Here is a 57,671-nt window from a genome sequence, read left to right as displayed (position 1 = left end):
ATTACACCCCCGCAGTCCTGCATGTACAGCGCAATTGCAAAGTGCTTTACGTGGAAGACAACCCGACCAATATCCGTTTACTGCAGCAAATTTTTGCCCGTTATCCTCAGCTTGATCTGGATATTGCGGAAGAGGCATTTTTAGGGATTTATAAAGCGCGCAGCCAGCGCCCGGATCTGATCATTTTGGATATTAATTTGCCGGGGATGGATGGTTATGATGTCCTTGGTGTATTGAAAAACGACCCGGACACACGGGAAATTCCGGTGATCGGTTTGTCCGCCAATGCCATGCCCTACGATGTTGAGCGCGGCCGCAAAGCCGGTTTTTTTGATTACCTGACCAAGCCTGTCGATATACATCGCCTGATCGATGTATTTAATAAACTGCTGCAAGATAAATAAATCCTATTCGATCCCTCTCTTCCGGCGCCCTAATGGAACGTCGGTTTGCTTTACTCCTTGTGATCACACCTTAAACACAATCGTTAACAAGTGCAAAAGTTGATGGTTTTCCAACACTTACAGCTTATTATCGTTCAGTGAACATTTGTTCATTTTTATCTGCAACTTTTAGCTGTTCAGATGTACACAGACAAGTGCACGATCCTCTTCCGGCAGTATTTTATTTAGCCTCTCATTACCGCGCTTTAAGGAGTTCACCATGTTCGCAGTCGTTCGATATAGGACAATTTTCGCTATAGGAATCATGGGGTTAGCGCTTTCTGCCTGCGATAGTAAAGCCCCGCCAGCGGCGGCGCCTGCACCCATCGAAGTTGGTGTCGTAACTCTCAAGGCTTCAGATGTTCCATTACAAGCAGATTTGCCGGGCCGCACTTCAGCCTACCGTAAGGCAGAAGTACGACCGCAGGTGAGTGGCATTATCCAGAAGCGATTATTCGTAGAGGGCACCGAAATCAAAGCAGGTACACCGTTGTACCAAATCGATCCTGCCACCTATGAAGCCGCACTTGGCAGTGCGCAAGCGGAGTTGGCGCGTGCCGAAGCCAACAATGCTGCTGCGCAGGCTAAAGAATCCCGTTACAAAAACCTGAATGTTGCCAAAGCCATCAGCCAGCAGGATTACGATGACGCACTGGCTAATTTCGGCCAGACCAAAGCGAACGTGGCAGCCGCTAAAGCCGCCGTCCAGACCGCGAGTATCAATCTCAAGTACACCAAAGTACTTGCACCAATCGATGGTGTGATCAGCAAATCGTCGGTAACTGAAGGTGCGCTAGTCAGTGCAGGGCAAGCAGATGTGCTTGCTAGTATCCTGCAACTTGATCCAATTTATGTTGATGTCTCCCAATCTGCAGAAGAGTTGTTACAGCTTCGCCGTGAAATGCTTAAGGGCGATGTGTCGGCGATAGAGTCTGCGAAGGTTCGGCTACTACTGGATGATGGTTCTGTCTACGAGCATGAAGGTAGTTTGCAATTTGCCGAAGTTGGCGTGAATGAAACAACCGGCTCGGTGACCTTGCGCGCGCAATTCCCTAACCCGGATCGTCTATTGTTGCCCGGCATGTTTGTGCGCACCCAATTGGAGGAGGGTGTACGCACCAATGCGTTATTGGCGCCACAGCGTGGAGTTACACGCGATCGCTCCGGAAATGCGACGGCAATGGTGATTAATAAGCAGGGCTTGGTTGAAGTTCGTGCGATTAAAACCGGCCGTTCAGTTGGTGACCAATGGTTAGTGCTGGAAGGTTTGGCCGTGGGTGATCAAGTGATTGTTGAAGGTTTGCAAAAAGTAAAGCCTGGCGCGCCCGCTAAAGCGGCTGCGAATACCACTAGCAGCAAGGCCAAGGAGTAAACGATATGGCGAGGTTTTTTATTGATCGCCCGGTGTTTGCCTGGGTTATCTCCATCATTATTATGCTGGCGGGCGCGCTTTCTATTTTTAAATTGCCCATTGCCCAGTATCCGGAAGTGGCGCCGCCTGCAGTAAGTATTAGCGCTACTTATCCGGGGGCGTCTGCGCAGACGGTGCAGGATACCGTGATCCAGATTATCGAGCAGGGCCTTACGGGTATCGACAATGTGCAATATATGTCGTCGACCAGTGAGTCCAGCGGTCGCGGTGAAGTAACGCTGACTTTCCTTGCCGGTACTGATCCGGATATCGCCCAGGTTCAGGTGCAAAATAAATTGCAAACGTCCATGCCGTTGTTGCCGCAAGAAGTGCAGCAACAAGGTATCCGCGTTACGAAATCGTCTGCCGGTTTTTTAATGGTGATCGGTTTTGTATCGGGTGATGGCCGTATGGATAAATACGATATCGCCGACTATGTTGCTGCTAACGTGCAGGATCAATTGAGTCGTGTAAATGGTGTAGGGCAAATCCAGTTATTCGGTTCGCAATACGCGATGCGTATTTGGTTGGATGCCAACAAACTTGCAACGTACAACCTCACAACGGTCGATGTGGCAACCCAAATTCGCGCGCAAAATGCGCAGATCGCTGCGGGTGAATTGGGTGGTACTCCGGCGCTGCCGGGCCAGCAAATCAATGCCAGTATTGTGGTGCAAACACGTCTCTCTACACCGGAAGAATTCCGCAATATTTTATTGCGCGTAAATCAGGACGGCTCGCAAATTCGCTTGGGTGATGTAGCGCGTGTTGAATTGGGTGGTGAAAATTATCAATTCGAAACCGAATACAACAATCTTCCTGCAGCAGGTATCGCCATTACTTTGGCAGCGGGTGCTAACGCATTGGATACTGCCGATGCAGTGCGCAAACGTATTGATGAACTCTCCGGATTTTTTCCACCGAATTTGGAGATTGTGTACCCTTACGATACCACCCCCTTCGTAAAACTTTCTATTGAAGCCGTAGTACACACGCTTATCGAAGCCATCATCCTGGTATTTTTGGTGATGTACTTATTCCTGCAAAATTTCCGCGCAACATTGATTCCAACAATTGCTGTGCCCGTTGTGTTGCTCGGTACTTTTGCTGTCTTGTCGGTATTCGGTTTTTCGATCAATACCTTGACGATGTTTGCGATGGTGTTGGCGATTGGATTGCTGGTAGATGATGCGATTGTGGTGGTGGAGAACGTCGAGCGGGTAATGGCGGAAGAGGGGCTATCGCCAATTGAGGCAACGCGCAAATCCATGCAGCAAATTACTGGTGCGTTAATCGGTATTGCGATGGTGTTATCGGCGGTGTTTGTACCCATGGCATTTTTCGGTGGATCAACCGGGGTAATTTATCGTCAATTCTCTATCACTATTGTGTCGGCGATGGTGTTATCGGTAATCGTTGCGTTGACCTTGACACCTGCACTTTGTGCAACCTTGTTGAAGCCGGTAAAGCATGATCACTATGAGAAAAGTGGTTTCTTCGGCTGGTTTAATCGCAAATTCAACCGTGCGACCGATAAATACCAAAGCGGTGTTGGTTCCATGTTAGGCAAAACCAAGCGCTACATGTTGATCTACGGTGCGATTGTTATTGTGCTTGGATTACTGTTCATGCGTTTGCCAAGTTCATTTTTGCCCGACGAAGACCAGGGCATCATGTTTACCCAAATGACATTGCCAGTGGGTGCAACCAAAGAGCGTTCAATTGTGGTGATGGACCAGATTGAAAAACATTATCTGGAAAATGAAAAAGACAATGTTCGTTCAGTGTTTTCGGTAATCGGATTCAGTTTCAGCGGTCGTGGACAAAATAATGGTATCGCGTTCGTAGGCATGAAAGATTGGAGCGAGCGTACCGACGAAGCGCAACACGTGCAAAGTATTGCCGGTCGTGCGATGGGGGCTTTTGCGCAAATCAAAGATGCTATGGTGTTTCCGTTCGTTCCACCTGCGATTACGCAGTTAGGTACTTCATCCGGATTTAATTTGCAGTTGCAAGATTTGGGCGGGTTAGGGCATGAAGCATTGATGCAGGCACGCAATCAATTTTTAGGTGCAGCAGCACAAGACCAACGTCTGGTTGGTGTGCGTCCGAACGGGCAGGAAGATAATCCGCAATTCAAACTGGATGTAGATCAGGAAAAAGTTGCTGCACTGGGCGTTTCCCTGTCGGATGTGAACAATATTTTTTCCACCGCATGGGCCGCATCTTACGTGAACGATTTCATCGACAAAGGACGCGTGAAGAAAGTGTATCTTCAGGGCGATGCGCAATATCGCATGCTGCCGGAAGATGTAAAAAATTGGTACGTGCGCAATTCCCAAAATGAGATGGTACCTTTCTCTGCATTTACCTCTGGTCGCTGGATTTATGGTTCGCCACGGCTTGAGCGTTATAACGGCGTGCCATCTGTCAATGTGATCGGTCAGGGGGCACCGGGTGTAAGTTCGGGTGATGCGATGTTGGCTGCAGAAGAAATTATCGCAAAATTACCGCAGGGGATTGGTTATCAATGGACCGGCATGTCACTGCAAGAGCGTGAGTCTGGCAATCAGGCACCGCTGCTGTACGCCTTGTCGATCTTGATTGTATTCCTCTGCCTTGCTGCACTCTATGAGAGTTGGTCGGTGCCGTTCGCAGTGATATTGGTTGTGCCGCTCGGTATTATCGGTGCTGTGCTATTTGCAATGGGGCGTGGTTTGTCCAACGACGTTTACTTCCAGGTTGGTTTGTTAACAACGATTGGCTTGGCTGCAAAAAATGCGATCTTGATTGTTGAGTTCGCCAAATCCCTTTACGAAGATGGTATGGGATTGGTCGAAGCAACAATGGAAGCTGTGCGTATGCGTTTGCGCCCAATCATTATGACTTCGCTCGCCTTTATGTTGGGCGTAACACCGCTGGTAATCAGTTCGGGTGCAGGTTCCGGTAGCCAAAACGCAATTGGTACCGGTGTGTTTGGTGGAATGTTCTCTGCAACTGTACTGGCAATTTTCTTTGTGCCGGTATTTTTTGTGGTGGTATTCCGTCTATCTCACCGTTGGTTTCCAGCAAAGAAGCAAGACGAGCCGGTAAGTCATGAATAAGTGCGAAACTATTCTTGATTCCACTTTAAACCTGTTGGCGAGCCGTGGTTTTCACGGCTTCTCCATCCGCGATGTTGCGAAAGAAGCGGGTGTAGCCACAGGCACTGTGTATTTATATTTTGAAGATCGCGATGATTTAATCAAAAAGTTGCACAGCCAAATTATTGAAACAGTCGGGCGGGAAGTATTTGTTACCACAGGCAGGGAGCTTTCTTTGTATCAACAATTTCATCAAATGTGCTGCAACTTCTGGTCGCTGTTCAAGAAGCAGCCTGCAATTATTTTGAGTAAGGGCCAGTTTGATCATCTTCCTCCGGACTTGCTGCGCAGTCGTCATGAGGAGGCAAAGGTTGTATTGGAACCGCTGTTTACTTTCTTTATTCGCGGGAGAGATGATAAAGCACTAAAAAATTTACCCGATGAAATTTTGTTCTCGCTGGCTTTTGAACCTTATTTTGAAATCGCACGCAAATCGCTGCAGGGTTTTGTTGTCGTTGATGATGAAATGCTTGAGCGGATTATTCGTGCGAGTTGGGATTCAATTGCAGTGCATCATCCGGCTGGATAATTGTCTGAATAAAAAACGGCGAGCCTGGCTCGCCGTTTTTTATTGCCAATTCCTGATCACGATTATTTAAGGTGACCAAGATTCTTTTGCACGATTTGCAGGATCGGTTTAAACACTTTGGGTGAGCCGCACACAATGTGGCCGGTTTCCAGGTAATCAGCGCCGCCATTAAAGTCGCTGATCAAACCGCCAGCTTCTTTCACCAACAAAATACCGCCAGCAATATCCCACTCGTTTAAATTCATTTCCCAGAACGCATCAAAGCGCCCTGATGCAACATAAGCCAAATCCAATGCCGCTGAACCGCAACGACGAATCCCTGAGGTTTGGCCAGCAATTTCTTGCACGCATGCGAGGTAAGGGCCGATATGTTCAAACGCATAACCACTAAAAGGAATGCCGGTGCCAATTAATGCACCTTCCAGGTTGCGGCGGCTGGATACGCGCAAACGACGGCCATTCAATGCAGCACCACGGCCACGGCTGGCAGTAAATTCTTCGCGTTTGATAGGATCGATAACAACGGCGTGTTCAATCTGGCCTTTGTATTTGCAAGCGATGGAGATAGAGAAGTGCGGTACCCCGTGAATAAAGTTGGTAGTGCCATCAAGCGGATCGATAATCCATTCGTAATCAGGGTTTTTGCCAGGTTGGTGTCCGCCTTCTTCGCCGCGGATGCTGTGATCGGGATAGGCTTTACGGAGATGGTAAATAATTTCTTTTTCTGCGGCTTTATCGACTTCAGTTACATAGTCGTTGCGGCTTTTGGTTTCGATCGTTAACAAATCAACACGCTCAAATGCGCGTTCGATCAACTCAGCAGCTTTGCGCCCGGCGCGCAAGGCAATCGTCAACATGGGTTCCATAAAGCACCATTCAATAAAAGCAATAAGTTAGCAATTAGATCGGTATCGTTAGATAACACTAATTCAGGGATAGGGATTGTATAAAGAGCGGGGCCGCAGGTGACTTTAAAGCAACTCTTGCTTAGTACCTCTCGCCAAGGGCGCGCAGTATAGCTGCAAGTCGTCACTAGAGGCTAGTGATAAGTGACTGTATACTGCGCGCCGTTTTATTGAGTCCTTAACTCTCACCTCCTTATTTGTTATCGGGATCCGCCTATGTCAGCCCAACCTTTTGCCAACATCCGTATCGTTTTGGTTAATACCAGCCACCCGGGCAATATTGGCGGCGCGGCGCGGGCGATGAAAAACATGGGCTTAGGGCGCTTATATCTTGTATCACCGCAGGAATACCCTTCAGACAAAGCCGTCTGGCGTTCTGCCGGTGCAACCGATGTGCTCGATAATGCAGTGGTGGTGGAAACTCTGGATGAAGCCATCGCCGGTTGCAGTCTGGTCGTAGGTACCAGCGCCCGAGAGCGTCGTATTCCCTGGCCATTGTTAGACCCACGCCAATGCGGTGAAAGTGTTTGGTCGGAGGCGGGGAGTCATGAGGTGGCCATTGTGTTCGGGCGTGAAGATCGCGGCCTGACCAATGAAGAGTTGCATAAGTGCAACTATCACGTGCATATCCCGGCGAATCCTGATTACAGTTCGCTTAACCTGGCGACCGCAGTACAGGTAATCACTTATGAGGTTCGCATGGCGTATTTGCAGGCTGCGGAAGGTAATACCTTGCCACAACATCAATGGGATATGCCGCCGGTAGAAGCGCAGGCGATGGAAACCTACTATGAGCATCTTGAGCAAACGCTCGCCGAATTGAATTTCCTTGATCGCGATAATCCCAAACAGACCATGACCCGTCTGCGTCGTCTATATAACCGTGTGCGTATGGATCAAATGGAACTGAATATCCTGCGCGGTGTGCTGACGGCGGTGCAAAATTATGTGCATTACAGTGGCCAGGTGATGACCAAATTTGGACTGAAGCCCGGTCTGGAATCCATGCGCGAGCAAGTTAAGGGTGAAAAGGGCGATCCTAAGGGAGAATAAATCCTAAAAAGGGACATAAATCCGGTTAATTGATCTGATATTCACCCTTCAGTCGATTGGGCGTTGGAAAAGACTGAATACTTGAGTAAAATACTCGGAATTGGCGTCGCGACTGATTCCTGCTCATCTTGCTCACCTTCGGCGACTACTAACAACGGGATTTTTTACGAGGCCCAGCCGCTTATGAGACTTACCACGAAAGGCCGCTACGCCGTCACCGCCATGCTGGATTTGGCGCTGCACAGCGATCAGGGACCCGTTAGTCTGGCGGATATCTCTACACGCCAACGGATTTCCTTGTCTTACCTGGAGCAATTATTTGCGCGTTTGCGCCACTTTAAGCTAGTCAAAAGTGTACGTGGCCCCGGCGGCGGCTATCGCCTTATGGGCAACACCGCAGATATTTCAATTGCCCAGGTGGTGGATGCGGTGAGTGAGTCCCTGGATGCAACGCGCTGTGAAGGTAAAGGTAATTGCCAGGAAGGTGAGGTCTGTTTGACTCACCATCTATGGGAAGATTTGAGCGCACAGATCCATCGCTTCCTGAGCGATATTACGCTCGCCGATTTGGTGGCGCGCAATGATATCCAGTCGGTGCGCCTGCGTCAGGATGAGCGTTTGATCAATACTCATTGCGATGAATCCCACATTGCTGTGAGTGAAATTCTGTAACTGTATTTTCACCTTACTCCAAGGTATTGACCGTTTTGCGCAAGCCCATTTATCTAGATTACGCCGCGACAACTCCGGTTGCCCCTGAAGTGGCAATACGCATGGCGCAATGTCTGACACTTGAAGGTACCTTCGCCAATCCTGCTTCACGCTCTCATCTTTACGGCTGGCAAGCTGAGGAAGTAGTAGAAGAGGCTCGCGCGCAAGTTGCCAGTTTGATTAACGCTGATCCGCGTGAAATCGTGTGGACCAGCGGTGCGACCGAGGCGAACAATCTTGCGCTTAAAGGTGCTGCAGAAACCTATCGCACAACGCACAAAACCGGTGGCCATATTATTGTGTCGGCGATTGAGCACAAGGCTGTACTCGATCCTGTCAATTGGTTGGAAGCGCAAGGTTTTCAAGTGACTCACGTACAACCGACGCAAGAGGGAATTATCACGGCTGATACTTTGTCCAACGCCTTGCGGAGCGATAGTTTTTTAGTGAGTGTCATGCAGGTCAACAATGAATTGGGCTGCATCAATGACATCAAAATTTTAAGTGGCCTTTGTAACGCGCGCGGCATTTTATTTCATTGCGATGCTGCACAAAGTGCCGGAAAAATTGTGGTTGATGTCAAGGCGCTCGGCGTGGATTTGCTTTCGCTTTCAGCGCATAAATTTTATGGACCAAAAGGTATTGGTGCGCTCTACGTGCGCCGTGCGGGTGAAGTAAAAATCGCAGCACAAATACATGGCGGTGGGCATGAACGCGGTATGCGTTCTGGCACATTGCCCACTCATCAGTTAGTGGGAATTGGTGAGGCTGCGCGCTTGGCTGCTGAACAATTAGTTAATGAGGCAGCGCGCATAAAAGTATTGCGCGACCGTTTATGGGAAGGCATTGCGGATTTACCAGGAGTAAAACGCAATGGTTCCAGCACTGATTGCGTGAGTGGCATCTTGAATGTTTCATTTGGTAATGCTGACGGCGAGATGTTATTGCTCTCGTTACGTGATTTGGCCGTTTCCAGCGGCTCTGCGTGTAACTCGGCCAGTATGTCGCCCAGCTATGTGCTTAAAGCGATTGGTTTGAACGATGAAGCAGCGCAAGCGTCGCTGCGTTTTAGTATTGGTCGTTACACCACAGCCGACGAAATTGAATATGCGATTGAACACCTTCGCAGTGTTATCGCCAAGCTGCATAAGGCTTAGTGCCCGGCACAAGCCCCCAGCAAAAAAAGGTAAAAGCAATGTCTGAACAAGTCGAACAACTCATTAAGAAAGAATACGCGGCGGGTTTTCATACCACCATCGATTCGGAGACCCTTCCTCCAGGGTTGAATGAGGATGTTATTCGTTTTATTTCAGCGAAAAAGAATGAGCCGGAATGGTTGTTGGAATGGCGTTTGAAAGCCTATCAATCCTGGTTGGAAATGACAGAACCGGAATGGGCCCACGTCAAATACGATGATATTGATTTTCAGGCGGTCTCTTTTTACTCCGCCCCAAAATCTATGGACGACAAGCCAAAAAGTTTGGATGAAGTCGATCCGGAATTATTGCGTACTTATGAAAAGTTAGGGATCCCGTTGCATGAGCAAGCTGCACTTGCCGGTGTTGCTATGGATGTGGTGTTTGACTCTGTTTCAGTGGTAACGACTTTCCGCGAAAAACTGCTCGAAGTCGGTGTGATTTTTTGCTCGATCAGCGAAGCGGTACATAAATATCCCGATCTGGTGAAAAAATATATTGGCTCAGTTGTGCCGCAAAAAGACAACTACTACGCCGCGCTTAATTGCGCAGTGTTTTCCGACGGCTCCTTTGTGTATATCCCCAAAGGTGTGCGTTGCCCGATGGAGTTGTCAACTTACTTCCGTATTAACGAACAAAATACCGGTCAATTCGAGCGCACCCTAATTATCGCGGACGAAGGTTCGCATGTAAGTTATCTCGAAGGTTGCACCGCGCCGATGCGCGACGAAAACCAGCTGCATGCGGCGGTCGTTGAATTGATTGCGCTCGATAATGCCGAAATCAAATATTCTACCGTGCAGAACTGGTATCCCGGTAACGAAGAAGGCAAAGGCGGTATTTATAATTTTGTGACCAAACGCGGCGTGTGCCACACCAATGCCAAAATTTCCTGGACTCAAGTTGAGACAGGTTCGGCAGTAACCTGGAAATATCCAAGTTGTATTCTGCGTGGTGATAACAGTGTGGGTGAATTTTATTCCGTAGCGCTCACCAACAATTATCAGCAGGCCGATACCGGAACCAAGATGATCCATATCGGAAAAAATACCCGCTCGACCATTATTTCCAAAGGGATTTCTGCCGGTAAAAGCTCCAATGCCTATCGCGGTTTAGTGCGGATCAATCCCGGTGCTGAAGGCGCGCGTAATTACACCCAATGTGATTCCTTGCTGATCGGCGATAAATGTGGCGCACACACTTTTCCTTATATTGAAAGTAAAAATCCGAGCGCGGTAATCGAGCACGAAGCCACCACCTCAAAAGTGAGTGAAGACCAGATGTTCCTCTGCCAGCAGCGCGGACTGGATGCAGAAAAAGCAGTGTCCATGATCGTGAATGGTTTCTGTCGCGAAGTATTTAAAGAGCTGCCGATGGAGTTTGCGGTTGAAGCCGGCAAATTATTGGAAGTAAGCCTTGAGGGTTCAGTAGGCTAATCGTCAGCGTGAATTTGTAGGTTGGGCTAGTCGCGAGTTCATCGAGCGACGTAGCCCAACAAGAAGATTAAAATTGAATTTACCGTGTTAGAAAATTATCGGACTGAAAAATTTATGTTACGCATTACTGATTTGTTTGCTCGTGTTGAAGAGAAAGAAATTCTTAAAGGTTTAAATTTGACCGTTAATCCCGGAGAGGTTCACGCCATTATGGGGCCAAATGGCGCGGGTAAAAGTACATTGGGTAATGTGTTATCTGGTCGCGATGGTTATGAAGTGACTGGCGGTAGCGTTGAGTTTAATGGCAAGGATTTGTTTGAGCTGGAAATTGAAGAGCGTGCGCGCGAAGGGTTGTTTCTCGCATTCCAATATCCAGTAGAAATTCCAGGCGTAAGTAATATGGAATTTTTGAAGGCTTCTGTTGATGCCAGGCGTAAGCATCATGGGCAACCAGACTTGTCTGCTGTTGAGTTTATGAAGCTCGCGCGTGAAACCAGTAAGCGCGTTAACCTTGAGCAGGCCTTTTTGAAACGCGGTGTTAACGAAGGCTTTTCTGGCGGCGAAAAGAAACGCAATGAAATTATGCAAATGATGTTGCTCGAACCGAGCCTGTGCATTCTTGATGAAACAGATTCGGGTTTGGATATTGATGCCCTGCAAGTCGTTGCCAACGGTGTTAATGCTATGCGCTCACCCGAACGCAGTTTTATCGTAGTGACTCACTACCAACGTTTGTTGGATTACATTGTGCCTGATTATGTGCATGTGCTCGCAAATGGTCAAATTGTAAAAACCGGTGGTAAAGAATTGGCGCTGGAACTGGAAGCAAAAGGCTATGCCTGGCTTGAAAATGAGGCTGTGTAAGCATGAGTGATTTTCAGCATCAAGCTATACGACTCACCTCGCAGCAACACCCGCTGACCTGGTTAGAGGCGCTACGCAATAAGGCCACGGATGATTGGCTGGCGCAACCCTGGCCGACGCGCAAAACCGAGCATTGGAAATACACACCGATGCAAGCGTTGCACAAGACAATCCTGCATACCTGGGGTGCTACCGCAAACCAGACTCTTGATAAAGCGCTTGTAAATGAACTGATTCCGCTGGACGCTTTTCGTTTGGTGTTCATTAACGGCGTTTTTGATTCGGCACACTCCAGCAAATTGCCGGAATTTATAGTGCGCTTTTCGCAAGCTAACAAAGACCAACAAGCGCTTATTGAAAAGTATTTAGGAAAAATTGTAGAGGGCGAGCAGCATTTGTTTGCCACCTTAAATAACGCCTGGCTTGATGATGGCATTTTGGTTCATGTGCCGCGCAATGAGCAGTTGGAAAAGCCTGTATATATTGTCAATGTTGCCACTGCAAAAGCGGCTGTGAGTAACCAGCGTGTATTGATACTGCTTGACGAAAATTCACGTGCAGATATCGTTGAGCACTATTTCTCAAGTGATGAAGCGCAAAATGGTTTTGCTAACTCACTGACCGAAATTCACTTGGGCGATGGTGCCAATTTGCACCATTATCGCTTGAATCTTGAGGAAGAACATGCGCAACACATAGGCGCAGTACATGTGGATTTGCAGCGCAACGCCCGGTTTCGTGGATTTGCCTTGGCCTTGGGTTCCAGTTTAATGCGTGTTGATTATCAATTAAATCATCGTGGGCAAGGCGCTGAATTGGATTTGCAGGGCGTTTATCTACCTCGCAATCAGCAAGTCGTGGATTACCACACGAATGTTTGCCATTGGGTTCCGCATTGCAGATCCAATGAAGTGTTTCGTGGGATTGTGGGCGATTCTGCCCAAGCAATTTTTAATGGACGTATTTATATTCATCCGGATGCGCAGAAAACGCTGGCGGAGCTGAGTAACAAAAATTTGTTGACCTCAAATAAAGCGGAAGTAAACACCAAGCCGGAATTGGAAATTTATGCCGATGACGTGAAGTGTGCCCATGGCGCTACTATCAGCCAGCTCAACAATAATGCCCGCTATTATTTGCAAAGCCGTGGTCTGTCGCGCGCTGAAGCGGATGTGATGCTGAGCTTTGGTTTCATCAACGAGTTGTTGGAGCAGATTGCCCAGCCGGTCGTTCATGATTATTTGCAACCGCGTTTGGCCAAACTTTTTGGGCGCGACAATAGTTTGATCGATGCCAGTGTGTTAGCGGAGTTGGCAGATGACTGAGTCTTTGGTGGGCGTCGATGCTGCATATTTTGATGTCGAAAAGATTCGCGCCGATTTTCCTATTTTGCACCAGCAAGTTAATGGCCAACAGTTGGTGTATCTCGATAATGCAGCGACTACACAAAAACCCAATGCAGTGATCGATGCAATTAGCGATTACTATCGCAATGACAACAGCAATGTACATCGTGGTGCTCACGCATTGGCGGATCGTGCGACAGTCAAATTTGAAGCTGCACGTGAAAAAGTGGCTGCGTTTTTAAATGCGGCTTCGGCCAAGCAAATTATTTGGACACGCGGCACTACCGAAAGCATTAATCTGGTCGCTGCTTCATGGGGTAAAACCAACTTGCAGCCAGGTGATCGCATTCTCGTATCGGCGATGGAGCATCATTCCAATATTGTGCCGTGGCAACTAGTGGCGCAAACAACTGGCGCAACCGTTGAGCCAATCCCGGTTGATACTAATGGCTGCATCAATATTTCTGCTTTTGAAAGTATGCTCGATGCGCACGTAAAAATGGTCGCTGTTGGTCATGTGTCAAATGCAATGGGCACTATCAATCCAGTGGAAAACATTATTGCTTTGGCTCATGCAGTTGGTGCGCGTGTATTAGTAGATGGTGCGCAAGCCGTTAGTCATTGGACTGTGGATGTGCAGCAATTGGATTGTGATTTTTATGTGTTATCAGCACATAAATTATTTGGCCCAACCGGTTTGGGTGTGCTCTACGGCAAGGTAGATTTACTTGATGCCATGCCACCTTATCAAGGTGGTGGAGAAATGATCGAGACTGTTGCGTTCGCAGGTTCAACATTTAACCAATTACCGTACAAGTTTGAAGCCGGTACACCTGATATCGCCGGTGCGATTGGTTTTGGTGCTGCTATTGATTATTTAAACGCAATGGATCGCATCGCTGCTGCAGCGCATGAACAAGCGCTGTTGAATTATGCTGAGGAAAAAGCCCGTGCGACACCAGGCTTGAAATTGATCGGCACCGCCACACATAAAACATCGGTAATGAGCTTCTTGTTGGAAGGCGCGCACCCTGCTGATGTTGGCGTGTTATTGGATAAGCAAGGTGTTGCCGTGCGCACGGGTAACCATTGCGCGCAACCGATTATGGATCAGTTCGGAATTCCCGGAACTGTTCGCGCAAGTTTCAGTTTTTATAACACCTTTGATGAGGTGGATCGCTTATTCGCCGCGATAGAAAAAGCGAAAACATTTTTGCTCTGATGAGCAATGAGTTAACCCCTGGAGACTGCTATGAGTATTGCATCATTTGATCCGCAACAACCTGTGCAGGTAACGCCGACTGCTGCCGCGCATTTCAAGCGTCAGTTGGGTTCGAGTAAAGACGCCAAGGCAGTTCGTTTGAGCGTTAAGCAAAGTGGCTGTACCGGGTGGATGTACGTGGTTGATTTGGTCGCTGAAGCTAAAGCCGACGATTTGCACATGCTGCTGGGCGAGGGCGTCGAGTTGCTTGTTGATGTCAATGCCTTGTCGGTCGTGAGCGGTACAGAAATTGACTATGTTACCGAGGGCGTCAATCGCCAACTCAAATTCAATAATCCACGTGCAAAAGAATATTGCGGCTGTGGTGAAAGTTTCAGCGTCAACTAACAAGGCGCTTGAGTAGAGAGTTCATATGTCTGAAAGACGCATGGTGGTTGCCCAGGCGGATTGTCCTGCCCGGCGTGTGCCTGATGGTTCCCCGCTGACAATCCCCGAAGGTACGTTCGTTACTATTACCCAAGCATTGGGTGGTAATTACACGCTGACTTATCATGGTCAGATGGTCAGGGTAGATGGCACCGATGCCCATTTGCTGGGCTTAGAGGCAGAAACCATCAATTTCCCCGCTCCTGTTGATGACAAGATAATAGAAGAGCAGGTGTGGCAGGCGTTGGGTAGTGTTTTCGATCCTGAAATTCCGGTCGACCTGGTAAATTTGGGCCTTATTTACAGCGTAAAAATTGACCAGGCTGCACATCAAGTAGATATTCGAATGACGCTGACTGCTCCTGCCTGTGGGATGGGGCCGGTATTGGTGGGTGATGTTGAATATCGCGTACGGAAAGTGCCAAATGTCGAAAAAGTAAAGGTTGAGTTGGTATTTGATCCGCCTTGGCAGCGTCATATGATGAGCGAAGAAGCGCAGTTACAAACTGGCATGTTTTATTGATTTCCCTGTATTGAGATCTCTAATGACCCAATTTGGTATAGATGTTAGCGTCGATGACATTATCGACAGCCTCGGTTTTTTCGATAACTGGGAAGAGCGCTATAAGTACATTATCGATCTTGGCAAAGAGCTGCCGGAGATGAGTCCCGGCCTCCGTACGGATGAATATCTGGTGCGCGGCTGCCAAAGCCAGGTGTGGCTGGTCGATGAATGGCGCGATGGCAAGCTGTTTTTTCAAGCAGATAGCGATGCCTTTATCGTCAAAGGACTCTTGGGTGTAGTATTGGCTGCCTTCAATGGGAAAACCCCGGGCGAGATTCTCGCGTTCGATATAGACGCTTATTTCACCAAGCTGGATTTGCTCCAGCATCTCAGTTCGACGCGTGGAAACGGCCTTAAAGCCATGGTTAAGCGGATACAGGACAAGGCAGGGCGCGCCAACTAGGTCGGGTCATATTCTGCCCACAGGGACGGACTTGGGGACTACCTGATTTTGTTTATTTATCAAATAGCTAGGATATAAAAATAATGTAAACCCGCGTATAATTCGCGGGTTTTGTATTTTGTAGGCCTTGATTCCGCAGTTGGCGCGGCAAGTGAGCCTGCAGTAACCGGAAATGTATGGAGCTTCTCATGGCTGTAGAACAAACTTTATCCATTATTAAACCTGATGCAGTAGGCAAAAATCATATCGGCGAAATCGTCGCTCGATTTGAAAAGGCTGGTCTCAAGATTGTTGCCCAACGCATGTTGTTGTTGAGCCGTGCCCAAGCCGAAGGGTTTTACGCTGAGCATAAAGGTCGCCCATTCTTTGATGGGTTAGTCAATTTTATGACTTCTGGCCCAGTAGTGGTGCAGGTGCTTTCGGGCGAAAATGCTATCGCGCTGAATCGTGAGCTTATGGGCGCTACCGACCCGGCCAAGGCTGCCCCAGGTACCATCCGCGCCGATTTCGCAACCGCAATTGATGCGAATGCGGTGCACGGTTCAGACTCTCCCACTTCTGCTGCGCGTGAAATTGCTTATTTCTTTGCCAGCAATGAAGTGGTGATTCGTTAGTTAAATTATTGTATTCCCAACGTTGTTCATAGGTATTGAGCCATGACTGAAGTATCCGGTTCCACTTCTCCCGCGCTTGCGGAGGTTGCAGAGGGCTCTGCCAAAATGAACCTGTTGGGCTTGCCAGAAGCCAAACTGGTGGCTTTTTTTGAATCTATTGGCGAGAAAAAATTTCGCGCTATTCAAGTAATGAAATGGATTCACCAGCTTGGTGCTGACAATTTTGATGATATGACCAACGTCAGTAAAGATTTGCGTGCAAAGTTAAAAAGTATTGCCGAAATTCGTCTCCCTGAAGTAGTGCAGCAATTCGATTCAACTGATGGAACACGCAAATTTTTGATTCGTGTTAGTGGCGGCAATGTTATTGAAACTGTATATATTCCTGATGGTGATCGCGGTACTTTGTGTGTGTCATCGCAAGTCGGCTGTTCGTTGGATTGCAGTTTTTGTGCAACAGGAAAACAAGGTTTTAATCGCGATCTAACGGCTGCTGAAATTATTGGTCAAGTGTGGATTGCCGCAAAATCCTTTGGTCAGTTGCAAGCCAATGGCCCTCGTAGCGTTACCAATGTGGTAATGATGGGAATGGGTGAGCCCTTGCTTAATTTCGATAACGTTGTTGATTCCATGCATCTTATGATGCATGACAATGCCTATGGGATTTCCAAGCGTCGAGTTACTCTGAGTACATCCGGTGTTGTGCCGCAGTTGGATCGGTTGAGTCAATATACTGATGCTTGTCTCGCTATCTCGCTGCATGCTCCTAACGATGAGTTGCGTAATGAATTGGTTCCTATCAATCGTAAATATCCTATTGCGATGTTGCTCGATTCGGCCAAGCGCTACATCGAAGCTATGCCCGATACCCATCGCAAAATTACAATTGAATACACCTTGATTGATCATGTTAATGATCGGCCGCATCATGCGCACCAACTGGCAGAACTTCTGCGTGATGTACCGGTCAAGATAAACTTGATTCCGTTTAATCCATTTAATTTGTCGAATTACAAACGTGTGAGTAATAACGCATTACGTAAATTCCAGGATATTTTAATGGAAGCTGGCTACATTACGACGGTTCGCACTACGCGTGGTGATGATATTGATGCTGCTTGCGGTCAATTGGCGGGACAGGTGAATGATGTTACTCGTCGGAGTGAGCGGTATCGCGCAAAATTCGATGACCTTCAAGCGGTAAAGATTGTTAATCAATAAGTCAAATACAATGGTGTCAGTAATGAAAATGAATAATTTTATAAGATTGCTGAAGTTAACCTTGGTGTCTGTTGTTGCTGTGATATTGCTTACCGGTTGCGCCTCGGAAAGTAAAACTGGAAAAGCCACACGTCAAATTGATAAAACTAAATCGTTAGAGCTACATATAAAATTAGCGCAGGGGTATATCGATAAGGGAAATCGGGAATCTGCACGCCACCATTTGCGTAAAGCTGCGGAGATTGATAAGAACTCTCCAGATGCAACTGAGGCAATGGCCCGCCTTTATCAGTTGGAGGGTGAGTCGGTTCTGGCAGAAGAGACTTTTAAAAAGGCAATTAAACAGAAGCGCAATTTCACCTTGGCCAATAATAACTACGGAGTGTTTTTATTTGGTGCAAAACGATATGAAGATGCATTGAAACAATTTGAATTGGCGGCGGCCGATCTTGATTACGATGGTCGTGCTTCTGCGTTAGTGAATGTAGGCCGAACTGCATTGTTGCTCGGTAAAAATGAGCGTGCTAAAGCGGCTTTTGAACATGCTTCGGTATTGGATCGTGGTCTTTCAGAACCACATTTGGAGTTGGCTGATATTAGCTTTCAAAAGCAGGAGTATGCAGACTCCAAAAGGCACCTGGATAGATATCAAGCGCTGGGGCAGCAGTCTTCACGCGCATTGTTGCTAGGCATTCGATTGGAGCGGATTTTTGGCAATAAAGACAAGGAGGCAAGTTATTTGTTGGTGTTGAAAAATCGTTTCCCTTATTCCAAAGAGTATTTGGAATACAAACAAACAATGATGTAAGTAGCGATTGGATTAACGGGTATTCAATGTTTTCTGATGACGAAAAAAAGCCACTAGACGATAGCCGCTTTCGTGAGCTTTCCCCAGGTAAATTATTAGTCTGGGCACGTGAGCGTGCCGGTTTAAGTCAGGAACAGGTTGCCAAAGAACTCTATATGACGCTGACTAAAGTGCGTGCGCTTGAATCGGATGATTATCGTTATATGGGTTCAGATACATTTACCCGTGGTTATTTGCGTTCTTACGCCACATTAGTAAAACTCGATGTAATGCAAGTGTTGGCTGCATATGATCGTCACGCACAAAAACATGGACTGGTTGAACAGGTTTTGCCGCAGCGTATTGAGTCTGCTAATAAACCCCTGTGGCAATTTATAGTATTGGTGTTACTTGCATTATTAATTTTGTGGCTGATTTCAATCTGGTTTTTTGATAATCGCCAGCAGCCAGTTTATGACAGGCCCGCAACGACAGGCGTGCAGCCTGCCGTAACTGCATTGAATGTTCAAGTTGCTAGTGGTTTCGGTTCAAGTCAGTCATCTTTTAATAATACTGCTATTGCTCCGGCAGATGTTGCGACTCAACTATCTGCATCGGCTGAATCGGTTGTCGTATCTGGATCATTGCAAAGTGCAAGTTCTGTCAGTACTGCCCAATCCAGCAAAAGTATTTCTTCCATTGCCGCTTCTATACAAACAACACCATCAGTGCCACAAGCCAATGCGAGCAGTTTGGATACGATCAGTTTTAGTTTTACAGAAGAGTGTTGGTTAGAGGTGAGCGATGCGCGCGGTGATGTATTGGTTGCTGATTTGCAATCATCCGGCGGGCGTTTGACATTACAGGGAGAAGCCCCGTTTGATGTCAAGCTCGGTAACTCGCCGGCAGCAAAAATTGAATTGAATGGTGATAATGTGGCGATTGTACCTGCATTAGGCACAAATGTTTTATCGCTAAAAGTGGGTAAAACCACTCGCGAGTAATCTCGTAAAAATTGATCAGGAATATATATGCATTGCGAGTCTCCAATAAAGCGCCGTAAATCTCGTCAAATTATGGTGGGTAATGTACCTGTTGGTGGCGATGCGCCAATTTCAGTACAAAGTATGACTAATACTGAAACTACAGATGTAGAGGCAACGGTAGGGCAAATTCGTCGTATTCAGGCGGCCGGCGCAGATATTATTCGCGTTTCTGTTCCTACCATGGAAGCCGCTGAGGCATTCGGCGAAATTCGTAAGCAAGTGACTATTCCTTTAGTTGCCGATATTCACTTTGATTACCGTATTGCACTGCGCGTTGCTGATTTGGGTGTGGATTGTTTGCGCATTAATCCAGGTAATATCGGGCGGGAAAAACGCATCGTAGCAGTAGTGGATAAGGCGCGCGATCTCAACATCCCGATTCGTATCGGTGTCAATGCCGGCTCGCTTGAAAAGGATCTGCAAAAAAAATACGGCGAACCAACACCCGATGCATTAGTGGAATCGGCATTGCGTCATGTTGAAATTCTGGACTCTTTAAATTTTCAAAACTTTAAAGTCAGTGTAAAAGCATCTGATGTTTTTATGGCGGTTGAGGCTTATCGCAAGCTTGCCAAATTGATTGAGCAACCATTGCATTTGGGGATAACCGAAGCTGGTGGCTTACGCTCGGGTACAGTGAAATCATCGATAGGTTTGGGGGCGCTTTTGATGGATGGTATCGGCGATACTATTCGTGTGTCACTCGCTGCAGATCCGGTTGAAGAGATCAAAGTAGGCTGGGATATGCTGCGCAGTTTGCGTTTACGTAGCAAAGGCGTGAACTTTATTGCCTGCCCAAGTTGCTCGCGGCAAAACTTTGATGTGATCAAGACGATGAATGATCTTGAGCAGCGTGTAGAAGATATTACGGTTCCTTTGGATGTTGCCGTTATCGGATGCGTGGTCAATGGGCCGGGTGAAGCTAAAGAAGCTGATTTGGGTCTTGCTGGCGGTACTCCCAGCAATTTGATTTATATTGATGGCGAACCAAACCAGAAATTATCCAACGAAAACTTGGTCGATAATCTCGAGCGCTTGATTCGTGCAAAAGCCGCACAAAAACAAGTGCAGATGGATGCCGATGCTAGAAATATTATTGCTAAAGCCTGATGGCTTTTTAATCTGTAACAGTTAAGGTTTGAAATTGAAAAAAATCCAGGCAATTCGCGGTATGAACGATCTGCTCCCGGCAGATTCTCCGCTTTGGCAATATGTTGAAAGTGTCGTTACCGATATTTTGGCTCGTTATGGCTATCAGGAAATTCGTTTTCCGATTGTTGAGTCGACAGAGTTATTCAAGCGTTCTATTGGTGAAGTGACCGACATTGTTGAAAAAGAAATGTACACATTTGAGGATCGCAACGGAGACAGCCTCACATTGCGCCCAGAGGGTACTGCATGCTGCGTGCGCGCCTGTGAAGAAAACGGTTTGCTTTATAATCAAACGCAACGTTTGTGGTACATGGGGCCGATGTTTCGTCATGAACGTCCGCAGAAAGGTCGCTATCGTCAGTTCCATCAAATTGGTGTTGAAACTTTTGGCATCCAGGGGCCGGATATTGATGCCGAAGTACTGGTATTGAGTGCCCGCATTTTGCGTGAGCTCGGTGTGGCAGAGCATGTTCAGTTGCAAATCAATTCACTCGGAAGTTCTGATGCGCGTTTGGCATACAAAAATGCGCTTGTTGCCTATTTAAGTAATGTGCAAGACCAGTTGGATGAAGATAGCAAACGCCGTCTTTCCACTAACCCAATGCGTATTCTCGATTCCAAAGATGCTAACACCCAGACGCTGCTCAATAGAGCTCCGGTATTGCTTGATTATTTGGATGAAGAATCGCGCGCGCACTTTGATGGATTGAAATCGTTGCTCGATGCGGCCGGCATCCGTTACGTGGTTAATTCGCGTTTGGTGCGCGGCCTCGATTATTATGGTAAAACGGCGTTCGAGTGGGTAACGGATAAATTGGGTTCCCAAAGCACGGTTTGTGCTGGTGGTCGCTATGACGGGTTGGTTGAGCAATTGGGTGGTAAGGCTACACCTGCGGTTGGATTTGGTATTGGCCTTGAGCGCTTGGTATTGTTGCTGCAAGCTGTGGAAGTGGTACCCCAAGGCCTTGACCAACAAGCTGACATTTATTTTGTTGCAGTAGGTGATGTGCAATCTACAGCAATGCAGTTTGCGGAAAGGGTTCGCGATGAGCTGCCGTTTGTTCGTTTGTTAACCAATTGTGGCGGTGGCAATTTTAAAAACCAGTTGAAAAAAGCCGATAAAAGTGGAGCTGATATCGCGTTGATCCTGGGCGAAGATGAAGCGAAAGCCGGTAAGGTAACTATCAAATTTTTGCGCGAAGAAATTGAGCAGCAAACGCTCGGTTTTGATGAAGCAATTGCTTATCTGGAGGCACTTGAGTAAAGCGATTGATCGAGTAAAAAAATAACGTTTTAAAAACCATTTCAAATTGTGCGCATTGCGCTAAGGTCAATAGGAGTTAATTGTGAGTGTACATCTGTCAGAAGAAGAACAAATTGAATCGTTAAAACGCTGGTGGAAGGATTACGGCAAAACGGTAGTTATTGCAGTCCTGATTGCTGTGGTGGGTTATTTTGCTTACACCACGTGGCAGGACCAAAAACGTCAGAGGGCAGAGAAAGCATCAGAAGTATATGAGCAGTTGCTCAAACTGGCGAATGCTGAGCCGGGAAAAACCTTGAGTGATTCAGACAAGGCGACTATCACCCATCTTGCAGGTGAGTTGAAGGATGGAAATAGCCACAGTATGTACGCGCACAGCGCAGCATTTTTCCTTGCCAAGTTAGCGGTGGATGATAACAAGTTGGATGCTGCGGTGACTGAACTTAAATGGGTTTTGTCTGCCAAACCCGAAGCCGCTACCGAGCAACTTGCCCGTTTGCGTCTCGCTCGTGTATTAACTGCACAGAAAGCCTATGCAGATGCGCTGGCGCAATTGTCACCAGAGCCAGCAGCTGCGTTTACTTCAGAGTACGCAGAAGCGCGTGGCGATATTCTTAAATTACAAGGCGATCTGGATGCTGCACGCACAGCCTATGAAAAGGCGTTGGCGGCAACTGATCCACAACAACAAGAGCGTTTCATGTTATTGCAAATGAAAGTAGATGATCTGAAAGTAGAAGCTTCGCCTGCAGTTGCTGCTGGGGAGAAGGCTCAATGATGCAAGTCTCTGTGAGGCACCTGAGCTGGTTGGTATTGCTTTGTGCATTCGCTATGTCTGGCTGTTCCTGGTTTAGCAAAAAAACAGGTAATGAGCCGATGGAATTGGTCGGTTTTAAGGAGACGCTTGGTCTCGATAAAGTCTGGAGCCGTGGCATAGGTGATGGCCAAAGCAAAGGGTTTAGTAGCCTTACTCCTGCATTGGATGGCGATGCGATCTATGCAGTGGATTATAAAGGTTTGGTTGTTGCTCTCGATAACAAAACCGGTAAAAAACTGTGGACTCGCAAAGTTAATAAAGAGCAGCAAGGTTTATGGACCTGGTTAAAGAGCTTTTTTGTTGCGACAGATCCTAACCGTCAAATTGTTGGTGGGATCGCTGCGGAAAATGGCCTGTTACTAGTAGCCACTTACGCGGGTGAAGTGATGGCTTTGTCCAAAGAGACTGGCGATGAGCTTTGGCGCAAACAGTTGCCGGGTGAAGTGGTTTCTGCTCCACGCACCAATGGCAGTGTTGTTGCAGCGCAAACTGTGAACGGCAAATTATTTGCACTGGATGCAAAAACTGGCGATCAATTGTGGTTCTATGACAATCCTCCACCAGTACTGACCTTGCGCGGTACTCCTTCACCGATTGTGACCGATGCTGCTATTTATGCTGGTTTCTCCAATGGCCGGATGATGGCATTTAACCCGGATAACGGTCTGATTTTATGGGAACAGCGTATCGCATCACCCAAGGGGCGTTCCGAGCTGGAGCGTATGGTTGATATCCATTCAACTCCGATTATTAAAGATGGCGTGATTTATGTGGGTACGTACCAAGGGCGCATTAGTGCATTGGCTCGCGGTACTGGCAGTCCTGTCTGGGGAGTGGACGGTTCGACTAGCGAGAGTATTGCGTTGTCCGCCGATAAACTCTTTGTGGCCCATGCCGATGGCAAATTGGTCGCTTATAGTTCCGCGACTGGCGAGCAGTTATGGAGCAATGAAAAAATGCTTCGTCGCCTGCTAAATGGTCCACAAGTATTTAGTGATTATGTCGCTGTTGTTGATTTTGAAGGCTACATGCATGTGGTTAATCAAAGTGACGGTGAATTTGTGGCGCGCACACGAGTAGACAGGAAGGGCGCTCGTGCCCCTATGCTGACAGATGGTGAAACACTGTATGTGTATACCAATCGCGGTAAGCTAATTGCCTTTCAGGCAGAAAAGGACAAATAGTTTCCACGCTTTATCGCTACAATAACCAGCCGCTTGAATTTACCTTAATCCAGTGAGGTAAAATTTAGCGGCTGGTTTTGTTTTTGGCGTATTTGAATTTATGCAGCAATTGTTGCTGCATTATCGACATGATTTTTCATCCCAATTGATATTTTTATGATAATCCCCGTAATAGCACTTGTTGGTCGCCCTAATGTGGGTAAATCCACGCTTTTTAATCGCCTTACCCAATCGCGCGATGCGCTCGTGGCCGACTATCCAGGCCTTACCCGCGACCGTAAATATGGAGAGGGTGTGTTGGAGAATCGCCGGTTTATCGTGATTGATACCGGCGGTATCAGCGGTGAAGAAGAGGGCATCGACAGCATGATGGCTGGGCAGTCGCTGCTAGCCATTCAGGAAGCTGACATAGTGCTGTTTATCGTGGATAGTCGGGTCGGATTAAATCCTGCCGATGAGCTGATTGCCAAGCATTTGCGCGTGAATAACAAAAAAACCTATCTGGTTGCCAACAAAATTGATGGTATGGATCCGGATATCGCCTTGGCTCCTTTTTACGAGCTGGGGCTTGGTGAAGTTCACCCAACAACAGCCAGCCATGGTCGCGGCGTAAGATCCTTGATGGAAGAAGTGCTTGCGGATATTCCCGAGTTACCCGAGGACTATCAAACCGATGAAGCTAGGGGGATCAAAATTGCGATAGTCGGTCGCCCCAACGTCGGTAAATCAACCTTGGTAAATCGCTTGCTCGGTGAAGATCGGGTGGTGGTTTACGATCAGCCGGGCACAACGCGTGACAGTGTTTACATCAATTACACACGTTTTGATAAGCCTTATACGCTAATCGATACAGCCGGCGTTCGCCGCCGCAAAAATATCGATTTGATGGTAGAAAAGTTTTCAATCGTCAAAACTATGCAGGCAATCGCTGACGCCAACGTTGTTGTGTTGGTGATGGATGCCAGCGAAGGTGTGGTAGAGCAAGACTTACATTTGATGGGTACGACTATCGAAGCGGGACGTGCGCTGGTCATCGCATTGAACAAGTGGGATGGTTTGGATGATGCGCATAAGCAATATGTTAAAAGCGAAATAGAGCGACGCCTGCGTTTTGTGGATTTCGCTACCATTCATTTTATTTCAGCGTTACATGGAACCGGTGTTGGCAATCTATATAAATCGATTGAGTTGGCTTATCAATCTGCGACAGATAAATTCAGTACCAACTTTCTAACACGTATTTTGCAAGATGCTGTACGCGAACATCAACCGCCAATGATTCAAGGTCGTCGCATCAAGTTACGTTATGCGCATCCTGGCGGCCATAACCCGCCCATTATTGTAATCCATGGCAACCAGACCAATGATGTACCCAGCCACTACACCAAGTATCTGGAAAAGACCTTTCGGCGCGTGCTTGATTTGCATGGCACCCCGATAAGAATCGAATTCCGCAATAATGAAAATCCTTATACGGAGCGCAAGAGCAAGATGACCCAGCGTCAACTGGTCGAAATGCGCCGTAAGGCGGAGCGCGATAAAAATCGCAATCGCCCGAAATAATCGATAATCAGCTTTTTGGCTTGCTCCCTAAAAGAGCAAAGCAGCGATAAACAAAACTTAATTAGTCAAGCTGCAGATGCTTTCGTCTCTACAGCTTGCGCTCTTGAAAGTGAAGGAGTAGTGTTACGCGCCTTATGGAACTACCCTTAACTCATATGTTTCAATAACCGCCCGAGCAGAAGATGACACCCGCAAGCCGCAAGCTGCTTATCATCGATGACGACGCCCTTGTCCGCCAGAGTATTGTGACTTATCTGACGGATAGCGGTTTTTGTGTCTGCCCGGCAGCTGATGCTACTGCTGCGCTTGAATTACTTGCCTTCCCTGATAACACCCTGCCTGACCTGATTATTACTGACTTGCGTATGCCAAATGGCGATGGCTTGCAGCTATTGCAGATACTGCATGAGCGCTATGCATCGATTCCTGTCATTGTTATTTCGGGCGCCGGGGTAATGAATGATGTGGTAACTGCCTTGCGTTTGGGCGCGCGCGACTACCTGATCAAACCTGTCGTTGATTTGGAAGTATTGGTTCACTCAATCAATAAAGTGCTTGATCGTCAGGATTTGGAGGAAGAAAACCAGCGGTATCGCGATCAACTGGAAGAAGCAAACAGGGAGTTAAAGGAAAATTTACGTATTCTCGAGCGCGACCAAATTGCCGGTCGACGAGTGCAGCGACGTTTGATGCCGTCAGGTTACACAACTGAAGAAGGTTACGTAGCTGCCCATACGATTATTCCGTCCTTATTTCTGAGTGGTGATTTTGTCGATTACGCTCACATCAAGAAACGCTACCTCGCTTTTTATCTGGCTGATGTCTCCGGGCATGGCGCTTCATCTGCGTTTGTTACCATCTGGCTTAAGCATTTGGTTAGTCGCATGGTACGAGAAGAAGGATTATTTGGCGACGAGAACTCTTTCGCACGCGGAGCTGATCTCATGCTGCGGCAGATTAATCGCGAATTGCATGAAACCCGCTTGAGCCATCATTTGACCCTCTTTGTGGGAGTAATTGATACGGTCACCCATCAAATGCATTATGTGGTTGCTGGCCATCTTCCTATGCCCATTTTATTGACTGGTGATGGCGCTGAATATTTAACCGGGCGCGGCAAGCCGGTTGGCATTTTCAAAGAAGTCGGCTGGGAAGTTTATGAGCGTCAATTGCCAGAAAAATTTGCATTGGTTTGCTTTTCTGATGGCGTGTTGGAGACCTTGCCCCAGACTGAGCTTCAGGATAAAGAAGCGCATCTGTTAAAACTAATTGCTTCAAGTAGTGGCAGTTTGGATTCTGTCTGTAATACTTTAGTTATAAAAGAAATTCGCGATAACCCGGATGATATTGCAGTCCTGTCCATTAGCCGAGGTGTTAGTTAATGAAAGCCGGCCAAATATTGGTTGCCGATCACAACGGTGTTTACGTGATTAAAATGGTGGGTGATGTACGCCTGACATTGTGTATTTCGTTTGATCAGTTTATTGACGCCATGTTCAAGAGCGAGAACTTTACATCAGTATTGTTCGATCTTTCCGATGCGGAAGCCATCGACAGCACCACCTTGGGTTTAATGGCAAAAATCTCGATATTGGGGCAGGAGCGACGTGGCATTATGCCGGTGATTTTGGCGAGCAACCCCAGTATTCAGCGCATTTTACAAACCATGGGGTTTGGTGATATTTTTACAATCGTCGATAAGCTGAGCGCACCGGTGTTAGATGGTCAACCACTCAATTGCATTAACTGTGATGAAAAAGAAGTGAAAGAAAAGGTAATTGAAGCACACAAAATTTTGATGGGATTAAATGCCAGCAACGCCGATACTTTTCGTAATTTAGTCAATATGTTAGAAAACTGCTGATCTACTCCTAAGTTTGTTACTGGTTTTTTAACGCTACAAGCTTGCCTTAATCAGGCTTTTCGCACGAATAAATTCTGTATGCGGTACGTAAATCAAATCTGCTACTTTGCGAATAATATAATCTTCGTACTTGTTTAAATCGCCATCCGCATAAGCCATTTCCCACATGGCTTTCATCAGATTAAATTTCTCTTCCTGATTACAATATTGATTAATCAATTGGGTAAATTGATGTAGCGAAGTTGCATGGTTGGTTTCGTGTTTGGCGAGACTGATAAGCTCATCAAGTTCGTCCGTCGATAAAGTAAATTTACGTTTGAGGATAGCGCCAATATTTTGCAATTCCGCAGCAGAAAATTGATGGTCCGCCATGGCTACTTCAACGAGCAGTGCTGCAATCGCCAGCTGTTTTTGGTGATCGGAAAGGATAGGCGAAGCGCCCCCGGCAGGCTGCAGGTGGCGCTCGATAAAGCGTGAGAGTTTACTGAGCACGGGTTTTCAACAAATTCTCAAGATTGACCTGGTCTTTTACAAAGCCGCGAATACCTTCGGCCAATTTCTCGGTGGCCATTGCATCCTGGTTAATACCGGAACGGAAGCTGGCTTCAGACTCAAGCAGCTTTGCAATGGTCTCACCTGGATTGTTAGGTGACAGCACACGTTTAAGCTCGCCTTTGTCCTGATCCAACTCTTGCAGCAGTTGTGGGCTGATGGTCAAGCGGTCACAGCCAGCCAGTGCCTCGATTTCGCCGAGGTTGCGGAAGCTTGCGCCCATCACGACAGTTTTATAGCCGTGTTGTTTGTAGTAGTTGTAGATATGACGCACAGATACCACGCCCGGATCTTCTTCGGCGGTGTATTCTTTTTTATCAGTGTTGGCTTTGTACCAATCCAGAATACGTCCTACGAAGGGTGATATCAAAAACACACCGGCATCAGCACAGGCGGCAGCTTGGTTAAAACCGAACAGCAACGTAAGGTTACAGTTGATACCTTCTTTTTCCAGTACTTCCGCAGCGCGGATACCTTCCCAGGTGGAAGCTAATTTGATCAGGACGCGCGATTTATCAACACCGCCTTTTTCATAAAGCTTGATCAATTCGTGGGCTTTAGCAATAGAGGCTTTAGTATCGAAAGAAAGACGCGCATCCACTTCAGTTGAAATACGGCCAGGAACGATTTTCAGAATTTCCAAACCTATTCCGACAGCCAGGTGATCTGAGGCAGCGCTTAATTGTTGTGCGCTGTTGGCAATGCCTTTGCTGGCATTGATGGATGCAGTCAGCAAATCCTGGTATTGCGGCATTTGCGCCGCTTTATATACCAGCGATGGGTTAGTGGTAGCATCCAGCGGCTTATAAAGGCGGATGGCTTCAATATCGCCGGTATCAGCGACAACATCGGTAAATTGCTTCAGTTGTTCAAGTTTACTAGTCACAGTGCTAATCCTATTCTCTGAAAGTACAAGTGGTTGATCTTCGTTTTATTGCCGTCAGATATATTATAGTCTCAATGACTTTATGCGAAAAGCAGTCATTTTTTATAAGCTGATAATCCAATAGTGTCGAAGGCCTTAAGCGGTTCCGGCTCCAACTGTATTTGCTAATGGTAACTCATTTAGCGCTGCAAGGGCGCGTTCAAGTACTTCAATTCCTGCCTCAGGTTTATGCGCTTGTTCACTGATTATCCGGCGAAACTGCCGCGCACCCGGAAGCCCTTGGTAAAGGCCCAAAATATGTCGCGTTAGATGATTAAGTCGCGCACCTTTGGACAACTCTTTCTCGCAATAAATCATAAATTTTTGCATGACTTCATCACGGTTCACTATTGGCTTATCCATCCCGTAAATTAATTGATCGACCTGCGCCAGAAGATAAGGGTTACTGTAGGCTTCACGTCCGATCATCACACCGTCTACATGATCCAGAAGGTTTTTGCTTTGCTCGAGCGTGGTAATACCGCCATTGATGATGATATTCAGGTGCGGAAAATCTTGCTTCAATTGGTATACTTTATCGTACTGCAATGGCGGAACTTCGCGATTTTCCTTTGGGCTCAGGCCTTTCAGCCAGGCTTTACGCGCATGTACGATAAAAGTATTGCAGCCGGTTTTGGCAATTGTTTCGACAAAATTCACCAAGCCTTCATAGTCCTCCATATCGTCAATGCCAATACGATGTTTGACGGTGACGGGGATTTTTACCGCCTGCTGCATAGTTGCAATACAGTCTGCGACCAACTCGGGTTCTGCCATCAGGCAAGCACCGATCATCCCGTTTTGCACACGATCACTCGGGCAGCCACAATTGAGATTAACTTCGTCATAGCCCCAATCTTCTGCAATGCGAGCGCATTCGGCCAGTGCGATAGGATCGCTGCCGCCTAATTGCAGTGCTAGCGGGTGTTCACAGGCGTTGTAATCCAGAAAACGGGATTTGTCGCCATGCAGTAGTGCACCAGTAGTGACCATCTCGCTATAAAGCACGGCTTTCTGGGTTAATAAGCGCCAAAAAGTACGACAGTCAGAAGTTGACCATTCCATCATTGGGGCAAGCGTGAAGCGGCGATCAAGAAGTTGGACTGGAATCATTACGCTGTGGAATTCTGCTGCGAGGGAAATAAAAGTGCGGCCTTGGCCGACAGGTGTTTTATGATAACGATATTTATCTTCCGCTGCACGGTAAAGTGCAATCCATCGTATTAGGACGAATTGTGTATGTCATTAACCCATATAGATTCCCATGGGCACGCCAGTATGGTGGATGTGTCGGAAAAACCTGCAAGCATCCGTGAGGCACGTGCATTTGCGCGAGTGTTGATGAAACCGGCAACCTTGGCACAAGTTAACGCCAACAGCCTAAAGAAAGGTGATGTTCTGGCTGTTGCGCGGATTGCCGGTATTCAGGCGGCAAAGAAATGCGCTGATTTAATCCCGCTTTGCCATCCACTGGCGCTCAGCCAAGTTGCGGTGGATTTTGTAATTGATGAGCGGCAATCTGCAATCGAAGTTACCAGCTATTGCAAACTCACCGGGCAAACAGGTGTCGAGATGGAAGCGCTCACCGCAGCGAGTATTGCAGCCTTAACGATTTACGATATGTGCAAGGCAGTTGATATGGAAATGGTGATAGAACAGGTGTGCTTGCTGGAAAAATCCGGAGGGCGTCGTGGCCATTATCTGCGAAAGAGTGATAAACAATGATTCAGGTTTTATTTCTTGCCCAATTGCGCGAACAATTAGGAACTGCCGGATTGCAAATCCCTGCTGGAAATATCGATAATGTTGCCGCAGTCAAGCAATATCTGTTGGACGAGAATCCGCATTGGGAGCAATTTTTCTTGAACAGTAAATTGTTAGTTGCCGTTAACCATGAATATGCGAAAGCGGATGCGACAGTAAAATCCGGTGATGAAGTTGCTTTCTTTCCGCCAGTTACCGGAGGTTGATATGTCTTTTTCTGTCGCAGTACAGACGGAGGATTTTGATGTGGGCCGAGAGTACAACGAATTAATTTTCGCTGATACCGTTGCAGGCGCTGTAGTTTTTTTTGTAGGGCGGGTACGCGATACGAATTACGCGCGCAATGTGAAAAGTTTATCGCTCGAACACTATCCTGGCATGACTGAAAAAATTTTGCAGCAAATTCTGGATGAAGCTAAATCGCGCTGGGAATTAATTGCCGCACGTATTGTGCATCGTGTTGGCGAGTTGCATGTGAGTGATCAAATTGTATTTGTCGGGGTGACGAGTGCGCATCGTGAACACGCCTTCCAGGCTGCCGAATTTTTAATGGATTTTTTAAAAACGCAGGCGCCTTTTTGGAAAAAGGAGCTAACGGGGCAGGGCACTTTATGGATAGAAGAAAATTCCAAAGATGTGGAGGCGAGTCTGCGCTGGAATAAATAGGCAAATATCAGGTAAAAAAGTGGGCGCAATAGCGCCCATTTTTTTATCAACTTGTACAGCCAGAAATTATAAGTGTCCTGGTTCTGAGGTTGGCGCAGTTTTGTAGATACCTGCAAACTTAAGGCCGAAATACATAATGTATAGATAGCAGGCGGCAGGCAACAGGAAGGACAATTGCAGACCAAGGGTATCAGCCAATGCACCTTGCAATAAGGGTACTAACGCACCACCAACAATTGCCATACACAGAATGCCTGAGCCTTGACCGGTAAACTTACCAAGGTTGTGCAATGCCATACTGAAAATAGTTGGAAACATAATAGAGTTAAACAAACCAACCGCGATAATCGACCACATAGCCAGCTTACCTTCGGTGAAAGTGGCCGTTAATATAAGTAGCACAGAACAAATGCAATTAAACGCAAGGGTTTTACCCGGGCTGACATAGCGCATTACTGCAAAGCCGATAAAGCGGCCAACCATAGCACCACCCCAGTAATAACTTACCAGATGCGCCGCGTCAGCTTCTTTCAGGCCTGCAATGTGTGCTTCACCGAAAAAGTTAATCAGGAAGCTACCAATAGCTACTTCTGCACCGACGTATAAAAAGATCCCAACTGCGCCAAGTACCAAATGCTTATGAGAGAGGGCAGATTCTTTGGTCGATGAAATATCACCAGATATACCGGGCTCGTCGTTGTGTTGGATTTTTGGCAATTTGGCAAAGGCAAAAAATAATGCCAAGCCAACCAGGGCAGCGGCGAGAGCAAGATAAGGGCCTTGAACAGCAGCGGCTTCTTTCGCACGGTATTCAGCCAGCTCAGCTGTTGGTAATAGTGCTAATTGGTCTGCGGTTAATACAGCGCCGCCTAAAATTAAAATACCGCCCAACCACGGAGCAATCGTTGTTCCCAAAGAGTTGAAAGCCTGGGTCAAGGTTAAACGGCTGGATGCTGTCCTTGCCGGACCAAGTACAGTTACGTAGGGGTTGGCCGCAACTTGTAAAATGGTGATGCCTGACGCAAGAATAAATAATGCGAGCAGGAAAATAGCGTAGCCGCTAGTCGCAGCAGGATAAAACAATGCACAACCCGAAGCGGCAATAAGTAAACCTGCCACAGCACCGTTTTGGTAACCCAGTTTTTTGATCAAAGCACCGGCGGGCAAGGAAATAACAAAGTAAGCACCGAAGAAGCAAAATTGCACCAGCATTGCCTGGGTGTAACTCAGGGTGTAAACACTTTTAAGATGCGGAATTAAAACATCGTTCATTGATGTTAATAATCCCCACATAAAAAACAGGATGGTGATGATAATCAAGGGCACAGTATTGTTGCCTGTGTCCACCGGGCTGTGTTGCGTTGATGAGCCTTGCGGAATGCTGGCCATGGTTCTACCTCATTGTTATAAAAATGGTCTGTCGTTGTCGTGGTCTTAAATTGACGATTGCCGATCGAAAGCGTGCGTCAAGCGCGCGGTACTATAATCCAAGCGTATAAAGCTGTCACATTGTTTGTTCCCGGTTTACAATCACTTGCATCACTTTTGTCTTATGGTCAATGTGACTTATATTGTGTTGCTAATAATTTGACTGATAAGCCTGACCAGTATTATTTGACCTGCGTAAACAGAAGCGATAAAAATCTACTTTGAGGTGAGTACAGTGGCAAAAGCAACCATTGATGATGTCGCCGCGTTGGCGGGCGTGTCCATGAAAACTGTGTCGCGTGTTGTGAATAATGAACCCAATGTTCGTCCGGCGACCCGCGAAAAAGTCGAGGCTGCGATTGCCACTTTGGATTATCGCCCCAACCAGTCAGCGCGTAGTCTGGCCGGTAATTGTTCCTATCTTCTCGGTCTGATTTACGGTCATCCCAGTGCGCACTACGTATTGGATATCCAGGAAGGTGTGCTGGAAATATGCCGCCCCCAGCGTTACGAATTGTTGGTGCACCCGGCCATTCATCGCGATCCCAATTTGATCAATGAAGTGACCGATTTGATTCTGGAAAAACGTGTTGATGGAGTAATGCTTACGCCACCGTTATCCGACAATATGAATGTCATTAATTTGCTTAAAAAAATGAATATTCCATTTGTGCGTGTCGCGCCGACAGAAAATAAATCGCTCTCGCCCTATGTTGAAACTAATGATGAAGAAGCGTCATACGATATGACTTGCCAGCTCATTGCATTGGGGCACACCAGAATTGGTTTTATTTGCGGCCATCCCGATCATCGCGCTATGTCGTTGCGTTTCGAAGGTTACAAAGCGGCGTTGGTGGAAAATGATTTGCCGCTGCTGAAAAATTTAGTGGAGCAGGGCGATAATTCATTTGAGTCCGGCGAGATGTGTGGGAAAAAGTTATTAGGCGATGCACTGCGACCAACGGCAATTTTCGCTGCTAACGATGATATGGCGGCAGGTGTAATGATGGTGGCGCATCAGCTGGATATTAAAATTCCGGGGCAGTTATCGGTAGCGGGTTTTGATGATACGCCTGTAGCGCATCAGATTTGGCCGGCGCTGACAACGATTCGCCAGCCTATCCGGCAGATGGCAAAAAAAGCGACTGATTTATTGCTTAAGCAATTAAAAGGTCGGGAAATTCAATTGCCAGCCAGTATGTTGAGTTCCAGTATTATCACGCGTGAATCGACGGGTGCGCTTATCAAACCAAAAGATAAGCATTAATCAATTGATTATCGCGCTCAAAAAAATGCACCCGAAGGTGCATTTTTTTGACTGAAAATTTATTTATTTCAGTTGGCGCTCAATTCTGGTGTATGGTGAATCAGCCACGCCGCTGAACCTACTAATGCAGCTTTGTCATTGATGATCAAACGGATTGAAATGTCGCTGACATAGCTATCCATTGGGCCTTTGTTTTTGTAGCGCTCAAGAAAGTGGGATTCGGGTAAGAGTCCAACTAATTTTGGTGTGATTCCGCCACCAATAACTACGCCGCCGCGAGCACCTGTTGACAGCGCTTTATCACCGGCAACTTCTCCCAAAACATCACAAAATGTTAATACTGCTTCGCGACAGAGCGGGTCTTCATTGGCAAGGCCTTTTGCGCTGACATCAGCAGGCGTATAGGGTTTTGCCTCGACACCGGAATTGTGTGCAAGCGCGCGATAGAGTGTTACCAAGCCGCCGCCAGATAGAATATTTTCCACTGATACGTGGTTTTGTTCTCTCAGTAAAAACGATTTGATATCCAGCTCTTTTTCATTAGTCGGTGCAAAGCTTGCGTGTCCGCCTTCGGTAGGGATGATCTCCCATTTGTTTTCGTCGGGAACCAGTATCGCCATGCCAAAACCAGTGCCTGGACCCATCACTACAATAGGTGCATCTGCGTTGGCTTTGTGAGAGTCGTACAAGGTGACCAGCTCGTTTTCTTGCAAGAATGGAACGGCGTAAGCGAGCGAGGCGAAATCGTTGATCACATGCAGGGTTTTCATACCCAATTGATCGCGCAAGCCGTCAATCGAGAATTTCCAGTTCAGATTGGTCATCGATGCCTGGCCATTTTCAATAGGGCCGGCGATTGCCAGGCAGCCATAGGAGGGAACATCAATGCCAAATTCAGCACAGCAGGCTTTAATCATGGTGGCCATGTCAGCGTGATCGGCACATTTGAGAGTGATTTGGCGTTCAGCGGTGTAATTGATTTGGCCATTTTTGCGCGTATCTTCCGCATCAAATTCAACCAGGCCAAAGCGGCCATTGGTGCCGCCGATATCTGCAACCAGTAACAGGCTCATGTGACTCCTCAACTTCTTTTATATAGAAGATCAAATAGTTATAGGGGGAATGTGTTGGAATAGTGGTTAGGCGCGGGAGGATAACATTAATCTGAATGAGCGGAAATTTACTTTTCATCAAGATTAATCAATTGTCACTTATTGGCTTTTGCTACAGACATTGATTCTTTTATAGCGATTTATTCACATATTTTGCTGATAAATCAGATTGTTAATATCTTCAGTTTTGTCGGTTAAAACATTATTGACAGCGCTGTCAGTAAAGGGTAGTTTGCGCCAGCTTGGGAGTGGTTGCTGGCCCTTTTATCGGCCACAATGAAGTACGAGAAACCTTGTCATATAGAGAGAAGCTCAGTGATGAGCATTCCGCACGAGTTGCTCCTGACTGGTTATACCTCGGGGTTAGTATCAGGGAACCTTCTGCTTGATTATCCAGACTGCTGCTATTAAGTGATGCAGTCTTGTGCCCTGTTTGGCAGGGTGTTCAAGTTTTATATCGTCATTATCCAGATTAATTTATACAGTCAAGTTAGCCAGACAATCCCGGAGGTTGTAAACGTGCAGTGGCCCAACATCACCAGCAAGGTGAAAAAAGATCCAGCGCTTGAAGCAAAAATTGATGAATTGCTTGCGCAGTTAAGTCTTGAGGAAAAAGTAGGGCAGATGATCCAGCCGGAGATTCGCCACCTCACCCCGCAGGATGTTAAGGATTATCACATCGGCTCGGTATTAAACGGCGGTGGCTCGGTTCCCAATGGCAACCGCTATTCGAAAGCGGCCGATTGGCTGGCAATCGCCGATGCATACTACCAAGCGTCTATGGATACCAGTGATGGCAAAATCGCGATTCCGATTATGTGGGGCACAGACGCTGTACATGGCGTGGGCAACATCGTTGGCGCAACTTTATTTCCGCACAATATTGCATTGGGTGCAGCGCGCAACCCGGCGCTGATTAAAGAAATCGGCCGCATTACAGCAACTGAAATTGCGGTAACCGGTTTGGATTGGGATTTCTCGCCAACAGTCGCTGTTGCACGCGATGATCGCTGGGGGCGTACTTACGAATCTTATTCCGAACATCCTGATCTGGTACGTGAATATGCGGGCATGATGGTTGAAGGCCTGCAAGGTGAAGCGGAAAGCTCCGGCTTTTTATCCAAATATCGTGTTATTTCCACCGCTAAACATTTTATCGCCGATGGTGGAACCCACAACGGGATTGATCGCGGCAATTGTCTTGATGATGAAGAAACTTTATACCGCGTTCATGCGGCCGGTTATTACAGCGCGATTGAGGCCGGTGTACAGAGTGTGATGGCTTCTTTTAATAGCTGGCATGGCGAGCACATGCACGGGCATCGCTATTTGCTTACTGATGTACTGAAAGACCAAATGGGTTTTGATGGGTTGGTCGTTGGCGATTGGAATGGCCACGGATTTATTGCGGGTGCCACTGTATTAAATTGTCCTCAAGCGATTAATGCCGGATTGGATATTTTTATGGTGCCGGACCCGGATTGGAAAAAGCTTTTTCACAATACTGTCGAACAGGCTCGCACAGACATTATTCCTATGGCGCGCATTGATGATGCTGTGCGCAGAATCTTGCGTGTTAAATTGCGCGCAAATTTATGGGAAAAAGGCTTGCCGTCAACACGTCCGCTAGCGGGCAAAGATGAGCTGCTTGGTGCAACCGAGCATCGTGCAATTGCCCGGCAAGCTGTGCGTGAATCGATTGTCTTGTTAAAAAATAAAAACAATCTTTTACCTCTGTCGGCTAAAGCCAATGTGCTTGTTGCTGGCGATGGTGCGGAAAATATCAGCAAGCAAACTGGCGGTTGGTCAGTGAATTGGCAGGGTACCGGTAATACGATGGCCGATTTCCCCGGTGCCACCACAGTGTGGGCGGGAATTCAGTCCGCCGTTACCAATGCAGGCGGTCGCGCCACGTTAAGTACAGACGGTTCTTACATTGAAAAGCCGGATGTGGCTGTCGTTATTTTTGGTGAAGATCCTTATGCAGAAATGCAGGGCGATATCCAACATCAATTGCTTAAAGCGGGTGATACCAGCGATCTCGAATTGTTGAAGAAATTAAAAGCCGACGGTATTCCCGTAGTTGCGCTTTTTATTACCGGTCGTCCCATGTGGATCAACCGTGAGTTGAATGCCTCTGATGCATTTGCCGTTATTTGGCAGCCGGGTACAGAAGGTGCGGGTATTGCAGATGTGATTTTCAAAACGGCGGCGAATCAAATTAATTATCCGTTAAAAGGTCGTTTGGCGTTTTCCTGGCCGAAGACACCTGACCAGGGCACCCTGAATATCGGCGATGAAAATTATGATCCTCTCTTTGCCTACGATTTTGGTTTGACCTACGGTGACACAGATACATTGGGTGATGACCTTTCAGAAGAGGGCATTACCTTTGCGGCCAGTTCACAGGTATTAGAATTATTTAATCGTCGTCCTTTGGGGGCATACAGCATTATCCTGGAGGGTAAAAATAATGACCGTGCAAACCTCAACGGCAATATCGCCAGCGTTTCTACCTTGACTGTCAGCTGTGTCGACCGTGATGTGCAGGAAGATGCACGTCGTGCGATATGGAATGGGGAAGGCGAAGGTCTTGTAGGTATATCCACGCTCAACCGCCAGGTGCTAAGCGATTATTATGAGTCAGATTCTTCGTTGGTATTTGATATCAAAGTCGATACAGCACCCGCAGATAAAGCTTGGATACGCATTGGTTGCGGTCCCTCCTGCTATTCGCAAGTGGACATTACCCGTGAGCTGACAACCATTGCCGGTGCCGGGTGGAAAACCTTGTCGGTAGATTTGAAATGTTACCCCGATGCAGGCACTGATTTTGGTTTGAAACGCACTCCGCAAGAGCTGTTTGCGCTGATCCTGGAGCCATTCTCACTGGTTGCTAACAACAAGCTGGATGTAACCTTTGCACAAGTGAAAATAGAAAAAGGTCTTGCCCAAGGGGCGAGTGTGCGGATTAATTAATCGTCAACCACCTTCAATCCCGGAAGCCGCACAAGCAATTGTGCGGCTTTTTTGTGCTTGCCGTTTGAGCCAGTAAATAATGCTGCTGATGTTTTGCCTTAACATTGTGCATTTCAAAAAATGATCGGGCATTTCTGTGATCCACTAATGTGCATTAAGTTTTTTATTTTTGAATTTAAATGGCGCTCTGAAAATTTTATTTCACCACAAAAGAGCATTAAAAAATTTGTGATATCTTAAATGCTGATTTTTGGTGAATTTATATCCCTTTGATTAATAATGAAATATTCCTTCAAAGTCTTTATAAGAAATCAATTGGCATAAGCATTGCTCTCCTGCATTTCAGCCACTTCCGTGTTGTGACCATAAAAATTACGTGAGCTTTTTAGTGCATGGAAAAAATAAATTTTAAAAATTTATTGGGGCGGCGCTAATGACTTATACACATTTTCTTAAAACTTTGGGGAAGCTCTATGAAAAAAAATACCATTCATCTTCTTGTTGCTGCGGCAAGCTCATTGTTTTGTGCTGTGCCCGGCGTTTCAGCGAAAACATTTACTGAATCCATGCAGCAGGGCAGTGTGATTAAAGTAAATTTTCGCACGCGCTATGAAGATGTTAGCGAAGATATTATCGATGCAACCGGTAAAAAAATTGGAGAGAAAGAAGCAGATGCCTGGACAACGAGATCGCGCTTGTCCTATCAGTCAGGTGTCTGGAATGGCTTTGGTTTCACTGCGGAAATGGATAATGTGAGTGAGATGACTAATGATGTTGACTATCGTACTGCCGCGAATGATCCGGCAAATATTAACAGGGCGGTCATTGCTGATCCCGTTGGAACAGAAGTGAACCAGGGTTTTATTTCCTACACCACGTTCAATAACCAGATTAAATACGGTCGCCAGCGATTGATGCTGGATAATTCACGGTTTATTGGAAATGTGGGTTGGCGACAAAACGAACAAACCTATGACGGTATTTCGTTTACCAACAAAGCGATTCGCTACACTAATTTTACTTACGCCTATATCAAAAATGTGAATCGTGTTTTTGGTGAAGATAATGCGGGATTGGGAGATTTAAATATGAATAGTCACGTCCTTAATGCAAGTTACACCGGCTTTGATGCGGGTAAATTGATTGGTTATTCCTATCTGCTGGATGTGGAAAACCCTATTGTACAATTTGGTCTTTCCAGTGATACCTACGGCGTGCGTTGGCAAGGTGTTGTAGGTGAAGCGTTTATCTACAACCTTGAATATGCTACACAAAAAGAGGCAGGTTTAAATGCAGCCTATGATGCTGATTATCTGTTGGCAGAAGGTACTTATACCATTTCCCGCTTTAGTATTGGTTTGGGATATGAAGTGTTGGGTGCTGATGATGGTGCTTATGGTTTCGCTACGCCACTTGCAACATTACACGCATTCAATGGGTGGGCGGATAAATTTTTGACCACGCCCAAAGATGGATTGGAGGATAAATATTTGAATCTGGGTGTAACATTTGCCGGTGCCCAAGCATTGCTGGGTTATCACAAATACGATGCTGATTTTGGCGGCGCCGACTATGGTGATGAAATTAATTTGAGCCTTAGTAAAAAAACAGGTGCGGTAGTCTGGACTGCAAAATATGCCCAATACGCGATGGGCGATGCGGCAACCAAAGTAACCGATACCGATAAATTCTGGATAATGGCAGACTGGAATTTTTAATCCGTATTTAAAAATGTTGTTACAAGACATTCGTAGGGGCGCTGCTTGCCGCGCCCAATCGCCCAATCTACCAGATAAAGAAATGACCAAATAAAAGACTCGGCGCAGCAAGCAGTGCCCCTACAATTTAAATCGGAAAAGGATATACAGTATTTTTATTTACCCTCGCCAGTTGGCGAGGGTTTTCTTTTTTTACGATTGAAAGGTTATACAGCCGGTGAGTTTGGATTGACTGTTTTATTCTCCGAATCCTCACCTTTTGCTGCGTCAGGAGCCGATGGCAGAATTGAATCCGGTGCATACCAAAGTGCATGGCGACTCAGCTGTGCCCAGCTCCAGCGAACCCATTGCGTCAACGCCGATGCGAGCCAGAGTGACCAGAGCAGCATTACTAATTTATAGCTCCACAGCGGCAGCGAAATAATCCAGGCTTGCGGAAACTCATTTGTACTTTGGTCTTGATACCAACGTAAATGATGGGCATTGGAGCCATTGCCTATGATGTGCATATCGGGGTTGGATAATAAGCTGTAGGGAATACTACCCAGTATTAATAGCAGCGTAATTAGCGATAAAGAGAAGAGGCCGAACTGCATCCATTTAAAAACAGTGCGCGACGATATTTTCTCCAGCATTCCTCGTCGGTTGAGTAGGATCAGCCAGATAGCAACAAGCGCCAGCACGTAAAGATTAACCGTTGCAACGCCCAGGCTTAACAGCACCCACTGGTGTGTTTTCAGTGGTGTCAGGTTGCTGCGTCCGAGCACAACAGCAAGTAATAAAATGATCACCAACATTCCCCACAGTAATACCGATGGTCCCATGCTTGGGCCGCCCACGAGTAGCGTCCAACGGTCACCGGGTAAATTGATATTGATACTCTGGTTGCTGCTATGGTTGCCAAGATGTATTAACGGGCTGTTGGTTTTAAAGCCGATGCCCTCATCTTCCTGCCAGCCAATTTCCAGATCTTGTTTGCCGGGGCGCAACGGAATTTTTATCCCGCCATTAACTGCTTGAAGCGCAACTTCCTCGCCATTAACCGTAATGCCCGCAAGGCGAGCGCCTTCAGGTAGGTTGAAATCATAGTAGCCCGCTTGATTGGTGCGCACCAAGAGTGAAAGCACCGAGTTGCTGGCGCGATCGCCAAGGTCGTAATCCAGTTTGGCTTCGTCGATGCTAATAGCATTACCTTTGGTTGCCTCAGGTCGGCTTACAAAAATGCTGATGCTTTCATCGGGCCAGGGTTGCCATACCGGTAAATTGTTATTGGCATCCGAATAAATGGATGGGATTCCCGTTATCTGGGTATTCCAAATTGGCGAGCTATCCAAAACCCATATTTCAACCCACGCTGGATTTACAGATGCCTTTAGCGTTAAAGGAGATTCTGCTTTAAGGGTGGAATGCCAGATTATTTGTTGCTGGTTTGCATTTAACTGCACGCTGATTTTGCCTCTGCGGGCTTCGTCCCCGGTAATGGAAACATCGCCGCTGATGGGCGACTCTCCGGCAAGCAAGGGGATATCCAGATTGATAATTCCCTCGGTGGGCGCGATGCGTTCTACCCGCGTCTCTACTCGCCACTCCAAGCCCAATTGCAATTGACGAGTTACAGTAACGAAAGGTGTGATAGGGTCCGGGCGCAGATGCTCCACCGTGTCCTGATTTGCACTGCTTTCACTGCGCTGTAATTGCAGTGAACTGCTGGCCTGGTTTGCGGTGGGGGCACCATTTAATTGCCAATCCTGTAATTGGCTGGTGAGATTGTGCAAGGCCAGCGGGAAAGCGAGATTGATGTTATCTCGACCTGTTACATCAGCTTGCAGGCTGATGGTGTTGCGTCCCTTGCGCAAATTAACAAGCAACTGACCGCTTACTAGCTGTACCAGCGATGCCGGTTTGTTGTTAACCTGGACCTGGTTCGGCCACCATTGTTGCCGCTGTGCGGGAAGCGGCAGGGCGATCAAGTCGGCACTGTGAATGATCATCTCCAGCGCAAGTTTGTCACCCTCCATTTTTAACCGGACTGATTCGATACTGGCGCAGTCTGGCAGGCACTCACCGGGTTTGGTCAGTCGTGCTTCCAGTTCTTTTAATAAGCTATTGGACACGAGGACATCGGCTTGGGCGGGATCGCTTTGGGTTAGTCCACCAGCAATTATCAGCACTGCCGGCAATACAATTTGTTTACCAATTTTGAACGATGGGATTTTGTGTCCCACTTGTTGCAAAAATAAACGCAGTAAAAGCGCACCCAACAGCAATGGCAATATCATCGACAGGATATTGCCCAAGCGATTAAATGCTGGCGACACAAGATAAAGTTTGGTGATTTCATCCGGCTTTACTGGTCCACTCCAGCTTAAATAAATGTTGTTCCAATTCCAGTCGGGAATTCCCGGGCCTGCTTGTACTTGTTGTCCTATATCGTACTCCTGCGAAACTTGCTGTTTTGTGTAGGATGCGCGCGCGCCGGTCACGATTATTTCTTCTGCCATTTGCGGGGCAGGACTTGTAACTGATTTGCTAACTTTCTTATCCGAGGAAGCAAGCGATATTCCCCATGATTTTTCGAAATAGTTTTCAGTGATATTACGCTCGGCAAACTCCAGTTGCGGATAAAACACCTGGCGCGCCTGTTGCACACTGAAGGTGAGTAGCAGAAGCGCAAGTGCAATAAAACTTAGATAGGCATAGCGCGATAGATAAACTTTGAAGCGGCCGTTTACCACAGGCAAGAGTGCCAGCAGTATCGCGATGTTGAGCCAGATAAATACCGGAGCACCGGAGCGATGGAATATTAACATCAGGGTTAACAATGCAATTCCCCCCCATAGTGGATTAGCGAGGCGGGCGAGGGCAACGCTGATAATCAGTACCAGAAAAATATCCCACAAGCTCCATTGCGAAATCCAACTGCCGGATTCATAACTTGCTCCGCTAGCCGTCAATAATGACCAACCGGGCGGTAGGTGAAGATGGGTCGCGACTTCTGCAAAATCTACCGACCAGCCGGTAACGGGAATATTGGTAGTACGAGCCAGGCGGCTGATAGTTTTCAGTTCAATTTCGCGGTTGCGAATTTCGATTCCGCTATTTTTGCTTTCTGCAAGTTGAGTAACCAATTGCGGCATGCCGTCGAGTTCCGCACTTTGCAAATCATAATGAGGCAAGGTTTCCATACGCCAGCCTTGCCGTAAGCGTCCGGAAATTTCATCGCGCAGCGTAAATCCTTGTCCGTCAAAATCAAGCCAAATTTCTTTTTCCAATGCCAATTGGTTGCTGCTTTCACCTGCACCGCGTTGCAGTTCTTCCAGTTTCATTGGTGTATCAGGAGTGATCAGATATGCGGGCAATTCACGCCATTCGCCGGGGAGTTGGGTTTGGCTTGGATCTATGCTGGGCACGCCGGATACTTGCAAACTGCGCAATGCAGGTTGAGGGACGAACACCCAAACTTCTTGTTGCGGCCATAAATTGCTGGTTGCTTTATAGCCCAGGGTTGTTTCCGGTTTGGTAGACTGCATTTGGAGTTCAATCTCCCAACTTCCGGGTCTTACACGGACGCGCATATTTCCATCTTTCTCAAGGCGTGCAGGCAGCGGACTATTGAATGACACCGGTGTAAAGTTATCGAGTAGTAGCTGCCCCAATTGCAGCTCCCGCTCTTTACCGCTTACATCCAGTTGTACGCGAGTGATGATTCGAAGTGGAATCCCATCGCGGATCTGACGAAACACGCGCAGCTGTAAATTATCTTGTTGTTGGGTTTCTCCACCAGTATTTTGTATCGATGCCAGCCAGAGCTCGCTACTGCTTTCGAGTGATGGATTGGCGACGGTGATCCCATTAAGTTGCAATTTGATCAAGCCTGAAGCGGAGGGGATACTGAGCGTGCGAGGGATACTGCTCCAGGGGATATCACCTTGTAATTCATAAATGCCCGCGCGAAGAAAAATCTCCGGAACACCTGCGCGTTCGCGAATGATCAGAGTGTTGTCATTAAGTTGATTGCGTGTATCGCGTATATTTTCCGGCCAGAATCCACTACTTCCAGGCAACCTGACCCAGTTATCGCTGAAGGTTTCGATTTGCTGGGTAAATTTTGCCCCCTTGGCCGCAGCATCAATTCGCAGCTCACTCATCCACACGCAGGTGCGCTGTGCATCGTTATATAAAAAGGGGCAACGTATATCGGGGTGTTTTTCCAATACCCAGCCTTGCCAATCTTGCAGGGCTGTGGGTATCTCGGCAGCCTGTAAATTGCAGCACACCATTAGGCAGGCAAAAGCGCGAATCAACTTGCGATGCATAACAACTCCCTATGGAAAAATTTTGATAATTATTGGTAAATCAGTTATCGGCTAGTACGAAATAGCGTTGATCTGCCAGGGAGTATAAAGCTAATTTCTGAATGTGTACTTTAGCACTTGTCTGAAATTGTTATTTTGAAGGTTGGTCTTTCTGATGCGGTATCTTTTGATGGTTGATACTTTGAGGAGGAAGGGCGGCGGTATTGAATTAAATCGTGAAAATAAAAAAGGCTGCAATGCAGCCTTTTTTGATAAGCATTAAGCTCGATTACTTTTTCGGACTTACTTTTTGGGATAGTCGCGCTTGGGGCTACCGGTATATTGTTGGCGCGGACGGCCAATCTTATATGGGCCGCTCACCATTTCATTCCAGTGAGAATACCAGCCGACTGCGCGGCCCAACGCAAAAATCACGGTAAACATTTCGGTAGGAATACCGATTGCTTTCATGATGATGCCTGAATAGAAGTCTACGTTCGGGTACAGTTTTTTGGAGATGAAGTAAGGGTCTTCCAGTGCGATTTGCTCCAGGCGCTTGGCAATTGCCAGCAGCGGATCGTTTTCCAATCCCAATTCAGCCAACACTTCGTCACACGTTTGCTTCATTACTTTAGCGCGTGGGTCAAAGTTTTTGTATACGCGATGGCCAAAGCCCATCAGGCGGAAGCCGGAGGTTTTGTCTTTTGCGCGCGCAACACAAGCTTCGATATTTTCTACAGTGCCGATCTCTTCCAGCATTTCCAGTACGGCTTCGTTTGCACCGCCGTGAGCCGGGCCCCATAAGGTTGAAATGCCAGCAGCGATAGCGGCGAATGGATTGGTGCCTGATGAACCTGAAAGGCGAACAGTCGATGTTGATGCATTTTGTTCGTGATCAGCATGCAATACAAAAATGCGATCCATGGCTTTCGCAATAGTCTTGCTCACATTAGGCGCTTTGCCTGCGGTGCCAAAGGTCATGTTCAAATAATTTTCGGCGTAGCTAAGGCTATTATCCGGAGCAATAAACTCTTCGCCTTTGCGATGTTTGTAAACCATCGCCGAAAGTGTTGGCATTTGGCCAATCAAGCGATAAGCAGTCAGTTTGCGACTGGCTTCATCGGTGATGTTAATGTCGTCATTGTAAACAGCAGCCAGTGCCGCTACAGCACTGCACAGGATCGCCATCGGGTGCGATTCGCGCTTGAAGCTTTTAATGATGTTGGCGATGGAGTCATCTACAGCAGAATGCTTTTTGATCTCAGCAGTAAATTCTTCTTTTTGGGCTGGGGTCGGCAGTTCGCCATTGAGCAGGAGGTAACAGGTTTCGAGATAATCAGAGGAGACAGCGAGTTGTTCTATCGGATAACCGCGGTGGAGGAGGACACCTTCATCACCGTCAATAAAAGTAATACTGGATTCGCATGAGGCGGTGGACATAAAGCCCGGGTCAAACGTGAAAAAGCCATTCCTGGTAATGCTGGTGACGTCAATAACGTCAGGTCCGATAGTGCTGGCGTAGATAGGTAAGTCAATCGTCGTATCAATGCCATCAATCGTGAGATGTGCTTTCTTGTCAGTCATTACTGACTCCTGTGCTTACTGATTAAGACTAAAGGCTCGAGAGAAGCATGTTTCGCTTTACTCAACTGATAAAAACTGTAGGTAGCTTTGCTTTCTACAAATAGCTCTACTAATAGCTTTATAGGCCGGCTACGTTTTTTATGGACTAGTCGACTTCTTTTGGTGGGCCGACGCTGCCGTTTGCGAGCGGCATTATAGATGACTTAATTGTTAAGGCGAAAGTTTTTGGCACATCCGTGGGGCAATTTCTTTTATCTTTTTCGGAAATTTCCGCGTCACAGGGCGATCTTGCCGCTGTCGCATACCTCGTCGATTGAAAAGTCACCCATGCGACTGCGCCTGTGTGGCGCGATGTGCGCAGAAACGCGCAGTCACAGTGCAAAAATCCAAAAATCTTTTAATGATTTCAGTGTGTTGTGTAAAAACATCGTCAAATATCCAGCATGAGTTTATTAAGGCTATTTGACGGCAGTTCCGGGCGGCTTTTTGTTTGTGTTTCCAGAGGCCAATCTCTATAATGCTGCGCGACTTGCAGGGCGTGTTTCATTTAGGGTCATTTTTAAATGATAAGAAATGAGGCGCTTATTCTTAAACCTGCCCGCGATGGGCATAAAGGTGAGATAGACCGTGAACAAGAAAAGACCTGTCAACCTAGATATAGCGACTATTAAACTTCCCATCACTGCTTACGTTTCCATTCTTCATCGCGCTTCCGGCGTTTTCCTTTTTGCAGGTGTAGCTGTCCTTTTATGGATGCTGGACACCAGCCTTGATTCGCAAGAAGGTTTCAACAGTATCGGCGATCTCACTGCAAACCCTGTTTGTCAATTTGTCCTCTGGGCGGTATTGGCTGGCTTGGCGTATCACATGGTGGCGGGTATTCGCCATTTGATCATGGATTTCGGTATCGGCGAGTCTCTTAAAGGTGGTCAAACCGGTGCGAAGATTGCGCTGTTTGTTGCCATCGTATTGATCGTATTGGCGGGGGTGTGGGTATGGTAACTTCAGTAACCAGTTTTGGACGCAGCGGCCTTTACGATTGGCTGATTCAACGCGTCGGTGGTGCCGTTATGGCGGCTTACACCATCTTTATCGTAGCTTATCTGGTGTGTAATCCTGAATTGACTTTCGAACAGTGGCAGTCCCTTTACAGCCAATTGTGGATGCGCGTTTTCACCCTCGTCACTCTTCTTTCCTTTATATCCCATGCGTGGATCGGCTTGTGGGCTGTATTGACCGATTATTTAACTACCCGTCTACTAGGCTCCAAAGCGACTTTCCTCCGTATATTCGCGCAGATAATTTTGGGTGCTGTTTCAGTTACCTATCTGGTTTGGGGTGTTCAGGTAATTTGGGGTATTAACTAATGGCTAACATGCGCACGATTTCTTTTGACGGTATTGTTGTTGGTGGTGGCGGCGCGGGTATGCGCGCAGCATTGCAATTGGCGCAATCCGGCTACAAAACAGCAGTAATTACCAAAGTATTCCCAACCCGCTCGCATACAGTATCCGCCCAAGGCGGGATTACCTGTGCGATTGCGAGTGCCGACCCAAATGACGATTGGCGCTGGCACATGTACGACACCGTTAAAGGTTCTGATTATATTGGTGACCAGGATGCAATTGAATATATGTGTTCAGTTGGTCCAGAGGCGGTATTCGAATTAGAACATATGGGGTTGCCATTCTCCCGTACTGATGAAGGCCGTATTTATCAGCGTCCTTTCGGCGGGCAGTCCAAAAACTTTGGTGAAGGCGGTCAGGCGGCGCGTACCTGTGCAGCAGCGGACCGTACCGGCCACGCACTGCTCCACACCCTTTATCAAGGCAACCTGAAAAACAAAACCGTTTTCCTGAACGAGTGGTTTGCTGTTGATCTGGTTAAAAACGAAGACGGTGCGGTCGTAGGTGTTATCGCAATTAACATCGAAGATGGCGAAACCGTTTATGTAAAAGCCAAGGCAACCGTATTGGCGACAGGTGGTGCAGGCCGTATTTACGCTTCTACCACTAACGCTCACATCAATACCGGTGATGGTGTTGGCATGGCGTTGCGTGCCGGTTTCCCGGTACAGGATATCGAAATGTGGCAGTTCCACCCGACCGGTATCGCCGGTGCCGGTGTATTGGTGACCGAAGGTTGCCGCGGTGAAGGTGGTTATCTGATCAACGCTGATGGCGAGCGTTTTATGGAGCGTTATGCTCCTAACGCGAAAGACCTTGCTGGTCGTGACGTAGTGGCACGCTCCATGATTCAGGAAATTATTGCCGGGCGCGGTGTTGGTCCCAACAAAGATCACGTATTGCTGAAGCTCGACCATTTGGGCGAAGAGGTGCTGGAGAGCAAGTTGCCGGGCATCTGCGAATTGTCGCGCACCTTTGCACACGTTGATCCTGTGTATGCTCCTATCCCTGTGGTTCCAACCTGTCACTACATGATGGGTGGTATTCCCACCAACGTGAATGGTCAAGCACTGACTATTGATGCTGATGGCAATGACGTGGTGATTGATGGTTTGTTCGCGTGCGGTGAAGTGGCTTGTGTATCTGTACATGGTGCCAATCGTTTGGGTGGCAATTCATTGCTCGACCTGGTTGTATTTGGTCGCGCAGCAGGCTTGTACATCGAAAAGGCATTGCGTGAAGGTATTGAGCATCGCGATGCTACTCAGGCTGACATCGACAAAGCCATGGCTCGGCTGAACAAAATTAATACCTCTAACAGCGGTGAAAGTGCATCAGTACTGCGTAAAGAGCTGCAAACCATTATGCAAAACTTCTTCGGTGTATTCCGTAAGGGTGAGTTTATGCAGAAAGGTATTGAGCAACTTGCAGAGCTGCGCAAGCGTATTGAAAATGTTGCGATTACCGACAAGAGCAATGCCTTCAACACCGCGCGTATTGAAGCGTTGGAGTTGCAAAACTTGCTTGAAGTGGCTGAAGCAACGGCGATTGCAGCAGAAGAGCGTAAAGAGTCGCGCGGTGCACATGCCCGTGAAGATTTTGAAGACCGTGACGACACCAATTGGTTGTGTCACTCAGTCTATTTCCCCGGTGAAAAGCGTGTTGGCAAGCGTGCGGTGAATTTTAAACCGCGCACTATGGAAGCATTCCAGCCTAAGAAACGTACCTATTAATAACCGCGTAGGGTAATCGGGAGAAAAATTATGTTGAAAGTACAAGTTTATCGCTACAACCCAGAAACTGATAACGTGCCATACATGAAGACCTATGAGATCGATACTCAAGGTAAAGACCTGATGGTGCTTGATGTTCTGGAATTATTAAAAGCACAGGATGAATCCCTGGCTTACCGTCGCTCATGCCGTGAGGGTGTGTGCGGTTCTGATGGGATGAACATCAATGGTAAAAACGGTTTGGCGTGCATCAAGCCAATTTCCGAATGTATCAAAAACAATACCTTGATTTTACGTCCATTACCCGGCTTGCCGGTGATTCGTGATCTGGTGGTTGATATGACCCAGTTCTACGACCAATACAAGAAGATTGAGCCATACTTGCAGAACGATACACCAGCTCCTGCAATTGAGCGTTTGCAATCTCCGGCAGATCGCGAGAAGCTCGATGGCTTATATGAGTGTATACTCTGCGCCTGCTGCTCAACCAGTTGTCCATCATTCTGGTGGAATCCGGATAAGTTTATCGGCCCGGCTGGCTTGTTACAGGCTTATCGCTTCCTTGCTGACAGCCGCGATTTGGCGACAGAAAAGCGATTAGCCAATCTGGACGATCCTTTCAGCGTATTCCGTTGCCATGGTATCCAAAACTGTGTTGCGGTTTGCCCCAAAGGGCTTAACCCGACACGAGCCATCGGCCATATTCGTAATATGTTGTTACAGAGCGCTACCTAAGGTGGCGCTTTTGTGTATCTGAAGCAGGTAAAAATTTGATGATTTGATAAGCGATTTACGCTTGTTTAATCAAAAACTGTTCACTGTCGCCTTGGGTGACGGTAACTTAAAAGCGGCGCTTTTAATCACAAGTTGAAAGCGTTTAGTAGCTAACCGCTAGTTGATAGCAGGGGATGCCTGAGTCCCCAATGATTAAGGTGAGTGGAATGCAAGACAGCATTATGGCGCAATTTTGGAGTACGTCTCACATCTCCGGTGGGAACGCTGCTTACGTCGAAGAACTCTACGACTCGTATTTACATAATCCTAATGCCGTTCCTGAAGAATGGCGCAATTATTTCGATCAGCTACCACGCGTCAATGGTGTCCTGACTCAAGATACTCCCCATTCGGTCATTCGCGCTCAATTTGAACAGTTGGGCAAATCTCGCGTTCGCACCGTTGCTGTTGCCGGTGGCTCTGTCAGTGCAGAGCACGAGCAAAAGCAAATCAAAGTATTGCAACTTATCAGTTCCTACCGCTTTCGCGGTCATCAAAAAGCGCAGCTCGATCCACTGGGATTGATGCAGCGCGATCCAGTTGCTGATTTGGACTTGGGTTTTCATGGCCTGACCAATGCGGATCTCGATACGGTATTCAATACCGGTAATTTGTTTATCGGTAAAGAGCAGGCAACCCTGCGCGACATTATTGAAGCATTGGAGAAGACCTATTGCGGTCATATCGGTGCCGAGATTATGCACATCACCCCACTCGCTGAAAAACAATGGTTGCAGCAACGTCTTGAAAGCGTACGTTCCAATCCTGAGTTCAGTAAAGAGCAGCGCCTTGCCTTGCTTGAGCGTTTGACGGCGGCGGAAGGTCTTGAGCGTCACCTCGATAGCAAATACCCCGGCACCAAACGTTTTGGTCTTGAAGGCGGTGAAAGTTTTATCCCGTTAGTTGATGCGTTGGTGAAACGTGCGGGTACTTACGGTGCAAAAGAAATTGTATTGGGTATGGCTCACCGTGGCCGCCTTAATGCGTTAATTAATGTGTTTGGTAAGAGCCCTGCAGAATTGTTTGCTGAGTTTGATGGCAAGCGCTCGCTGAAAACCTCGGGTGATGTGAAATATCACTCCGGCTTTTCTTCCAACTTGATGACTCCCGGTGGCGAGTTGCACTTGGCGATGGCGTTTAACCCATCGCATTTGGAAATTGTATCGCCCGTCGTCGAAGGTTCTGTACGCGCGCGCCAGGATCGTCGCAGCGACAAAACTGGCGCTAAAGTAGTTCCTATCAATGTGCATGGTGATGCCGCATTCGCAGGTCAAGGTGTAGTGATGGAGACATTCCAAATGTCCCAAACCCGCGCTTACGGCACTGGCGGTACTTTACATATTGTGATCAACAACCAGGTTGGCTTTACTACGAACAAACGTGAAGATGCGCGCTCAACCGAGTACTGTACTGACGTTGCCAAGATGATCGAGTGCCCGATTTTCCATGTGAATGGCGATGATCCTGAAGCGGTATTGTTTGTTGCCCAGTTGGCGATGGACTATCGCTATGAATTCAAAAAGGATGTTGTCATTGATTTGGTTTGCTATCGCCGTCGCGGTCACAACGAAACTGATGAACCTTCGGCAACCCAGCCATTGATGTACCAAATTATCCGTAGCATCAAAACTACGCGCACGCTTTATGCCGATAAACTGGTTGCAGCAAATCTGCTCAGCCAGGCTGCCGCAGACGATATGACCACTGTTTATCGCGCAGCACTGGATCGCGGTGAAAATGTTGCCAGCGGTTTGGTGAGTGAGCCGGATCGCAGTTTGTTTGTGGATTGGTCGCCCTATATCGGTCACGATTGGGAGACACCTGCAAATACTGGTTGTGAACTCAAAACCTTGCAGGCTGCAGCGAATAAAATGTGCGATATCCCTGATGGAATCGTGCTGCAAAAGCAAGTTGAAAAAATTTACGAAGATCGCCGCAAAATGGCCGCAGGCGCATTGCCGCTGAACTGGGGTATGGCTGAAACTCTTGCTTATGCAACCTTGGTTGAGCAGGGCTTTCAAGTTCGTATGACTGGCCAAGACGTTGGCCGTGGTACTTTCTCCCATCGCCATGCGGTAATCCACAGCCAAAAAGACGGTTCATCCTATGTCCCCTTAGCCAATATGGCACCTAACCAGCCATCGTTTGAGCTGTTCGATTCTTACTTGTCAGAAGAAGCTGTGCTGGCATTTGAATATGGATATGCGACCACATCGCCAACCGGTTTGGTGATATGGGAAGCGCAATTCGGTGACTTCGCCAATGGTGCCCAAGTCGTTATCGACCAATTTATTACCAGCGGTGAGCATAAGTGGGGTCGTTTGTGTGGCCTGACAATGCTGCTTCCTCATGGTTATGAAGGGCAGGGACCAGAGCACTCATCTGCACGTCTTGAGCGGTTTATGCAGTTATGTGCTGAGCACAATATTCAGGTTTGTGTGCCCACTACACCTGCGCAGGTATTCCATATGCTGCGTCGTCAGGCGATTCGCCCGATGCGTCGCCCATTAGTGGTAATGAGCCCTAAATCTTTGCTGCGCCATAAATTGGCAACCTCTACTCTGGAAGAATTGGCCAATGGCAGTTTCCAGAATGTGATTGGCGATAGCAGTGTTGATTCGTCCAAAGTTGAGCGGGTAATTTTGTGTAGTGGTAAGGTTTACTACACGCTGCTTGAAGAAAGGATCGCACGTAAACAGGAAAATGTTGCCTTGATCCGTCTGGAGCAATTATATCCATTCCCTGAAGAAGAATTGAAAGCGGCTATGGCGCCATTCAAAGGTATTAAGGATATCTTCTGGTGCCAGGAAGAGCCAATGAACCAAGGTGCCTGGTATAGCAGCCAACACCATATGCGCCATGTTGTGCATGGTCTCTATGGTAAAGAGATGTATTTGGATTATGTGGGTCGTGATCCATCGGCAGCACCGGCGGGTGGTTACATGTCTGCGCATCTTGAAGAAGAAAAACGTTTTGTGAATAAAGCGCTCACTGTGTGAGTGCTTTTGCTTTTTAACTTGATCAAATAAATCCTAGCGCTACAGAGAGATGGAATAGCATGAGTATCGAAATCAAAGCCCCTACCTTCCCTGAATCCGTTGCCGATGGCACGGTAGCAACCTGGCACAAAAAACCAGGTGAAGCCGTCAAGCGCGATGAGCTGATCGTTGATATTGAAACCGATAAGGTTGTGTTGGAAGTTGTCGCACCTGCCGATGGCAGCATTGCTGAAATTCTTAAAGGCGAAGGCGATACAGTATTGAGTAATGAAGTCATTGCCCGTTTTGTTGAGGGTGCGGGGGCAGCCCCCGATGCAGGCACGACTCCTGCGGCTTCAGCACCGGCTGCCGCTCCCGTTGCCAGCACACCTGCTACCGCTGCAGACAAACCAGTTAATCCAGCCGCACGTAAATTGGCTGAAGAAAATAATGTAAACACTGCTGCAGTTTCCGGCTCAGGCAAAGATGGTCGTGTGTTGAAAGAAGATGTGGCCAGTCATCTGAAATCAGTACCTGCCGCTAAACCCGCTGTTATTCCTGCGCCAGTTGCGGCAATCGAAGCTGTAGGTGATCGTGTTGAGAAACGTGTGCCTATGACTCGTTTGCGTAAGCGTATTGCCGAGCGGCTGCTCGAAGCATCCAGCACTACTGCAATGCTCACTACTTTCAATGAAGTGAATATGGCTCCGGTAATGGCACTGCGTGCAAAATACAAAGATCAATTCGAAAAAGCGCACAACGGTTCACGTTTGGGCTTTATGAGCTTCTTTGTAAAAGCCGCTGCTGAAGCGCTGCGTCGCTTCCCTGTTGTCAATGCCTCTATCGACAACAACGATGTTGTTTATCACGGTTATCAGGATATCGGTGTTGCTGTATCGACGGAAAAAGGCTTGGTCGTACCAGTGTTGCGCAATGCTGAAAATATGAGCCTTGCTACTATCGAAAATACTATTCGTGATTTCGGTTTGCGTGCACGTGACGGCAAGCTTGGTATCGAAGAAATGTCAGGCGGCACTTTCACTATCACTAATGGTGGAGTGTTTGGTTCGCTGTTGTCCACGCCCATTTTGAACTTGCCTCAATCAGCAATTTTGGGTATGCACAAAATTCAAGAGCGTCCGATGGCAGTAAACGGCAAAGTGGAAATTTTGCCGATGATGTATTTGGCATTGTCTTACGATCACCGTTTGCTGGATGGTAAAGAGGCTGTGCAATTCCTCGTGACCATCAAAGATTTGCTGGAAGATCCAGCACGTATTTTGTTGGAAATCTAATCTGCTTGTTGAAACGCTCTTAGCAACCTAGGAGCGTTTTTTTATGTGAAGGGTTACTGCTCACAAGGTTGTAGCCGACAGTTAATAATTTAGGAACTTTGTTATGTCTGAAAAATTTGATGTGGTAGTCATAGGTTCGGGACCTGCAGGATATGTTGCAGCGATTCGTGCTGCACAGTTGGGTTTGAAAACCGCTTGTATTGAAAAGTGGCGCAATGAAGAAGGTAAGGGCGTCAATGGCGGTACCTGCTTGAACGTAGGCTGCATTCCATCAAAAGCATTGTTGGATAGCTCTTACAAATACCACGAAGCTAAAGACGATTTTGCTATTCACGGCATTACTGCCAGTGGTGTAGAAATCAATGTTCCATCGATGATCGCGCGCAAAGCGCAAATCGTTAAAAATTTGACTGGCGGCATTGCTGCTCTGTTTAAAGCCAATGGCGTGACCAGTATTTTCGGCACGGGTAAATTGCTCGCTGGCCGCAAGGTTGAAGTGACTGATTTTGAAGGTAAGGTATCTACTATTGAAGCAGGGAATGTAATTCTCGCTTCTGGTTCGAGCCCAATTAATATTCCGGTTGCTCCTGTTGATAATGATGTAATTGTTAACTCCACTGGTGCTTTGGAATTCCAATCAGTTCCGGCACGTTTAGGTGTTATTGGCGCTGGTGTTATTGGTTTGGAATTAGGTTCTGTATGGAATCGTGTTGGTTCCAAAGTGGTTGTACTTGAAGCACTGGATAGTTTCCTCGCGATTATGGATCAACAAATTGCGAAAGAAACCCAAAAAATCCTGACCAAACAAGGTTTGGATATCCGCACCAGTTCACGCGTGACCGGTTCAAAAGTAAACGGCAAAGAAGTGACCGTGACTTATTTGGATAAAGATGGCAAAGAGCAACAAGAAACGTTCGATAAGTTGATTGTCTGCGTTGGTCGTCGCCCATTCACCGAGAATCTGTTGGCTGCGGACAGCGGTGTAAACCTGGATGAGCGCGGTTTTATTTTTGTAAACGAACAATGCGAAACTAATGCACCGGGTGTCTGGGCAATTGGCGACGTAGTGCGTGGCCCTATGCTGGCGCATAAAGGTTCGGAAGAAGGTGTGATGGTTGCCGAGCGTATCGCTGGCCAAAAATCACAAATTAATTACGATATTATTCCTAACGTAATTTATACCCATCCGGAAGTTGCCTCTGTTGGTAAAACAGAAGAGCAGGTGAAGGCATCGGGCGAACCATACAACGTGGGTACTTTCCCATTCGCAGCTTCTGGCCGTGCTATGGCTGCAAATGAAACCCAGGGTTTGGTAAAAATCATTGCCCACGCAGAAACTGATCGTATCCTTGGTGCCCATATTGTTGGCCCAAGTGCTGCGGATTTGGTTCAGCAAGTGGCAATTGCAATGGAATTCGGTTCCAGTGCGGAAGATTTAGGCATGATGGTGTTTGGTCACCCAACCTTGTCTGAAGCTATCCACGAAGCAGCATTGGCGGTGCATGGTCATGCCATCCACGTAGCCAACAAGAAGAAGCGTTAAGAGAACCATAGAGTCCTCGTTTTTAGGCGGGTATAGGCTCATAAGGCCTGTGCCCATCGATAACCCAAGTTGGTATGTTCACTAATGCGCATATCCAACCATCGTCAAATGGAAATACACCATGAATTTGCACGAGTATCAGGGTAAGCAGTTGTTTGCCCAATATGGTTTGCCCGTTTCTAAAGGCATTGCTGCTGCGACTGTTGAAGAGGCTGTTGCCGCCGCAGATCAAATCGGCGGCGACATGTTCGTCGTTAAAGCTCAGGTTCACGCTGGTGGCCGCGGTAAAGCGGGCGGCGTAAAGCTGGTTAAGAGCAAAGAAGATATTCGCGCTTTCGCTGAAAAGTGGTTGGGCAAGAATCTGGTTACTTATCAAACTGATGAGAAAGGCCAGCCTGTAAGCCGCATTTTGGTCGAGACTTGCACCGACATCGCCAAAGAATTGTATTTGGGCGCTGTAGTTGACCGCTCAAGCCGTCGTATCGTGTTCATGGCCTCTACCGAAGGTGGTGTAGAGATCGAGAAAGTTGCCCATGACACTCCTGAAAAAATCCTTAAAGTTGCTGTTGATCCGCTGGTAGGTGCACAACCTTTCCAGGGGCGTGACCTGGCTTTCAAACTCGGTTTGGAAGGCAAGCAAATCAACCAATTCGTTAATATTTTCCTCGGCTTGGCCAAGCTTTTTAAAGAGAAAGATTTGGCGTTGTTGGAAGTTAACCCGCTGGTCATTACTCCGGAAGGTAACTTGCACTGCCTGGATGCAAAGCTGGTGATTGACGGGAATGCTCTGTACCGTCATCCAGAATTGAAAGCCATGCAAGATCCATCACAAGAAGATGCGCGTGAAGCTCATGCCGCTGCCTGGGAGTTGAACTACGTTGCACTCGGCGGTGATATCGGCTGTATGGTTAACGGCGCCGGTTTGGCGATGGGCACCATGGACATCGTTAAATTGCACGGTGGCCAGCCGGCCAACTTCCTTGATGTAGGTGGCGGTGCGACCAAAGAGCGTGTAGTTGAAGCGTTCAAGATCATTTTGTCTGATGACGCGGTGAAAGCAGTATTCATCAACATCTTTGGCGGTATCGTACGTTGCGACATGATCGCAGAAGGCGTAATCGGTGCGGTTAAAGAAGTAGGCGTAAAAGTACCTGTTGTTGTTCGTCTGCAAGGTAACAATGCTGAATTGGGCGCAAAAGTGTTGGGCGAAAGCGGCCTGAACATTATTGCCGATACCGACTTGACTGGCGCTGCCAAGAAAGTTGTTGCAGCTGCTGCGAATCAATAAGGGGCAAAGAACATGAGCGTTTTAATCAACAAAGACACTAAAGTAATTTGCCAGGGTTTCACCGGCGCGCAAGGTACTTTCCACTCCGAACAAGCAATCGCTTACGGCACCAAAATGGTTGGTGGTGTAACTCCGGGTAAAGGTGGCCAAACCCATCTCGGTCTGCCAGTGTTCAACACTGTTGCTGAAGCAGTTGCTGCTACCGGTGCTGATGCATCGGTAATCTATGTTCCGGCTCCTTTCTGTAAGGATTCTATCCTTGAAGCAGCTAACGGCGGCATCAAGTTGATCGTGTGTATTACTGAAGGTATCCCAACTCTCGATATGCTTGACGCAAAAGTGAAGTGTGACGAGTTGGGTGTGCGTTTGATTGGCCCTAACTGCCCAGGTGTTATCACTCCGGGCGAGTGCAAAATCGGCATCATGCCAGGCCACATTCACAAGCCAGGTAAAGTAGGTATCGTATCGCGTTCAGGTACCTTGACTTATGAAGCGGTTAAGCAAACTACTGATTACGGTTTCGGCCAATCTACTTGCGTAGGTATTGGTGGTGACCCAATCCCGGGCTCCAACTTCATCGATATCCTGAAGCTGTTCCAGGAAGATCCACAAACTGAAGCAATCGTAATGATTGGTGAGATCGGTGGTTCTGCAGAAGAAGAAGCGGCTGCTTACATCAAAGCAAACGTAACCAAACCTGTTGTGTCTTACATCGCTGGTGTAACTGCACCTGCTGGTAAGCGTATGGGTCACGCTGGTGCGATTATTTCTGGCGGTAAAGGTACTGCTGACGAGAAATTTGCTGCACTTGAAGATGCTGGTGTTAAAACGGTTAAGAGCTTGGCCGATATCGGTAAAGCACTGAAAGAAATCACTGGCTGGTAAGAGAAGCTACTGATCGATAATTTCTGATCATGTCCCGTCCTAAAATAAGTTGACGGCTTTTGTTTAAGCCAGCTCCCCCAAAGAGCTGGCTTTTCATGCGCCTCTTCCGGTGTTTTCATGCCGAGGCTAAGGTGCGGCCTTAAACGATTGTAGATATCTACCGATTGCCCTACGAGTACCTTCAACTCCTCGAAGCTCTTGCATTTATACAGTAAAAACTCCTGCTTCAAAATGCCATTGACTCGCTCTGCCAATGCATTCTGGTAACAGTCATAACCCTCTGTCATTGAGGGTGTTATACCAGCCTCCTGCAG

General features: G+C 47.3%; 48 protein-coding genes and 1 pseudogene (1 of these 49 running past the window's edge). 40 read left to right on the top strand and 9 right to left on the bottom strand.

The features are described from left to right. From AC1RJL_RS18345 to AC1RJL_RS18330, 4 genes are all read left to right on the top strand, one after another. On the top strand, nucleotides 1-404 hold the end of the coding sequence (locus AC1RJL_RS18345; RefSeq protein WP_492916710.1) for a PAS domain-containing protein. It extends 1,606 nt beyond the left edge of the window; 404 of the gene's 2,010 nt are visible here — the last part of the coding sequence; the start codon falls outside the window, past its left edge; its stop codon occupies nucleotides 402-404. 259 nt (nucleotides 405-663) lie between these two features. Beyond that, on the top strand, nucleotides 664-1,815 hold the full coding sequence (locus AC1RJL_RS18340) for an efflux RND transporter periplasmic adaptor subunit (protein WP_492916708.1): 1,152 nt from the start codon (nucleotides 664-666) through the stop codon (nucleotides 1,813-1,815). 5 nt (nucleotides 1,816-1,820) lie between these two features. Beyond that, on the top strand, nucleotides 1,821-4,958 hold the full coding sequence (locus tag AC1RJL_RS18335) for an efflux RND transporter permease subunit (protein ID WP_492916706.1): 3,138 nt from the start codon (nucleotides 1,821-1,823) through the stop codon (nucleotides 4,956-4,958). After that, nucleotides 4,951-5,526: a TetR/AcrR family transcriptional regulator gene (locus AC1RJL_RS18330; RefSeq protein ID WP_492916704.1), complete on the top strand. Its 576-nt coding sequence runs from the start codon at nucleotides 4,951-4,953 to the stop codon at nucleotides 5,524-5,526. Before AC1RJL_RS18335 ends, AC1RJL_RS18330 begins: the two co-directional genes overlap by 8 nt. Nucleotides 5,527-5,588: 62 nt before the next feature. Here AC1RJL_RS18330 and AC1RJL_RS18325 read toward each other — a convergent pair whose 3' ends face one another. Then, complete coding sequence (locus tag AC1RJL_RS18325) at nucleotides 5,589-6,392, bottom strand: inositol monophosphatase family protein (RefSeq protein WP_492916702.1); 804 nt, start codon at nucleotides 6,390-6,392, stop codon at nucleotides 5,589-5,591. Between the two features lie 255 nt (nucleotides 6,393-6,647). Here AC1RJL_RS18325 and trmJ point away from each other — a divergent pair, with 255 nt between their 5' ends. The 21 genes from trmJ (at nucleotide 6,648) to AC1RJL_RS18220 (ending at nucleotide 27,165) form a co-directional block, all read left to right on the top strand. Then, entirely contained in the window at nucleotides 6,648-7,484 is an 837-nt protein-coding gene (gene trmJ, locus AC1RJL_RS18320) for a tRNA (cytosine(32)/uridine(32)-2'-O)-methyltransferase TrmJ (protein ID WP_492916700.1), read from the top strand. Between the two features lie 183 nt (nucleotides 7,485-7,667). Next, a complete protein-coding gene (iscR, locus tag AC1RJL_RS18315) occupies nucleotides 7,668-8,156 on the top strand; it encodes a Fe-S cluster assembly transcriptional regulator IscR (RefSeq protein ID WP_492916698.1) in 489 nt (162 codons plus the stop codon). A 35-nt stretch (nucleotides 8,157-8,191) separates the two neighbouring features. Beyond that, nucleotides 8,192-9,352: an IscS subfamily cysteine desulfurase gene (locus AC1RJL_RS18310; protein WP_492916696.1), complete on the top strand. Its 1,161-nt coding sequence runs from the start codon at nucleotides 8,192-8,194 to the stop codon at nucleotides 9,350-9,352. A 38-nt stretch (nucleotides 9,353-9,390) separates the two neighbouring features. After that, nucleotides 9,391-10,827, top strand: coding sequence for a Fe-S cluster assembly protein SufB (gene sufB / locus AC1RJL_RS18305; RefSeq protein ID WP_492916694.1), 1,437 nt, complete (start codon nucleotides 9,391-9,393; stop codon nucleotides 10,825-10,827). Nucleotides 10,828-10,911: 84 nt separating this feature from the next. Further along, nucleotides 10,912-11,691 (top strand): Fe-S cluster assembly ATPase SufC, encoded by a 780-nt coding sequence (gene sufC / locus AC1RJL_RS18300; protein WP_492916692.1) that lies wholly within the window; start codon nucleotides 10,912-10,914, stop codon nucleotides 11,689-11,691. A 2-nt stretch (nucleotides 11,692-11,693) separates the two neighbouring features. After that, nucleotides 11,694-13,016 carry a Fe-S cluster assembly protein SufD gene (gene sufD, locus AC1RJL_RS18295; protein ID WP_492916690.1) on the top strand — a complete coding sequence of 441 codons (1,323 nt, stop codon included), beginning with the start codon at nucleotides 11,694-11,696 and terminating at the stop codon, nucleotides 13,014-13,016. After that, complete coding sequence (locus AC1RJL_RS18290; protein WP_492916688.1) at nucleotides 13,009-14,259, top strand: SufS family cysteine desulfurase; 1,251 nt, start codon at nucleotides 13,009-13,011, stop codon at nucleotides 14,257-14,259. The genes sufD and AC1RJL_RS18290 overlap by 8 nt, the downstream gene beginning before the upstream one ends. Nucleotides 14,260-14,289: 30 nt before the next feature. After that, nucleotides 14,290-14,646 carry a HesB/IscA family protein gene (locus AC1RJL_RS18285; RefSeq protein WP_492916686.1) on the top strand — a complete coding sequence of 119 codons (357 nt, stop codon included), beginning with the start codon at nucleotides 14,290-14,292 and terminating at the stop codon, nucleotides 14,644-14,646. Between the two features lie 25 nt (nucleotides 14,647-14,671). Beyond that, nucleotides 14,672-15,208 carry a putative Fe-S cluster assembly protein SufT gene (gene sufT / locus AC1RJL_RS18280; RefSeq protein ID WP_492916684.1) on the top strand — a complete coding sequence of 179 codons (537 nt, stop codon included), beginning with the start codon at nucleotides 14,672-14,674 and terminating at the stop codon, nucleotides 15,206-15,208. Nucleotides 15,209-15,230: 22 nt separating this feature from the next. Beyond that, nucleotides 15,231-15,653 (top strand): SufE family protein, encoded by a 423-nt coding sequence (locus AC1RJL_RS18275; RefSeq protein ID WP_492916682.1) that lies wholly within the window; start codon nucleotides 15,231-15,233, stop codon nucleotides 15,651-15,653. 188 nt (nucleotides 15,654-15,841) lie between these two features. Then, nucleotides 15,842-16,267 carry a nucleoside-diphosphate kinase gene (gene ndk / locus AC1RJL_RS18270; RefSeq protein WP_492916680.1) on the top strand — a complete coding sequence of 142 codons (426 nt, stop codon included), beginning with the start codon at nucleotides 15,842-15,844 and terminating at the stop codon, nucleotides 16,265-16,267. Between the two features lie 42 nt (nucleotides 16,268-16,309). Further along, on the top strand, nucleotides 16,310-17,488 hold the full coding sequence (rlmN, locus tag AC1RJL_RS18265) for a dual-specificity RNA methyltransferase RlmN (RefSeq protein WP_492916678.1): 1,179 nt from the start codon (nucleotides 16,310-16,312) through the stop codon (nucleotides 17,486-17,488). After that, nucleotides 17,475-18,296, top strand: a complete 822-nt coding sequence (pilW, locus tag AC1RJL_RS18260; protein WP_492916676.1) for a type IV pilus biogenesis/stability protein PilW — start codon at nucleotides 17,475-17,477, stop codon at nucleotides 18,294-18,296. The genes rlmN and pilW overlap by 14 nt, the downstream gene beginning before the upstream one ends. Before the next feature lie 26 nt (nucleotides 18,297-18,322). Further along, the gene (locus AC1RJL_RS18255; protein ID WP_492916674.1) at nucleotides 18,323-19,279 is read left to right on the top strand and encodes a RodZ domain-containing protein; all 957 of its coding nucleotides are present in this window, start codon (nucleotides 18,323-18,325) and stop codon (nucleotides 19,277-19,279) included. A gap of 27 nt (nucleotides 19,280-19,306) precedes the next feature. After that, on the top strand, nucleotides 19,307-20,431 hold the full coding sequence (gene ispG / locus AC1RJL_RS18250) for a flavodoxin-dependent (E)-4-hydroxy-3-methylbut-2-enyl-diphosphate synthase (RefSeq protein ID WP_492916672.1): 1,125 nt from the start codon (nucleotides 19,307-19,309) through the stop codon (nucleotides 20,429-20,431). 34 nt (nucleotides 20,432-20,465) lie between these two features. Continuing rightward, nucleotides 20,466-21,737, top strand: a complete 1,272-nt coding sequence (gene hisS / locus AC1RJL_RS18245) for a histidine--tRNA ligase (protein ID WP_492916670.1) — start codon at nucleotides 20,466-20,468, stop codon at nucleotides 21,735-21,737. Between the two features lie 82 nt (nucleotides 21,738-21,819). After that, a complete protein-coding gene (locus AC1RJL_RS18240; protein WP_492916668.1) occupies nucleotides 21,820-22,515 on the top strand; it encodes a YfgM family protein in 696 nt (231 codons plus the stop codon). Further along, complete coding sequence (bamB, locus tag AC1RJL_RS18235) at nucleotides 22,512-23,738, top strand: outer membrane protein assembly factor BamB (RefSeq protein ID WP_492916666.1); 1,227 nt, start codon at nucleotides 22,512-22,514, stop codon at nucleotides 23,736-23,738. Before AC1RJL_RS18240 ends, bamB begins: the two co-directional genes overlap by 4 nt. Nucleotides 23,739-23,897: 159 nt before the next feature. Next, on the top strand, nucleotides 23,898-25,301 hold the full coding sequence (gene der, locus AC1RJL_RS18230) for a ribosome biogenesis GTPase Der (protein WP_492916971.1): 1,404 nt from the start codon (nucleotides 23,898-23,900) through the stop codon (nucleotides 25,299-25,301). Between the two features lie 182 nt (nucleotides 25,302-25,483). Beyond that, complete coding sequence (locus AC1RJL_RS18225) at nucleotides 25,484-26,683, top strand: PP2C family protein-serine/threonine phosphatase (RefSeq protein WP_492916664.1); 1,200 nt, start codon at nucleotides 25,484-25,486, stop codon at nucleotides 26,681-26,683. Further along, a complete protein-coding gene (locus AC1RJL_RS18220; protein WP_492916662.1) occupies nucleotides 26,683-27,165 on the top strand; it encodes an STAS domain-containing protein in 483 nt (160 codons plus the stop codon). The genes AC1RJL_RS18225 and AC1RJL_RS18220 overlap by 1 nt, the downstream gene beginning before the upstream one ends. 33 nt (nucleotides 27,166-27,198) lie before the next feature. Here the strand turns inward: AC1RJL_RS18220 and AC1RJL_RS18215 are convergent, their stop codons facing one another. The 3 genes from AC1RJL_RS18215 to dusA form a co-directional block, all read right to left on the bottom strand. Continuing rightward, on the bottom strand, nucleotides 27,199-27,657 hold the full coding sequence (locus AC1RJL_RS18215; protein ID WP_492916660.1) for a tellurite resistance TerB family protein: 459 nt from the start codon (nucleotides 27,655-27,657) through the stop codon (nucleotides 27,199-27,201). Continuing rightward, nucleotides 27,647-28,603, bottom strand: a complete 957-nt coding sequence (tal, locus tag AC1RJL_RS18210; RefSeq protein WP_492916658.1) for a transaldolase — start codon at nucleotides 28,601-28,603, stop codon at nucleotides 27,647-27,649. Before tal ends, AC1RJL_RS18215 begins: the two co-directional genes overlap by 11 nt. A 135-nt stretch (nucleotides 28,604-28,738) precedes the next feature. Next, complete coding sequence (gene dusA, locus AC1RJL_RS18205; RefSeq protein WP_492916656.1) at nucleotides 28,739-29,755, bottom strand: tRNA dihydrouridine(20/20a) synthase DusA; 1,017 nt, start codon at nucleotides 29,753-29,755, stop codon at nucleotides 28,739-28,741. 126 nt (nucleotides 29,756-29,881) lie between these two features. Here dusA and moaC point away from each other — a divergent pair, with 126 nt between their 5' ends. From moaC to moaE, 3 genes are read left to right on the top strand one after another with little or no spacing between them, the layout of a single operon-like run. After that, nucleotides 29,882-30,367, top strand: a complete 486-nt coding sequence (moaC, locus tag AC1RJL_RS18200; RefSeq protein ID WP_492916654.1) for a cyclic pyranopterin monophosphate synthase MoaC — start codon at nucleotides 29,882-29,884, stop codon at nucleotides 30,365-30,367. Then, nucleotides 30,364-30,612 (top strand): molybdopterin converting factor subunit 1, encoded by a 249-nt coding sequence (moaD, locus tag AC1RJL_RS18195; protein WP_492916652.1) that lies wholly within the window; start codon nucleotides 30,364-30,366, stop codon nucleotides 30,610-30,612. Before moaC ends, moaD begins: the two co-directional genes overlap by 4 nt. A gap of 1 nt (nucleotide 30,613) precedes the next feature. Further along, a complete protein-coding gene (moaE, locus tag AC1RJL_RS18190; protein WP_492916650.1) occupies nucleotides 30,614-31,072 on the top strand; it encodes a molybdopterin synthase catalytic subunit MoaE in 459 nt (152 codons plus the stop codon). 66 nt (nucleotides 31,073-31,138) lie between these two features. Here the strand turns inward: moaE and fucP are convergent, their stop codons facing one another. Continuing rightward, nucleotides 31,139-32,461 carry an L-fucose:H+ symporter permease gene (gene fucP, locus AC1RJL_RS18185; RefSeq protein ID WP_492916648.1) on the bottom strand — a complete coding sequence of 441 codons (1,323 nt, stop codon included), beginning with the start codon at nucleotides 32,459-32,461 and terminating at the stop codon, nucleotides 31,139-31,141. Nucleotides 32,462-32,735: 274 nt separating this feature from the next. On the opposite strand from fucP, the gene AC1RJL_RS18180 reads away from it, so the two are divergent. Continuing rightward, nucleotides 32,736-33,767 carry a LacI family DNA-binding transcriptional regulator gene (locus AC1RJL_RS18180; RefSeq protein ID WP_492916646.1) on the top strand — a complete coding sequence of 344 codons (1,032 nt, stop codon included), beginning with the start codon at nucleotides 32,736-32,738 and terminating at the stop codon, nucleotides 33,765-33,767. Nucleotides 33,768-33,835: 68 nt separating this feature from the next. On the opposite strand, the gene glk is transcribed toward AC1RJL_RS18180, so the two are convergent. Beyond that, nucleotides 33,836-34,840 (bottom strand): glucokinase, encoded by a 1,005-nt coding sequence (glk, locus tag AC1RJL_RS18175; RefSeq protein ID WP_492916644.1) that lies wholly within the window; start codon nucleotides 34,838-34,840, stop codon nucleotides 33,836-33,838. Nucleotides 34,841-35,398: 558 nt separating this feature from the next. On the opposite strand from glk, the gene AC1RJL_RS18170 reads away from it, so the two are divergent. After that, entirely contained in the window at nucleotides 35,399-37,858 is a 2,460-nt protein-coding gene (locus tag AC1RJL_RS18170) for a glycoside hydrolase family 3 protein (RefSeq protein ID WP_492916642.1), read from the top strand. Between the two features lie 473 nt (nucleotides 37,859-38,331). Then, nucleotides 38,332-39,576: an alginate export family protein gene (locus tag AC1RJL_RS18165; protein WP_492916640.1), complete on the top strand. Its 1,245-nt coding sequence runs from the start codon at nucleotides 38,332-38,334 to the stop codon at nucleotides 39,574-39,576. Nucleotides 39,577-39,782: 206 nt separating this feature from the next. On the opposite strand, the gene AC1RJL_RS18160 is transcribed toward AC1RJL_RS18165, so the two are convergent. Continuing rightward, nucleotides 39,783-43,892 carry a hypothetical protein gene (locus tag AC1RJL_RS18160; RefSeq protein ID WP_492916638.1) on the bottom strand — a complete coding sequence of 1,370 codons (4,110 nt, stop codon included), beginning with the start codon at nucleotides 43,890-43,892 and terminating at the stop codon, nucleotides 39,783-39,785. A gap of 282 nt (nucleotides 43,893-44,174) precedes the next feature. Continuing rightward, nucleotides 44,175-45,455 carry a citrate synthase gene (locus AC1RJL_RS18155; RefSeq protein WP_492916636.1) on the bottom strand — a complete coding sequence of 427 codons (1,281 nt, stop codon included), beginning with the start codon at nucleotides 45,453-45,455 and terminating at the stop codon, nucleotides 44,175-44,177. A 627-nt stretch (nucleotides 45,456-46,082) separates the two neighbouring features. Here AC1RJL_RS18155 and sdhC point away from each other — a divergent pair. The 9 genes from sdhC to sucD all read left to right on the top strand — a co-directional run bounded on the left by sdhC (nucleotide 46,083) and on the right by sucD (nucleotide 57,357). After that, nucleotides 46,083-46,457 carry a succinate dehydrogenase, cytochrome b556 subunit gene (gene sdhC, locus AC1RJL_RS18150; protein ID WP_492916634.1) on the top strand — a complete coding sequence of 125 codons (375 nt, stop codon included), beginning with the start codon at nucleotides 46,083-46,085 and terminating at the stop codon, nucleotides 46,455-46,457. Further along, nucleotides 46,451-46,822, top strand: a complete 372-nt coding sequence (gene sdhD / locus AC1RJL_RS18145) for a succinate dehydrogenase, hydrophobic membrane anchor protein (protein ID WP_492916632.1) — start codon at nucleotides 46,451-46,453, stop codon at nucleotides 46,820-46,822. Before sdhC ends, sdhD begins: the two co-directional genes overlap by 7 nt. Continuing rightward, the gene (gene sdhA / locus AC1RJL_RS18140) at nucleotides 46,822-48,594 is read left to right on the top strand and encodes a succinate dehydrogenase flavoprotein subunit (protein ID WP_492916630.1); all 1,773 of its coding nucleotides are present in this window, start codon (nucleotides 46,822-46,824) and stop codon (nucleotides 48,592-48,594) included. Before sdhD ends, sdhA begins: the two co-directional genes overlap by 1 nt. 30 nt (nucleotides 48,595-48,624) lie before the next feature. Continuing rightward, nucleotides 48,625-49,329, top strand: coding sequence for a succinate dehydrogenase iron-sulfur subunit (locus AC1RJL_RS18135; protein WP_492916628.1), 705 nt, complete (start codon nucleotides 48,625-48,627; stop codon nucleotides 49,327-49,329). Nucleotides 49,330-49,535: 206 nt separating this feature from the next. Continuing rightward, the gene (locus tag AC1RJL_RS18130) at nucleotides 49,536-52,367 is read left to right on the top strand and encodes a 2-oxoglutarate dehydrogenase E1 component (protein ID WP_492916626.1); all 2,832 of its coding nucleotides are present in this window, start codon (nucleotides 49,536-49,538) and stop codon (nucleotides 52,365-52,367) included. Nucleotides 52,368-52,426: 59 nt separating this feature from the next. Then, nucleotides 52,427-53,641: a 2-oxoglutarate dehydrogenase complex dihydrolipoyllysine-residue succinyltransferase gene (gene odhB, locus AC1RJL_RS18125; protein ID WP_492916624.1), complete on the top strand. Its 1,215-nt coding sequence runs from the start codon at nucleotides 52,427-52,429 to the stop codon at nucleotides 53,639-53,641. 103 nt (nucleotides 53,642-53,744) lie between these two features. Next, nucleotides 53,745-55,184 carry a dihydrolipoyl dehydrogenase gene (gene lpdA, locus AC1RJL_RS18120; protein ID WP_492916622.1) on the top strand — a complete coding sequence of 480 codons (1,440 nt, stop codon included), beginning with the start codon at nucleotides 53,745-53,747 and terminating at the stop codon, nucleotides 55,182-55,184. Nucleotides 55,185-55,305: 121 nt separating this feature from the next. Then, complete coding sequence (sucC, locus tag AC1RJL_RS18115) at nucleotides 55,306-56,472, top strand: ADP-forming succinate--CoA ligase subunit beta (protein WP_151057411.1); 1,167 nt, start codon at nucleotides 55,306-55,308, stop codon at nucleotides 56,470-56,472. A gap of 12 nt (nucleotides 56,473-56,484) precedes the next feature. Next, complete coding sequence (gene sucD / locus AC1RJL_RS18110; RefSeq protein WP_492916619.1) at nucleotides 56,485-57,357, top strand: succinate--CoA ligase subunit alpha; 873 nt, start codon at nucleotides 56,485-56,487, stop codon at nucleotides 57,355-57,357. A gap of 89 nt (nucleotides 57,358-57,446) precedes the next feature. On the opposite strand, the pseudogene AC1RJL_RS18105 reads toward sucD, so the two are convergent. Beyond that, nucleotides 57,447-57,671 (bottom strand): annotated as a pseudogene (locus tag AC1RJL_RS18105) (integrase core domain-containing protein); the annotation flags it as partial.

Source organism: Cellvibrio sp. GW822-FHT04B05 (genome assembly GCF_058800985.1).
The sequence above is the reverse complement of the archived record's forward strand: the minus strand, read 5'-3'. Positions and strand labels throughout refer to the sequence as shown.

Excerpts from the sequence above, each read along its gene's own strand:
- AC1RJL_RS18340 (WP_492916708.1), top strand. The coding sequence starts at position 664 with ATGTTCGCAGTCGTTCGATATAGGACAATTTTCGCTATAGGAATCATG.
- AC1RJL_RS18335 (WP_492916706.1), top strand. The coding sequence starts at position 1,821 with ATGGCGAGGTTTTTTATTGATCGCCCGGTGTTTGCCTGGGTTATCTCC.
- AC1RJL_RS18330 (WP_492916704.1), top strand. The coding sequence starts at position 4,951 with ATGAATAAGTGCGAAACTATTCTTGATTCCACTTTAAACCTGTTGGCG.
- AC1RJL_RS18325 (WP_492916702.1), bottom strand. The coding sequence starts at position 6,392 with ATGGAACCCATGTTGACGATTGCCTTGCGCGCCGGGCGCAAAGCTGCT.
- trmJ (WP_492916700.1), top strand. The coding sequence starts at position 6,648 with ATGTCAGCCCAACCTTTTGCCAACATCCGTATCGTTTTGGTTAATACC.
- iscR (WP_492916698.1), top strand. The coding sequence starts at position 7,668 with ATGAGACTTACCACGAAAGGCCGCTACGCCGTCACCGCCATGCTGGAT.
- sufB (WP_492916694.1), top strand. The coding sequence starts at position 9,391 with ATGTCTGAACAAGTCGAACAACTCATTAAGAAAGAATACGCGGCGGGT.
- sufD (WP_492916690.1), top strand. The coding sequence starts at position 11,694 with ATGAGTGATTTTCAGCATCAAGCTATACGACTCACCTCGCAGCAACAC.
- AC1RJL_RS18290 (WP_492916688.1), top strand. The coding sequence starts at position 13,009 with ATGACTGAGTCTTTGGTGGGCGTCGATGCTGCATATTTTGATGTCGAA.
- AC1RJL_RS18285 (WP_492916686.1), top strand. The coding sequence starts at position 14,290 with ATGAGTATTGCATCATTTGATCCGCAACAACCTGTGCAGGTAACGCCG.
- sufT (WP_492916684.1), top strand. The coding sequence starts at position 14,672 with ATGTCTGAAAGACGCATGGTGGTTGCCCAGGCGGATTGTCCTGCCCGG.
- AC1RJL_RS18275 (WP_492916682.1), top strand. The coding sequence starts at position 15,231 with ATGACCCAATTTGGTATAGATGTTAGCGTCGATGACATTATCGACAGC.
- ndk (WP_492916680.1), top strand. The coding sequence starts at position 15,842 with ATGGCTGTAGAACAAACTTTATCCATTATTAAACCTGATGCAGTAGGC.
- rlmN (WP_492916678.1), top strand. The coding sequence starts at position 16,310 with ATGACTGAAGTATCCGGTTCCACTTCTCCCGCGCTTGCGGAGGTTGCA.
- AC1RJL_RS18255 (WP_492916674.1), top strand. The coding sequence starts at position 18,323 with ATGTTTTCTGATGACGAAAAAAAGCCACTAGACGATAGCCGCTTTCGT.
- ispG (WP_492916672.1), top strand. The coding sequence starts at position 19,307 with ATGCATTGCGAGTCTCCAATAAAGCGCCGTAAATCTCGTCAAATTATG.
- bamB (WP_492916666.1), top strand. The coding sequence starts at position 22,512 with ATGATGCAAGTCTCTGTGAGGCACCTGAGCTGGTTGGTATTGCTTTGT.
- AC1RJL_RS18225 (WP_492916664.1), top strand. The coding sequence starts at position 25,484 with ATGACACCCGCAAGCCGCAAGCTGCTTATCATCGATGACGACGCCCTT.
- AC1RJL_RS18220 (WP_492916662.1), top strand. The coding sequence starts at position 26,683 with ATGAAAGCCGGCCAAATATTGGTTGCCGATCACAACGGTGTTTACGTG.
- dusA (WP_492916656.1), bottom strand. The coding sequence starts at position 29,755 with ATGATTCCAGTCCAACTTCTTGATCGCCGCTTCACGCTTGCCCCAATG.
- moaC (WP_492916654.1), top strand. The coding sequence starts at position 29,882 with ATGTCATTAACCCATATAGATTCCCATGGGCACGCCAGTATGGTGGAT.
- moaD (WP_492916652.1), top strand. The coding sequence starts at position 30,364 with ATGATTCAGGTTTTATTTCTTGCCCAATTGCGCGAACAATTAGGAACT.
- moaE (WP_492916650.1), top strand. The coding sequence starts at position 30,614 with ATGTCTTTTTCTGTCGCAGTACAGACGGAGGATTTTGATGTGGGCCGA.
- fucP (WP_492916648.1), bottom strand. The coding sequence starts at position 32,461 with ATGGCCAGCATTCCGCAAGGCTCATCAACGCAACACAGCCCGGTGGAC.
- glk (WP_492916644.1), bottom strand. The coding sequence starts at position 34,840 with ATGAGCCTGTTACTGGTTGCAGATATCGGCGGCACCAATGGCCGCTTT.
- AC1RJL_RS18165 (WP_492916640.1), top strand. The coding sequence starts at position 38,332 with ATGAAAAAAAATACCATTCATCTTCTTGTTGCTGCGGCAAGCTCATTG.
- AC1RJL_RS18160 (WP_492916638.1), bottom strand. The coding sequence starts at position 43,892 with ATGCATCGCAAGTTGATTCGCGCTTTTGCCTGCCTAATGGTGTGCTGC.
- AC1RJL_RS18155 (WP_492916636.1), bottom strand. The coding sequence starts at position 45,455 with ATGACTGACAAGAAAGCACATCTCACGATTGATGGCATTGATACGACG.
- sdhD (WP_492916632.1), top strand. The coding sequence starts at position 46,451 with ATGGTAACTTCAGTAACCAGTTTTGGACGCAGCGGCCTTTACGATTGG.
- sdhA (WP_492916630.1), top strand. The coding sequence starts at position 46,822 with ATGGCTAACATGCGCACGATTTCTTTTGACGGTATTGTTGTTGGTGGT.
- AC1RJL_RS18135 (WP_492916628.1), top strand. The coding sequence starts at position 48,625 with ATGTTGAAAGTACAAGTTTATCGCTACAACCCAGAAACTGATAACGTG.
- AC1RJL_RS18130 (WP_492916626.1), top strand. The coding sequence starts at position 49,536 with ATGCAAGACAGCATTATGGCGCAATTTTGGAGTACGTCTCACATCTCC.
- odhB (WP_492916624.1), top strand. The coding sequence starts at position 52,427 with ATGAGTATCGAAATCAAAGCCCCTACCTTCCCTGAATCCGTTGCCGAT.
- lpdA (WP_492916622.1), top strand. The coding sequence starts at position 53,745 with ATGTCTGAAAAATTTGATGTGGTAGTCATAGGTTCGGGACCTGCAGGA.
- sucC (WP_151057411.1), top strand. The coding sequence starts at position 55,306 with ATGAATTTGCACGAGTATCAGGGTAAGCAGTTGTTTGCCCAATATGGT.
- sucD (WP_492916619.1), top strand. The coding sequence starts at position 56,485 with ATGAGCGTTTTAATCAACAAAGACACTAAAGTAATTTGCCAGGGTTTC.